The following is a 56052-nucleotide window of genomic DNA, read 5'->3' on the forward strand; positions in this document are numbered from 1 at the left end:
ATCGTCCCGGACCTGGCGAGCGGCGGCACCGTCATGGTCACCGCGCACGGCAACTCGCTGCGCGCGCTGGTCAAGCACCTGGACGGCGTCTCCGACGAGGACATCGTCGGCCTGAACATCCCCACCGGCATCCCGCTGGTGTACGAGCTCGACGACGACTTCGCCCCGCTGAAGCGCGGCGGCGAGTACCTCGACCCGGCCGCCGCCAAGGCCGCCATCGAGGCCGTCAAGAACCAGGGCGCGAACAAGAAGAAGTAGGCCCGCGAACGACGGAGCCCGCCGCATCCCCCTGGGGACGCGGCGGGCTCTTTTTCGCTGGGTCCGGACGATCAGCCGGCGTCGATGATCTCCTGCGGACGCTGCCCGGTGACCAGGTAGACGACGTTCTCCGCGACGTGGACGGCGTGGTCGGCGAACCGCTCGAAGTACCGTCCGGCCAGGGTGATGTCGACGGCGGGCTCGACGCCGTGCTTCCACTTGGGGGAGAGCAGCAGGTCGAACAGGCGGCGGTGCAGCCGGTCCATCGCGTCGTCGTCGGCGTCCAGCTCCAGGCCCATCTCGACGTCCCGGGACGCGATCACCGAGCCCGCCTTGGCGATCATGCGCTCGGCGATCTGGCCCATCTCCAGCACCGTGGACTGCAGCTCCGGCGGGACGGCCGTCTCCGGGTGCCGGCGGCGGGCGGTCTTGGCGATGTGGACGGCCAGGTCGCCCATGCGCTCCAGGTCACTGCTCATCCGCAGCGTGGTGACCAGGGTCCGCAGGTCGCCGGCGACCGGCTGCTGCCGGGCCATCAGGTCGAACACCGTCTCCTCGATCTCGGCGTCGATCTTGTTGACCTGCTCGTCGGCGGTGATCACTTCCTCGGCCAGCCGCAGGTCGGCGTCCAGCAGCGCGGTCACCGCGCGGGACATCGCCGACCGGACCAGGCGGGTCATCTCGACCAGCCGGTCGGCCAGGGAGTCGAGTTCCTCGTGGTAGACGTCGCGCAATTGAAGATCCTCGGGTTTCGGGGAGGGCCGGGCGTTCGGGCCCGGCCGGTACTGCGAGGGCGGTGACGCACCGCCCGCTCGGGTGTCTCGGGCGTCGGCGCCGCGCCCGGAGCCGGCGGCCGCCGGGGCACCGCGCACGGGTCCCGTGCCCCCGGCGGGCCCGAGGCGCGGGGCGTACTCGCCCACGCCACAGCCTGCCCGACCGGCGTGAACCGATACGGATAAAGAGGTGAACATTGGGCTAACGGGTCCCGCACCGGTGCCCCCGTGGTGTGGGACGGGTCCGTTCGCCACTTACGATCCAAGATGTGGAGGTCGAGGTTGTCGCAGGTCTGACCGGGCTCGCCGGGCTCGCGATCGGACTCGCGACGGGATTGGCGGTACGGGTGAGCGAGCGTGCCCAGCGAACCGTGCCCCCGGCGCAGCCCCAGGGCGGGCTGCCGCCGGGGATAGCGTCGGTGCTGAGCGTCCTGAGATCGTCGGGCGTCGTCGTGGACGCCGAGGACAGGGTGCTGCGCGCGAGTTCCGCCGCCCGTGCCTACGGCCTGGTCAGCGACGACCGGCTGGTCGTGGACGAACTGCTCGCGATGGCCCGGCTCGTCCGCCGCGACGGCGAGATCCGGGAGACCGAGATCCAGGTCGGGCCGTCCCGGTCGCGCTCGCGCGCCGAGGGCCGCTGGTTCGCCGTCCGGGTCGCGCCGCTCGGCTCGCACGGCCTGGTGCTCGTCCTCGCCGAGGACCTCACCGAGATGCGCCGCGTCGAGGCCATCCGCCGCGACTTCGTCGCCAACGTCAGCCACGAGCTGAAGACGCCGGTCGGCGCGCTGTCACTGCTCGCCGAGACCGTGGACGCCGCGGCCGACGACCCCGAGGCCGTCCGCCGGTTCGCCGGGCGGATGCAGCACGAGTCGGTCCGCCTCACCAACCTCGTCCAGGACCTCATGACCCTGTCGCGCGTCCAGGGCGAGGAGCCGCTGGACGACCTGCACCCCGTCGAGCTCGACACCGTGATAGACGAGTCGCTCGACCGCTCGCAGATCCGCGCGGGCTCCAAGGACATCGAGCTGATCGCCGGCGGACGGCACGGCTTCCGGGTGCGCGGCGACGAGGAACTGCTGGTCACCGCGCTGCGCAACCTGATCGACAACGCCGTCGCCTACAGCCCGGAGCACACCCGCGTGGTGGTGGCGACCCGGCAGACCGACGACCAGCACGTCGAGATCACCGTCACCGACCAGGGCATCGGCATCCCCGACGGCGACCTGGAACGGATCTTCGAGCGCTTCTACCGGGTGGACCCCGCGCGGTCCCGGCAGACCGGCGGCACCGGGCTCGGCCTGGCCATCGTCAAGCACGTCACCAGCAAGCACGGCGGCGAGGTCACGGTCTGGAGCAAGGAGGGCTCCGGCTCCACCTTCACCCTCCGGCTGCCCCTGCTGAACCCCTCCGCCCCGCCGGTCACCGCCGGCGCAGAGACCCCCAGTGACGTCCCCGGCGACCCCGGCGGCGCGGACCGCGGACCGGACGCGCCACGTCCGGACGCGACCGCCCTCGCGGTCGTCCACGGCCTCACTCCATCCCACCCGACCCCCGAGGACCGGACGCGGTGACCTCCGCGCTCCTGCCCAGAACCGCCCGGGAGGCAACACCGTGACCCGTGTGCTCGTCGTGGAAGACGAGGAGTCCTTCAGCGACGCGCTGTCGTACACCCTCCGCAAGGAGGGGTTCGAGGTCGCCGTCGCGGCCACCGGCCCGGACGCGCTGGACATCTTCGAGCGCAACGGCGCCGACCTCGTCCTGCTCGACCTGATGCTGCCGGGCCTGCCCGGCACCGAGGTGTGCCGCGAGCTGCGCGCGAAATCCAACGTCCCGGTCATCATGCTCACCGCCAAGGACAGCGAGGTCGACAAGGTCGTCGGCCTGGAACTCGGCGCGGACGACTACGTCACCAAGCCGTTCTCCACCCGCGAGCTGATCGCCCGCATGCGCGCCGTCCTGCGCCGCCAGGGGGACGCCGGCGAGGAGCTCGCGCCCGCCGTCCTCGAGGCCGGACCCGTCCGCATGGACGTCGAACGCCACGTCGTCAGCGTCAACAGCGGCTCGGTCCAGCTGCCCCTCAAGGAGTTCGAGCTCCTGGAGGTCCTGCTCCGCAACGCGGGCCGCGTCCTGACCCGCATGCAGCTCATCGACCGCGTCTGGGGCGCCGACTACGTCGGCGACACCAAGACCCTCGACGTCCACATCAAGCGCCTCCGCGCCAAGATCGAGGACGCCCCGTCCACGCCGCGCCACATCGTCACCGTCCGCGGCCTGGGCTACAAGTTCGAGCCATAACCCACCGAGGAACCCCAGGCCGCCGGCACCCAGCCCGCGGCCTTCCTCATTTCCCCGCCGAATCGACCGGGACGGCTCGTCCGCGCAGCCCGGCCCCGGGGCCGGCACGTCCGCGGAGACCGGTTCGCATGCGCGAAGGTCTGGGGCCCGGACGTGCGAAACGCCCCGTGCCGCGCGCCCTGAGGCGAACGTGCGAAACGGCCCGTGCCGCGCAGCCCTGGGGCTCGAACGTGCGAAACGGCCCGTGCTGCGTCCTGGGGACGCGGCACGGGCCGTTTCGTGTGGTGCGTGGGTCAGGCGGCGGGGGTCTGGGCGCCCTCGGGCTCGCCGGACTTGCTCGGGCTCACCGCGCCGGACGGCTCGGTGCCCGGGGAGGCCGGGGTGCTGGGCTCACCGGCCGGGGAGGTCGCCTCGCCGCCGCCGCTGGGCGAGGCGCCCGGGGCCGAGGCGAACGGCGTGCTCTGCGACGCCGGGACGTAGGCGCCGAACTCGTTCTGCTGCGGGATGACCGGGACGGAGACCGTGATCGCTCCCGCCTTCTCGAACTGGAGCGTGACCTGGATCGTCTCGCCGCCGAGGAGCTCCTTGCCCACCTGGGGCAGCACGACCAGCGGGCCCTTGGCGCCGGGGGCCGGAGCGGCCTCACCGGAAGCGGGCGCGCTCGGGGCGCCGGACGCCGGAGCGTTCGCCTCACCGGAGGCCGGAGCGGTCGGAGCGCCGGACGCCGGGGCCGTCGCCTCGCCGGAAGCGGGGGCGCTCGGGGCGCCGGTCGACGGCTTGGCGCCGGGCTTGCCGGTCTTCGCCGTGGACGGCTTGGTCGACGGGCTGCCCGAAGGAGCGCCCGAAGGGGTCTCGTGGCCCGCCGCGGGGGCCGGGCGGACCGCCGGGGCCGTCCCGAGCAGGGACACCGGGGTGCCCTCGCCGCGCTCCCTCGCCGCCGGCAGCACGACGCCCTGGGCGGCGATCCTGGCCGGTCCGGCGAACTCCGGCGCGGTCACCGAGACGAGCCGGTCGGCGCGTCCGGGGACCTCGTTGATCAAGGTCGCGTACAGCGGGACCGACGACTTGTCGGGCAGAGCCTCTCCCGGCCGCGGACCGAGCAGGAACATGTTCCGGATGCTGACCTGCGGCTTGGCCGCGTCGGTCTTCGGCACCCAGGCGTTCACGCCCTCGGTGAGCTGCGTCGGCGCCGCGGTCTGAGGCTCCTCGCCGGCCCCGCAGCCGGAGAGCACCGGCGCGATGGCGACGGCGCCCGCGAAGGCGAGCGCGACCACTCGACGGCTGTTTCGGATCACGGCGACGATCTCCTCGGGAAAGGGGTTGTGAGCGGTGGGGGTTCGGCGTGCCGAACGCCGAAGGGCAGCCTAGCGAGGTCGCGGGCGTGGTACAGCTCCGGGGTCCGGTTCCCGGCGAATCCCACATGGCGCCCATGCCGCGTCCGGCCCGGATCCCCCGTGGCCCATGATCACCTGAGGGCTTGGTGGCCTGCCGGTGGTCTAGTTCTTCCTGTCCGGGGCGGCGGCCTTGATCAGGTCGGTCAGCTCGGGCCCCGGCTGCGCGGACGTGCGGATGTCGGACACCACGCCGTCGCTGCCGACGAACACGGCGGTGAGGCCGACGGCGGGACGCCCGTCCGGGGTGTTGGCGTAGTTCTTGGCCAGGATGCCGGACAGATCGTCCAGGACGATGGGCTCGCCGTCGTGCGCGCCGCCCGCGAGCGCGCGCAGGGACTTGATCGTCTCGTTGGGGGGCGCGGTGGAGCCCCGCCGGTCGGCGACGAGCCACAGGCTGAGGCGGAGGTCCTGGGCGCGTTTGGCGAGGTCGGCGATCACGGCCGAGCAGGAGCACTTGGGCGAGGCGATCGCGATCACGCTCGGCCGCAGGTCGCGCAGGCTCCTGTGCTTCGGGCTCGGCGGCGCGGTGACATCGCCGGTGGGGAGGTATCCGCCCTTGCGTCCCACGGGCGCGGACGGGTGCGGGGCGAGCGCGGCACGGGGCGGCCGCGCGTCCGGTCGGGTGCCGAGGGCGGTCATCAGCACCCCGCTGACCAGCGCGATCAGCAGCGCGCCGGTGATGATCGGGATGGCGACGCCGAAGCGGGCGAACGGGCCGACGAGGCGGCGGTACCGGGCGCGGCGGCGGAGCTGGCGCTGCTCACGGTGGTAGGCGATGACGTCGCGGTCGAGATCGCGGGCGTCGTCGGGCACCACGACATCGACGTGGGGGAGTCCGTGGTCGTCGTGCTCGGGATCGCCGTCTGGCCTCACACCGCACCTCTCCTGTTTACCCTTGTTCGCCGGAACGCTCCCGTCCGTTGCGCCCCTTTCCCTCTTTTTCGGACGTTTTGTACCCGCCCCAGGCGGCATGCTCACCTCCCAGTATGGGCCGCGGCGCGCGACCTGACAGGGGGGAGCGGCGGAACGCCGCGAAATGGCCGGACCGCGTCTTCGAGACACTTTCGTGATCATGCTCAGACGTGCGGTGACAAGGGGCGATGCAGGGTCCGGTGGGGGTGTGGTGGGATGCTCGACAGGATCGGTAAACCTGCCTCGGAGGCACTATCAAGACACATTGTCAAGGTCCCAATAAGGCGGTTGACCTGCGGATTTGTCGCGTACGTCGGTGCGGTCACCCCGAGGTCCGTGCTACCCTGGTTCTAGCGGAAGGGGTACTTGTCACATGACTTTCCAGGTCGGCGACACCGTCGTCTACCCCCACCATGGGGCTGCTCGGATCGAGGCCATCGAGACTCGCACCATCAAGGGTGAGGAAAGGACCTACCTGGTCCTGAAGGTCGACAAGGGCGACCTGACAGTTCAGGTTCCGGTCGAGAACGTCGAAGACGTGGGCGTGCGCGACGTCGTCGGCCAGGAGGGCCTGGAGAAGGTGTTCGAGGTGCTGCGCGCACCCTACACCGAGGAGCCCACCAACTGGTCGCGCCGCTACAAGGCCAACCTGGAGAAGCTCGCCTCCGGTGACGTCAACAAGGTCGCCGAGGTGGTTCGCGACCTGTGGCGTCGCGACAAGGAGCGTGGCCTGTCGGCGGGCGAGAAGCGCATGCTCGCCAAGGCTCGCCAGATCCTGGTCAGTGAGCTCGCGCTCGCGGAGAAGACCAACGAGGACAAGGCGGAGGCCCTCCTCGACGAGGTGCTGGCCAGCTGATCAGGTGACTCATCAGCTTCCACGGGTGGGCGTCGGAACCGACGTCCACCCGTTCGCTTCCCATGACCGTCCCCTCTGGGTGGCGGGGCTCGAATGGCCCGGCGAGGGCCCCGGACTCGCAGGCCACTCCGACGGCGACGTCGCCGCGCACGCCATCTGTGACGCACTGCTGTCGGCGTGCTCCCTCGGCGACCTCGGCAAGGTCTTCGGCACGTCCGACCCCCGGTGGTCCGGCGCGTCCGGCGTCACGTTGCTGCGCGAGACGGCCCGCCTGGTGGACGAGGCGGGCTGGTTGATCGGGAACGTCGCCGTGCAGGTCATCGGCAACCGTCCGAAGATCGGCAAGCGCCGGGACGAGGCCGCCAAGGCCCTCTCGGAGGCACTGGACGGCGCGTCCGTCAGCGTCTCGGCCACCACCACCGACGGCCTCGGCCTCACCGGCCGCGGCGAGGGCCTGGCCGCCCTCGCGAACGCCCTGGTCTTCCCCAAGCCGTCCACCTAACCCCCGAACACCCGCGGCCCCCGCGAGCTTTCGCGAATCCCCGTGGACCTCCGCGCGGCTCCGCGAACAACTGCGGACCCCGCGAGGCTTCGCGAACACACGTGGACCTCCGCAGGGCTTCGCGGCCCCTCGCAACGCTTCGCGAACACCCACGGGCCCCACGCGGCCCGCGAGGCCACGCGCGGTTTCGCGGGCACCCGCGAGGCTTCGCGCGCCTTCGCGAGTTCTGCGCGCCGGAGGTTATCCACAACTTGTGGGTAACTTTCCGTTGTCCCGCTCCGGCGGCGCAGACTCGACGTATGAGACGTTCAGCAGTTCGCGGGGCGGATGGTGCCGGTCACCTCGCCGAGATCGATCGTCGTGCCGTTCGCGCCCGGCGCGGTCGCGCGGATGGTGACGGTGTCGCCGTCCTCGAGGAACGCGCGCTTCGCGCCGTCCGGAAGCTCCAGCGGCTCGGTGCCGTTCCAGGTCAGCTCCAGCAGGCAGCCGCGCTCCTCCTTGGTGGGTCCCGAGACGGTCCCGGAGGCGAACAGGTCCCCGGTGCGCAGCGACGCGCCGTTCACCGTCGCGTGCGCAAGCTGCTGCGGCGCCGTCCAGTACATCCGCTCGAAGCGCGGGCGGGAGACGGACCCTCCGTTGATCAGGATCTCCAGGCGCAGGTCCAGTCCCCAGGGCTCGTCGGCGCGCAGGTAGGGCAGGGGCACCGGGTCCTGCGCGGGCGGGGTGACCCGCGCCGCCTCCAGGGCCGCGACGGGCACCACCCACGGCGACACCGACGTCGCGAACGACTTGCCGAGGAACGGCCCGAGCGGCTGCCCCTCCCACGCCTGGATGTCCCGTGCGCTCCAGTCGTTCACCAGCACGAACCCGAAGACGTGATCGCGGAACGCGCGCGGGGTGACGGGCCGTCCGGGCGTCGACGGCGTCCCGGCGACGAATCCGACCTCGGCCTCGATGTCGAGCCTCAGGGTCGGCCCGAACGACGGCGCGGCGTCGGACGGCCCCACCTTGCGCTGCCCGCACGGCCGCACGATCGGGGTCCCGGACGCGTACACCGTTCCGGCCCGTCCGTGATATCCGACCGGAAGGTGTTTCCAGTTCGGGAGGAGCGGCTCGCCCTGCGGCCGGAAGATCCGTCCGGCGTTCGTCGCGTGGTGCTCGGACGCGTAGAAGTCCACGTAGTCGGCGACCTCGAAGGGGCGCAGCAGCTCGACGTCCGTCACGGGCACCAGATGCGGCGACACCGCCGCCCGCTGCGCCGGGTCCGTGAGCAGGTCCCGCAGCCGGGCCCGGTTCGCCGTCCAGGCGGCCCGTCCCGCCGCCATGAACCCGTTCAGTGTCCCGGATGCGAACCAGCCGCGACCCTCGACCAGCCCCGCCCCGGCCAGTCCGGCCAGGTCAAGCACCCGATCCCCGATCGCCACGCCGACCCTGGCGTCCGTCCCGTCCCGCCGGAACACCCCGTACGGCAGGTTCTCGATGCCAAAGCCGCTGTCCTCGTCGACCTCAAGCCACGTCATGCGCACCATCCTTCCCCGCCCATCCGGATCGACCAACCCCCTGCCGGGCCGCGCTCAGAGCAGGTCGAGGTCGGCGAGGTCCGAGCGCGGGGAGTCGATGTCGCAGGAGCCGAACGCGGTGAACATCCGGCGCGCCGTTTCGCGCTGGTCATCGGTCAGGCCACGCACCCGGGAGGCGATGGCGACCGGATCGGTCGCCAGGAGGTCCTCGATGCTCCCGCCGTGCGCCGTGGCCAGCAGGATGTTCAGGAACCCGTGGTGGACGAACCCCGTCTCCGGGTCCGCGTGGCGCACGGCATGGTGCAGGCCCGCCGTGCACTTGAACGGCAACCGCCGCTCGACGCACGCCCCCACGAAGACCGCGACCTCATCGGGCGACGGAAACGCGTCGGCCGTCACCCCGCCTGTCCGGAGCTTGGCCCCGACCTGCGCCCCGGCCTCGCGCGCGGCGGCGATCCCGTCCAGCACCACGTGCCACGAGGCCGCCCGCCGCACCTCAAGGAACGCCGGAGCCTCCGTGGCCAGCGCCGCGATCGTGACCGTCGCGGCCCGCGCCTGGTCGGCGTCCTCGGGCAACGCGACCTCGATCCCCCGCAGCCGGAGCCGGGGCTCGGACACCACGTCCTCCAACGCCTTCGGCAGGTCGTCCACCCCGGTGTCCGCGATCACCCCGACATCCAGGAGATCGTCCGCCGCCAGCAGCGTCCGCAACTCGGCGACCCGCGACGCCGGACACAGGAACCGCCCGATCACCACGTCCCCGGCCGCGTCCCGATACGCGGGCAGAGCCTTCTCCAACGACTCCCGCGCCGGCGGGAACAGCGCCGCGTCATCCACGATCCCAGCGAACAGTCGCCCCATACCTGGAGAAGTACCCCCGCACCCCCACCCCCACCCGACCATTTCCGGCCCCCCCAAACCACGCCCGTGCCCGCGCGCCGACGCGCCTGCGCCCTGCGGGCCGACCCGCCGCCTGCGCCCCGCCTCACTCGCCCCCGCGGGCCGCCCCATCCGTGCTTGCGGGCCGACCCGCCCGTGCCCGCGCGCCGACGCGCCTGGGCCCTGCGGGCCGACCCGCCGCCCTACCCGCCCCCGCGGGCTGTTCCATCCGCGCCTGAGTTCGCTATGACGGAGATTCCCTCTTGGTCGTTCCTGCGGCGGGACTCGCGATCCGTCGTGTCATGGCGGAGTCCGTGCCTTGCTGTTCGCCTTCGGTGGAGGGGTTGGCGTGGTGTTCGCGTCCTTTGGTGTTCCCGGAGCGCGCTGAGGTCGAAGGGCCCGCATCCGCCGAACGCGCGAGGGGCGCTGGTGAGCCCGCATCGACGATCGTTCTGTGATTTCCGTGGCTGAGGCATGGCCTTCGCCAGGGGGAATTGGACGCGGTATCGGGGCGCGGAGTCAGCGGAGGGGCGTCAGGAGAGCGTCGGCGGCGGGCCGGGACGGGGGCGGCACGCGCGTGTGCGGGTGTGCTGCGTCCGAAACGTGTCGCGACGTACGGTGTTGGTGACGATGACGTCCCCTATTGGAGGCAGCGATGCCGTACTACCGGGTCGTGGGTGAGGTTCCGCGCAAGCGTCACGTGCAGTTCCGCCGTCCGGACGGTGGTCTTTACGCCGAGGAGCTGATGGGCGAGGAGGGATTCTCCTCCGACTCGAGCCTGCTCTACCACCGGCACGCCCCGACGGCGATCATCAAGAGCGAGGGCCTGGACGACGTGGCCGTGGCGGAGGGGCTGGCCCCGAACCATCCGCTGCAGCCGCGCGGCTACCGCACCCAGGATCTCCCGGTCGGCGGGGACCTGGTGCTCGGACGCCAGGTCCTGTTCGGCAACCAGGACGTGCGGATGTCGTTCGTGGCCTCGTCCGGCGGGCCCAGCGAGCTGTACCGCAACTCGGTGGGAGCCGAGGTCGTCTACGTCCAGACGGGGCGGGCGACGTTCGAGTCGACCTATGGCGCGCTGGAGGTCGGCGAGGGCGACTATGTGGTGATTCCGACCGGGACGATCCACCGCTGGGTCCCGAAGGAGGGCGAGACGGTCCGCGCGCTCGTCATCGAGGCGAGCGGCCATGTGCGTCCGCCCAGGCGGTACCTGTCGCAGTTCGGGCAGTTCCTTGAGCATGCGCCCTACAGCGAGCGGGATCTGCGCGCGCCCGCCGAGCCCTTGCAGATGGAGGGCGGCGAGGTGCCGGTCATCGTGCGCACGCGTGGAGGGCTGTCCAGGCTGACGTACCTGAACCACCCGTTCGACGTGGTCGGGTGGGACGGCTGCCTGTACCCGTACGTGTTCAACATCCACGACTTCGAGCCCATTGTGAAGCGGACGCACGCGCCGCCGCCCGTCCACCAGACGTTCGAGGGGCCGAACTTCGTGATCTGCTCCTTCTGCCCGCGTCCGCTGGACTTCCACGAGGAGGCCGTGCCGATCCCGTACAACCACCACAACGTGGACTCCGACGAGATGATGTTCTACGTCGGCGGCGACTACTCGGCGCGGAAGGGCTCGGGCATCGGGGTCGGATCGATCTCGCTGCATCCGGCCGGGTTCACGCACGGGCCGCAGCCGGGCGCGGTGGAGGCCGTCATCGACGCGGTGAAGCAGGGGCACGACCGGTCCTCCGAGTTGGCCGTCATGATCGACACGTTCCGTCCGCTGGACCTGGGCCCCGCCGCCCGCCGCTGCGAAGACCCCGAATACGCCTGGACCTGGGCGCGCACCGCCACCTGACGCGCCGAACCCGCGATCGCGCCGGCTCTGGCGACGAGGGTGCGGCGGGGCGGTGACGGGGGAATGGCGCGGGATGGTGATTTTCTTCGGCGGCGTCGGGGTAATCGGTAGTTTGTGCCATTTCCTCGTTCGGTGCTGGAGCGGGCTGCCTCGCAGGGGCTCGGCGTGCCGGTCCGGGTGTTCGACGCCCGGACCGGCCGTCGGCGTGCGGTCGGCTGGCTGGTCTTGCTCGGTCTCGCCGTCCTCGTGCTCGCGCCCGCGTCCGTCCTGTACCTGCGCGCGGGACGGTTCTGGATCGGGATCCTGGCCGCGTCCGTCGGCGCCGCGTATCTGGTCCTCGCGGTACGGATCCTCCTGCGCGCGGGGCTGCGGGAGGACAGACCCGTCGTCTACCTGTTCGGAGGCGGCCTGGTCTACGCCGGGACGGGACGGGCGGTGGCCTACCGCTGGGACGACCTGTCCGCCGTGACCGTCGCGGGTGTTCGCGGCGGGTCGCGCGGGCGGACGCGTTGGCGCTTCACCGTGACCGCCGAGGGCGGACGCGACCTGCCGCTCGACGACGGGCTGCCGGACGTGCGGCGACTCGGCGACGTCGTCGTCGCGGAGGTCACGGCGCGGGCCGTCCCGCGGCTCACGGCGGTCGTGCGGAGCGGCGGGACGGCCCGGCTCGGGGCGTTCGAGGTCGGCCCGGACGGCATCGGCAAGGACGGTCAGCTGGTGCCGTGGCCCGCCGTCCGTGACGTGAGCATGGCGAACGGGCTGGTCAGGGTGGGTTCGGCCGACGGCGTCCGGGAGCTGACCGCGCTCGCGGCGCACACGCCCAACGCGGTCGCGCTCGTGGAGCTCTGCGCGCGCCTCGCCACGGCGCGGGCGCGTGACCGTCCCGTCCGGTAGTGGACCCCGGGTGATCGCCGGCGGACGGCGCGCGTGCGACGATGCCCTGACCTGATGATCGTCTGGAGGGGCGGCATGGCGGAGAAGGCGCTCAACGACAAGGCCCGTGCGTTGTTCGACGGGAAGAACTTCGTGACGGTGGCGACGATCAACGCGGACGGCGCGCCGCAGGCGAGCCCGGTCTGGGCGAAGGTGGACGGCGACGCGGTCGTGTTCTCCACGACCAGGGGACGGCGCAAGCACACCAACCTCGTCCGCGACCCGCGGATCAACCTGACGACCTACGACCTGGCCAACCCCTACGACTACGCCGAGATCCGCGGCACGGTCACCATCGAGGACGACCCGGACGCCGAGCTCATCGAGGAGCTGTCCCAGAAGTACACCGGGGGCCCGTGGAAGCCGCAGGGACCGGAGGAGCGCGTGATCGTCCGCGTGACCCCGTCCTACGTCTTCAGCCGCTGACCGACCCGCCGCGTCGCCGCGTGGCCGCCCCTCCCGGCCTTGTCCGGCCGGGCGTGGGGCGGGCGGGGAGGCAGGGAAGAAAGGTCGGCTTGGGACGGCACGCCTCCCGCACGATCCAATAACCTTGGGGCGTGAGCCTGCGCCTTTACGACACCAGCACCCGTACCGTCCGCGCGTTCGAGCCGCTCCGAGAGGGCCGCGTCGGGATGTACGTCTGTGGTGCGACGCCGCAGGCCTCCCCGCACATCGGGCACCTGCGCTCGGGCGTCATCTACGACGTGCTGCTGCGCTGGCTGCGGGCGTCGGGGTACGAGGTGACCTTCGTCCGGAACGTCACCGACATCGACGACAAGATCATCAAGGTGGCCGCCGACACCGGCGAGCCGTGGTTCGCGGTCGCCGAGGGCAACCAGCGGATCTTCGGCCGGGGGTACGAGCGGCTCGGCTGCCTGCCGCCGACGATCGAGCCGCGCGCGACCGGGCACGTCCCGGAGATGATCAAGCTGATGCGGCGGCTGATCGACAACGGGCACGCCTACGCGTCCGAGGGTGACGTCTACTTCGACGTGAACTCCTGGGCCGGGCGGTACGGCGAGCTGTCCAACCAGCGCCTCGAGAACATGCGGTCGGCCGGGGACACCCCGAACGAGGACGCCAAGCGCGACGCGCGCGACTTCGCGCTCTGGAAGGGCGCCAAGCCGGGCGAGCCCGCGTGGGAGACGCCGTGGGGCGAGGGCCGTCCCGGCTGGCACCTGGAGTGCTCGGCGATGGCGACGATGTACCTCGGCCCGGAGTTCGACATCCACGGCGGCGGCGTCGACCTGATCTTCCCGCACCACGAGAACGAGATCGCCCAGTCCAGGGCCGCGGGCGATGATTTCGCCCGCTACTGGATGCACAACGGGCTGCTCACCGTGGACGGCGAGAAGATGAGCAAGTCCATCGGCAACGTCGTGCTGCTGACCGACCTGCTCGGCCGGGCGCGTCCCGCCGAGGTGCGGTACTACCTCGCGTCCGCGCACTACCGCTCGCTGATGGACTACACCGACGCCGCGCTCGCCGAGGCGGTCGCCGCCTACCAGCGCGTCGAGGGGTTCGTGAAGCGCGCCGCCGAGGTCGTCGGGGCGGGCGAGCCGGACGGGCTGCCGGGCGCGTTCGTCCAGGCCATGGACGACGACCTGGGCGTCCCGCAGGCGCTCGCGGCCGTGCACGAGACCGTCCGGGAGGGCAACAACGCCCTCGCCGCCGAGGACAAGGACGCCGTCCGGCGGCACCTGGCCTCGGTCCGGGCGATGACCGGCGTGCTCGGCCTCGACCCGCTGTCGGACGAGTGGGACGCCACGACCGGCGACGACCTCACCCCGGTGGTCGAGGCCCTGGTCAAGGTGGCCCTCGAGCAGCGGCAGGAGGCGCGCAAGCGCAAGGACTACGCCGCCGCCGACGCCATCCGCGACCAGCTCACCGACGCGGGCGTCCTCGTCGAGGACACCCCCCACGGCCCCCGCTGGGACCTGAAGCGCGACTGACGTCCCGCCCCGATCCCGCGAACCGCCGCGTTCCCGCCCGTCCGGCGCTGTTCGGGCGGACGGGACGCGGCGTAGCGTCGGAAGGGTCCGTCGCATCTCCTGCGAGGTGGTCCCGTTGTTCGAACGGTTCTCCGACGACGCGCGGCAGGCGGTCGTCCTGTCCCAGGACGAGGCCCGGAGGCTCGGGCACTCCGCGATCGGCGCCGAGCACCTGCTGCTCGGCCTCGTCCGCGGTGACGAGCCGGGGGTCGGCTCGGTGCTCGGCCGGGCCGGACTCGACCTGGAGCGGCTGCGCGCCGAGTTCGCCGAGCTCGTCCCGGCCGACGAGGGCGGGCCGCCCGACCACGTGCCCTTCACTCCGCGCGCCAAGAAGGTGCTGGAGCTCGGGCTCCGTGAGGCGGGCCGGCTCGGCTCGGAGGTGATCGTCCCCGGGCACCTGCTGCTCGGGATGATCCGCGAGGGCCAGGGGCGGGCCGTCCGGGTGATCGCCGACGCCGTCGGCGACCTGGAGCTCGTCCGGCGGGAGGTCGAGCGGTCGCTGCGCGGGCGGGCGGCCCGCACCATGCCGCTCAGCCTCCTGCGCGGCGGACGCGCCGTCGCCGGGGAGCGCCTCGAGCGGATCGAGGCCCGCCTCACCGCCATCGAGACCCATCTCGTCCGGCTCGCGGCCCGTCTGGACCCGCCGAACGACCGTCCGGAGTCCTGAACCGCCGTCCCCGAAGGGCGAGGAGCGAGGCCGGTCCAGGGTGATGGCGTGGGCAGGGGCGGACGGCGCCTAAAATCAGAGGTTTGGAGGGCGCGCGCGGAAATCCCCGGGCGCGTCCGAGATCTGAGCCGCCCGACGCCACGAGGGCGTGCACTCCGCAAGCCGCAACGTCGCGAAGGGCGTAAAGGAATCATGCCGAAGCGCAAGGGTAAGGGCCCCACCCCGAAGGCCGAGAACCGGCACTGGCACGGCAAGCGCCAGAAGGCCCGGGCCGTCAAGAGCTCCCGCCGCACCGGGACCGACACGCTCGGTCCGGGCGGGGTGCGCGCCGCCCGCAAGACCGCGGCCGAGGCCGCCAAGGCGCCCACCGGACGCCCGGCCGGGGCCCGGCGGGCGACCGGCGAGACGCCGGAGCTGGTCACCGGCCGCAACCCGGTGGTCGAGGCGCTGCGCGCCAAGGTGCCTGGGTCGGCGCTGTACGTGACCGACGCGCGGGACGACCGGATCCGGGAGGCGATTCAGATCGCCGCCGACCGGAACATCCCGCTGCTGGAGGCCGGGCGCACCGAGCTCGACCGGCTCACCGACGGGGCCGTCCACCAGGGGATCGCGCTGCAGGTCAAGCCGTACCGGTACGCCCACGCGGACGACCTGCTCCGCGGCACCCGCCCCCTGATCGTCGCGCTGGACGGGATCACCGACCCGCGCAACCTCGGCGCGATCGTGCGCAGCGCCGCCGCGTTCGGCGCGTCCGGCGTGGTGGTGCCGGAGCGGCGCGCGGCCGGTGTCACCGCGGGCGCGTGGAAGACCTCCGCCGGGACGCTCGCGAGCATCCCGGTCGCGCAGACCACCAACCTCGCCCGGCAGCTGAAGGCGTACCAGAAGGCGGGCTGCTTCGTCGCCGGGCTGGACGCCGCGGGCGGCACCACGGTCGGCGACCTGGAGATCGCGGACGGCCCGTTCGTGCTGGTCGTGGGCTCGGAGGGCAAGGGCCTCGGCCGGCTGGTCGCCGACACCTGCGACATGCTCGTCACGATCCCGATGCCGGGTCAGGCGGAGTCGCTGAACGCCGGTGTCGCGGCCGGTGTCGCGCTCTACGAAGTGTCGCGTCGCCGTTCGTCCTGAGTAACGTCGGTTCCGGCAAAACGCACGGAACCGGAGGTTTTTGTGGACACGCGCGATATCGGTGGACTGTCGGTCGGGGCCGTCGGCCTCGGCTGCATGGGGATGACCCACGCCTACACCGTGGGAGAGCGCGACGAGGCCGAGTCGGCCCGGGTGATCCACCGGGCGATCGACCTCGGCGCGACGCTGATCGACACCTCGGACGTGTACGGCCCGTTCACCAACGAGGAGCTGGTCGGACGGGCGCTGAAGGGCCGCCGGGACGAGGTCGTCCTCGCCACCAAGGTCGGGCTGCGCATCCCCGAGGGCGAGGACAACCGCGCGATGTACCGGGACGGCCGTCCGGAGCACATCCGGGCCGCCGTCCGGGAGTCGCTGCGCCGCCTCGGCACCGACCGCATCGATCTCTACTACCTGCATCGGGTGGACGAGGACGTCCCGCTCGAGGAGAGCTGGGGCGCGCTCGCCGAACTGGTCGGGCAGGGCCTGGTCCGGAATCTCGGAATCTCGGACGTCCGGCCTGAGCAGATCGCGGCGGCCCATGCGATCCACCCGGTCGCGGCCGTCCAGAACGAGTTGTCGCTGTGGACGCGGGACGACGAGGCCGTCGCCTGGACGGCCGAGCACGGGGTCGGGTTCGTCCCCTACTCGCCGCTCGGCCGCGGCTTCCTGACCGGCCAGTACACCTCCTCGGCGGACTTCGGCGAGGACGATTTCCGGGCCCGGCTGCCGCGGTTCGCGGACGAGGCGCTGAAGGCGAACCTGGCGATCGTCGACCGGGTCCGTGCGGTCGCCGACCGGCACGGGGCGACGCCAGGCCAGGTCGCGATCGCCTGGACGCTGGCCCAGGGCGATCACGTCGTGCCGATCCCCGGCACCAAGCGGCTGACCCGGCTGGAGGAGAACTGCGGGGCCGCCGACCTGGCCCTGACGGACGCCGATCTCGTCGAACTGGCCGAGGTCCCGCCGCCCGTCGGCACCCGCTACTGAAGGCCCTCCAAGGGGCGCGGCCCTGAAAGACGTCGAGGCGTCCTCCACCCGTGGAGGACGCCTCGTCTGTGAGCCAGCGAGGGGACTTGAACCCCTAACCCTCGGTTTACAAGACCGATGCTCTGCCAATTGAGCCACGCTGGCGAGTACGTCCCGCATCGTAGTCGAAGGGACGGGTCCGCGCGTCCCTGCTCACTCCGTCGCGGCGCGACCGTGCGTCCCCCGGCCGTTCTGGGCCGTTTTCGGACGTCCGCCGGCCGCTTCGACGCGTTTTCCGGACGCCTACGGGCGTGGCCAGGGACGTCCGGAGAGGCGCTCGATGTCGGTGTTGAAGCGCTTGAGGAAGGCCGCGAAGGCGGCGACGTCCTCGGCGGACCATTCGGCCATGACCTTGTCCAGCCCCTGGACGATCTCGTCGCGGCACTCGTCCAGGCGGCGCTCGCCCTCGGCGGTGAGGCGGAACTTGCGGGCGATGCCGCCCTCCGGGTCGGGGATCCGCTCCAGCAGGCCGACCCGGACGAGCGAGGACGTCTGCCGGTTCAGGGTGGACTGGTCGAGCCCGAACGCCTCGCTGAGCTGCCGGATCGTCATCGGGCCCTCGATCCGGACGCGGCTGAGCACGATGTAGGCGCTGCGCTCCAGGCCGCCGATCTCCGACTCGGGGCCGGAGGAGAGCAGCGGGCGGTGGCGGCCGAGCAGCATGGTCTCGTACTCGACCAGGTCCGTCGGCTTCTGCATGGCGTTCTCGAAGTCCTTCCCCGTGGGCGTCCGGCTGGCTCCATCCCTACCACACGGTCTCGTGATGTGCATCGCGCACATTTTGTGCATCGTGCATGTCATGTGTATCGTGCACATGCACCCTCGCCCCCGACGACGCAGGAGAACACGATGGCCGAACCCGAGTCAGCAGCCGGGCAGGCGTCCCCACCGGAGGTCCCGGCCGTCCGGTCCGGCGGCGGGATCGTCGCCGTGCTGGCCGTGGCGGGCATCGTCGCCGCGCTGATGCAGACGCTCGTGGTGCCGCTGATCGGACGGCTGCCCGGCATCCTGCACACCAGCGCGTCCAACGCGTCCTGGACGGTGACCGCCACGCTGCTCGCGGGCGCGGTCGCGATCCCGGCCGTCGGACGGCTCGGCGACCTGTACGGCAAGCGGCGGCTGCTGCTGGTCAGCGTGGTACCGCTGGTCGTGGGCTCGGTGGTGTGCGCGCTGTCGTCAGCGGTCGTCCCGATGATCATCGGACGCGGGCTCCAGGGCGTCGGCATGGGACTGATCCCGCTCGGCATCAGCGCGCTGCGCGACGTGCTGCCGCCCGAACGGCTCGGCGGCGCGATCGCGCTGATCAGCTCGTCCATGGGCATCGGCGGCGCGCTCGGCCTGCCGGTCGCGGCGGCGGTCGCCGAGAACACCAGCTGGCGGGTGCTGTTCTGGGCGTCGGCCGTGCTCAGCGTGGTCATCGGCGTGCTGATCTGGATGCTCGTCCCGGCGACGCCCGTCCGCGCGAGGTCCGGACGGTTCGACGTGATCGGCGCGGTCGGGCTCGGCGTCGGCGTGGTCTGCCTGCTGCTCGCGGTGTCCAAGGGCGCGGACTGGGGCTGGACGAGCGGCACCACGCTCGGCCTGTTCGGCGCGGCCGTGATCGTCCTGCTCGCGTGGGGCGTGTTCGAGCTGCGGATCACCGACCCGATGGTCGACCTGCGGACCACCGCACGCCGCCAGGTGCTGCTGACGAACGTCGCGTCCATCCTGGTCGGCTGCGCGATGTACGCGCAGTCGCTCGTGCTGATGCAGCTGCTCCAGCTGCCGAAGGCGCTCGGCTACGGCCTCGGCCAGTCGATGTTCGCCGCGGGCCTGTGGATGGCCCCCGCCGGGCTGATGATGATGCTGATCTCGCCGCTCGGCGCGAAGCTGTCGGCCGCGCGCGGCCCCAAGACCACGCTGTGCGCCGGAAGCCTGGTGATCGCGCTCGGCTACGGCGTCTCGCTCGCGCTGATCGGCTCGGCCTGGGGCGTCCTGGTCGTCGCGCTGGTCATCAACGGCGGCGTCGGCCTCGCGTACGGGGCGATGCCCGCGCTGATCATGGGCGCCGTCCCGCAGTCCGAGACGGGCGCGGCGAACAGCTTCAACACGCTGATGCGGTCGCTCGGCACGTCCACCGGCGCGGCGCTGGTCGGGGTCATCCTGTCCCAGATGACGGTCTCGGTCGCGGGGCACGTCCTGCCGTCCGAGGACGGGTTCCGCGCCGCCATGCTGCTCGGCTGCGGCGTCGCCGTCGTCGCCGCGCTGGTCACGCTCACCCTCCCGAGGCGCCTGGTCCCGGCGACGTCGCCCGCCGCGACCGCCGAACCCGCCGCCCGGACGCGCTCCTGACCCGGGGCAGGGCGTTCCGCTCCGGAACGTCCTGCCTACAGTCGGAGGGTGGACATCGACGAGCTGCTCAAGCGGTACGCCTATCCCGACCGGACGCCGTGGCTGCGGGCGAACATGATCGCGACGCTGGACGGCGGCATCCAGTACAAGGGCGACACCGGCGCGCTCGGATACCCCGGTGACCACGCGCTCATGGCCGCGCTGCGCGGCCTCGCCGACGTGGTCGTCATGGGCGCGGCGACCGTCCGCGAGTACGACTCCTGGCCGGACGACGCGCCGCCGCTCGCGATCGTCTCCCGCAGCCTGGACCTGGACCTGGACGGCGGCCTCTTCGACGGCGGCCGGACGATAGTGATCACCTGCGGGTCCGCCTCCGCCGACCGGCTGGAGCGGGCCCGCGAGCGCGCGGACGTGCTGGTCGCAGGGGAGGCGTCCTCCGACATCGGCGCCGCGCTGGACGAGCTGGCCAGGCGCGGCCACCAGCGCCTCCTCTGCGAGGGCGGCCCGACGCTGCTCGCGCAGGTCGCGGCGGCCGGATGGCTGCACGACCTGTGCCTGACTCTCAGCCCGATGATCATCGCCGGGGGCGCCTCCCGCATCCTGAACGGCCCGGACCTCGACGTCCCGCGGCGGATGCGCCTGATGCACGCCATCCCGGACGGCGACTACCTCTTCACCCGCTACACCGTGGAGTGAACGTCCCGGCCCCCGAGGGAGCGGGTCACTCGACGTTGTGGCGGGTGTAGGCGGGCTCGCGCCACCCGAGGACGGCCTCGGTCATCCGCACCGCGTCCACGGCCTGCCGCACCTCGTGCACCCGGACGATCCGCGCGCCGAGCATGATCGACGCGACCGTGACCGCGATCGTGCCCTCGACCCGCTCGCGCTGCGGCCGGTCCAGGGTCTCGCCGATGAAGTCCTTGTTGGAGATCGCGGCGAGCAGCGGGTAGCCGATGTCGGCGATCTCCGGCAGCCGCCGCGTCAGCTCCAGCGACTGCACGGTGTTCTTGTTCAGGTCGTGGCCCGGATCGATGATGATCCGGTCCGGCCCGACGCCCCGCTTGAGCGCGAGCGCGACCCGGTCGCGCAGGAACGCGGCGACCTCCGCCGCGACGTCGCCGTAGACCGGGCGCGGGTAGCGGGTCCGCGGCTCGGCCAGGCTGTGCGTGATGATCAGGCTGGTCCCGGCCTCGGCGACCACGTCGGCGAGCCGCGGGTCGTGCAGGCCGGTGACGTTGTTCAGCACGTCCGCGCCGCCCGCGAACGCCGCGCGCGCGACCTCCGGATGGTAGGTCTCGACCGAGATCACCGCGTCGGTGCGGGCCCGCGCCGCCTCGATCACCGGCAGGACGCGGTCGATCTCCTCCTTCGGCGACACCTCCGGGCCGGGCGCGAACGGGACGCCGCCGATGTCGAGCCAGTCCGCGCCCTCGTCGAGCGCCTTGTCGACGGCCTCGACGGCCTTGTCCAGCGCGAACGTGCGTCCCTTGTCGTGGAAGGAGTCGGGCGTCCGGTTGATGATCGCCATCACCGCGACCTGCCGGTCGAAGTCGAAGGAGCGGCGTCCGATCGTCCGCCGGGGGCTGACGAGCTCCGGCGCGTAGACCCGGTGCGGGGCGGCTCCTGCCACGATGACCTGCCTTCTCCGGTGCTTCGGCGCGGCGGTTCGATCCCGCCGGGGGCTGAGCCGGTCGGGGGACCGATTCGGCTCAGCCTATCCGGGTCGCCGTTCCCGCCGCCGCGTCCGGCCGGGTGACCGGTTCGGCGCGCGGCCCGTCAATTCCGCGGGACCGTATTCAAAGGTGAGTGACCCAAAGTGACCGGGGGTGCGGCGCAATTCCGTCAGACGGGCCTCCGGACGGCCGGACCGGGCCGCTGCCCAGCGGAGACGGGGCACTTCCGGATGCGGAAGCCGTTTGTGCCGCCACTCGGGACCTCTGGGGAAATAGGGGACAGGCATGACCAGTGGGACCGTTTCTTGACCCTGTGTTGGTCCTTCTCCCAAGCATTTCTCGGGAAGTGGCCCGTGCTCACCATGATTGTTTGATCTCATAGTGAAGTCACATCATTACATAGAGTCATGGGGAGTCAGGGAGGGCCAGATGGTCTGGGACTCGGGACCACCGGAGCGCAGGGGGACCGGCCGGGGGAGAAGGAAACCGGTCGTGCGCTACGCGGTCATGGCACGTGACGAGAGGTTCCTCCTGCTGAGACGGAGGTTCGCCCGGCTCGCGCTGGCGGTCGCCGGGTCTTTCCTCGGCTGGTACTTCCTCTATGTCGCGCTTTCGGCGTTCGCGCGTGACCTGATGGCGCGCCCGGTCGCCGGCAACATCAACGTCGCCTTGGTCCTCGGGGTGCTGCAGTTCGTGTCCACGTTCGCCCTCGCCTGGTACTACGCGCGGTACGCGTCCGAGTCGCTCGACCCGATCGCGGCGGCCCTCCGCGAGGAGGCGGACGCCCCGGCCGCGATCCGGGCCGCCCCACGGCGCTCGGAACTGCGTTCACCCGCCGTCGAGGACGACCCGACCCCCGAGCGGCGGACGCGACCGGCGCCGGCCTCCGCGGAGGAGCCGGTGGCTTTCGCGGACGAGCCCGCGCACCCGGCGCAGCCGGAGAAGGAGTTTGAGGAGGGGACGCTTCCGGAGCCTGAAGGAGGTCCGGAAAATGTGCCGGGCCCACCAGGCGACCCGGCGGAGGAGATTGCGGAACCGGCCGTCCCCCCGGCAGGGGACGAGGCGGCTCCGGCCCCCGGCTTGACCAAAACGGCCCCCGCCACCAGCGCGAACGGAACCGACCGGGTTCCCGACGCGCCCAGCGCGAAGCAGGCCCCCGACGTGAACGGCGCGGAGCGGGCCTCCGAAGTGAACGGCGCGGATCCCGTCCCGAGCGCGAACGGTGTGAAGCCCACGTCGGGCGCGAACGGAGCCGAAGCGGCCCCCAGCGCGAACGGAGCCGAACCGGCTCCCAGCGCGAACGGCGCGAGAGCGGTTCCCGGGTCGGCGCGGAAGCAGAACGGGAAGCCGGGGCCGGTCCCGAGCCCGGCGAAACCCAAGGACGACGGCCCGGACGCGTGGTCCGGGACGGGAGCACGACCGGACCCGGGGTGGTTGCGATGATCGGTCATGTCCTCGGCGGAGCGGCGACGCTCGCCGCCTCCGTGCCTCCCCAGGACCCGGGCACCGCCAGCGGCAACGGCCGCACCGTGACGTTCGGGCTGTTCCTGTTCTTCATCGTGGTCACGCTCGGGATCACGGTGTGGGCGCGCCTCAACACCAAGAACGCGGTCGACTACTACGCGGGCGGGCACGCGTTCTCCGGGCCGCAGAACGGCATCGCGCTCGCGGGCGACTACATGTCCGCCGCGTCCTTCCTCGGCATCGCCGGGATCATCGCGCTGTCCGGCTACGACGGTTTCCTCTACTCGATCGGGTTCCTGGTCGCGTGGCTGCTGACGCTGCTGCTGGTCGAGCTGATGCGGAACTCGGGCCGGTTCACCATGGCGGACGTGCTGGTCTACCGGGTGCGCAGCCAGCCCAAGGTGCGGACGGCCTCGGCCGTGTCCACGGTGACCGTCTCGGTCTTCTACCTGCTCGCGCAGATGGTCGGCGCGGGCGCGCTGGTCGCGCTGCTGCTCGGCATCCACCCCGGCGAGACGTTCCTCGGGATGTCGGCCGAGGCCGCCAAGACCTGGACGATCGTCGTGGTCGGGGCGTTGATGATCTTCTATGTGATGTTCGGCGGGATGAAGGCCACCACCTGGGTGCAGATCATCAAGGCCGTGCTGCTGATCGCCGGTGGGATCGTGCTGACCGCGCTGGTGCTGGCCCGTTTCGGCTACAACCTGTCCGGGCTGCTCGGCTCGGCCGCCGCGTCGTCCGGCAAGGGGTCGGCGTTCCTGCAGCCCGGCCTGAAGTACGGCAAGGACGTGCCGGGCGACGGCTACCACACGCTGCTGAACAAGGTCGACTTCATCAGCCTGGCGCTCGCCCTGGTGCTGGGCACCGCAGGACTGCCGCACGTCATCACCCGGTTCTTCACCGTCCCGGACGGCCGCGCGGCGCGCACCTCGGTGAACTGGGCGATCGGGCTGGTCGGCGCGTTCTACCTGATGACGCTCGCGCTCGGGTTCGGCGCGGCGGCGCTGGTCGGACGCAAGGCCATCATGGCGCAGGACCCGGCGGGCAACACCGCCGTGCCGCAGCTCGCCAAGGCCCTCGGCGACCACGTCGGCGGGCCGGTCGGCGGCGACCTGATGCTGGCGTTCATCGGAGCGGTCGCGTTCGCGACGATCCTCGCCGTGGTGTCGGGGCTGGTGCTCGCGTCGTCCACGTCGCTGGCGCACGACTACTTCGGGAACGTGCTGATGTTCGGCCGTCCGCGCGAGTCGCAGGAGGTCGCGGTCGCCCGGTTCGCGGCCTGCCTGATCGGGGTGCTGGCGATCGTGCTCGCGGTCATCGCGAAGAACATGAACGTGGCGTTCCTGGTCGCGCTCGCGTTCGCGATGGCGGCGGCGGCGAACCTCCCCGCGATCGTGCTGTCGCTGTTCTGGAAGCGCTTCAACTCGGCCGGGGTCGTCTCCGGCATCTACGGCGGCCTGATCAGCTCGCTGGTGCTGGTGTTCTTCTCGCCGGTCGTGTCCGGCAAGGTGGACCCGCTCACCGGGCAGAGCCTGTCGCTGTTCCCCAAGGGCGTGGACTTCCACTTCTTCCCCCTGGAGAACCCCGGCATCGTGTCCATCCCGTTCGGGTTCCTGTGCGCGGTCCTCGGCACCTACCTCGGACGCGAGGACGCCGACACGCGGCGGTACGACGAGCTGTCGTTCCGCTCACTCACCGGCGCCGGTTCGGTCTGACCGAAAACGGATCGTCCGGACGGGCGGGCGGGGTGCGCGTCGCGCGCACCCCGCCCGCCCGTGTTCGCGGGGGGCGCGGGCAGTGATCACTTTCGTGAGGGGACTAACACCGCCGGAGGGTCTGCCAATATCCGCCGGTACGGCAGGCTTGTGCGCATGAAGTCCACGTCCCCGCTCGCCCTGGCCCGCTCGACCGGAGCCACCGTGCTCGCGACGGCGGCCATGGCGGCGCTGCTCGCGGGCTGCGGCGGCGACGGCGGGTCGGCGACCGCGAAGTCCGTCCCGAGCGCCCGCTCCTACCAGGGCGCCGCCGAGATCGGACGGGCCCTGCGCGCGGCGGGCGCGACCGGCTGCAGCACGGACGCGTCCCGCGTCGAGTGCCGCTACCAGGGACGCTACGTCGCCGCGACCGTCATCGACCCGAGCCTCGGCCTCACGATGGACACCGCGCTGCGCAGCTGGCGCAGCGGCGTCGGGCAGAGCGCGCTCGGCGAGAACGGCGCGTTCGCGATCCTGCGCGGACCCAACTGGCTCGTCACCGGGCCGGACGGCCTGGTCGACCGGGCGCGCGGCGACCTCGGCGGACGGGCGTACCACTGCGACCACCCGTACGGGAAGTGCTCCTGAGCCCGGTGTCCCGGCGTGTGTCCCGATGTGCGGGAGTGCCGGGGCGGTCCCTGAGCGCCGTGGCAGAATGACCGCAGCCGGTCGGACGTCCGCCGCCCGGACGGATCGGGACCCCGTGGAACGCGGCCGGCTGCCGGGAGGAGGTGCGGTGACGTGCCCCCTGACGGCCGCCGCCTCCGCAGGCTCCGCCGTCGCGGCACGACGCGTCCGCTCGCCCGCATCGCGCCCGCGCCTTTCGCCCGCATCGCGTCCGCTCCTCTCACGCCCGTCCGCACCGCGTCCGTCCGCACGGCCGCCGTTCTCACCGCGCTGACCCTGGCCTCGGCGGTCGCCGTCCCGATCGCGACCGCGCCCGAGTCCCGGACGACCCCGCGCGGCGCGAAGGCGGGCGACGCGAAGTCGAGCGCCGCCACGTCCCGGACGTCGCGCGTCGCCGCCTCCGCGCCGCTGCCGTTCCCGCAGGCCCCGGAGGGCCCGGTGGACATGATCCGGTCGCGCGAGTGGCACCTGTCCGCGCTGCACGTGCCGAAGGCGTGGAAGCGCTCGCGCGGCGCGGGCGTCATCGTCGCCGTCCTCGACACCGGCGTCGACCGGCACCACCCCGACCTCACCGGACGCGTCGTCGCCGGGCCCGACATGACCGGCGGGACGCGCCGTCCGGGCAGCAGGTACTGGGGCCTGCACGGCACGTCGATGGCCAGCATCATCGCCGGGCACGGGCACGGCCCGGGCGGCGCGCAGGGCGTGATGGGCGTCGCGCCCGGCAGCCGCGTGCTGTCGCTGCGCGTGACCTGGGAGAACGACGACCCGATGCGCAAGGACGACGCGCAGGTCAGCCACGCCCGGGACGCCATCGCGCAGGGCATCCGGTACGCGGTCGACCACGGCGCGACCGTCATCAACATGTCGCTGGGCGGCGGCAAGCAGTACTACGACGGCGACTCCTCCGAGGAGGACGCCATCCGGTACGCGCAGAGCAAGGGCGTCGTGCTCATCGCGTCCGCGGGGAACGACGGCGCGGGCGCGAACCGCAAGAACTTCCCGGCGGCCTATCCCGGCGTGATCGCCGTCGGCGCGCTCGACCGCGACATGCACCAGTGGAAGGACAGCAACCGCCGCTCCTACGTCGCCGTCTGCGCGCCCGGGGTGGACATCGTCAGCGCGGACGCCGACGACGGCTACGTGGTCGGCACCGGAACCAGCCCGTCCTCGGCGATCGTGGCCGGGATCGTCGCGCTGCTGCGCTCGCGCTACCCGTCGCTGAACCCGGACCAGGTGCGGCAGGCCCTCGTCGAGGGCTCGTCCGGGCGGGGCGTGCAGCCGTCCGGCAACTGTCCCGGCGTGCTGGACGCGTCGCGCGCGATGACCGCCGCCGCCCGCATCAGCAAGGAGCCGCCGAGACCGTCCGCGCCGTCCGTCCGGACCGAGGACGCGCCCGACGCGCACGGCTCGGAGAGCGACTCCAACCGGATCTACCTGGCCGTTCTCGGCGGCGGGGGAGCGCTGCTGCTCATCGGCCTCTTCCTCGGCTGGCGTCAGCGCCGCCGTTCGGACGACGACACCGAGCCGGACGTCGAGCCGCCCGCGCCCGAGCCGGTCCCCGTGAGGCGCGCGCCCGCGCCGGAGCCTCCGCCGGTGATGTCGTTCCAGCCCGCTCCGCCGCGTCCGGCCGAGCCCGCGCAGCCGCATGCGGTTCCACCGCCCGTGGCACCGCGTGTCGTTCCGCCGAGGGAGCCCGTGGAGCCGCTCGCCGCTCCGACGTTCTCCGGCGAGCCGTCCGACTGGAACCCGGCGCCCGCCGAGGCGGAGCCCGGGACGCGGGCGGCGTTCGACCCGCTGGGCGATCCGCTGAGGGGCGGGCCGGGGTCGGTGCAGGGGGCCGGGCCGCTGAGCGAGCAGGAGCCGCGTCCCGTCGAGGACGAGCCGGGGCTCAGCGACGAGGAGTGGGAGCTGTTCCGGCGCGGCGTGCTCGCCGAGGCCGGGACGCCGATCCCGCCGGCCATGCCGCCGCTGGAGGACCTCCAGACCGGGGCCGTCCCGGACGCGCCGCCGCCCGGGCTCGCGGACGGCCCGGGGCACGGGCCGCTGCCCACCTCGCTGGACGACGCCCTCGGCGGCCGTCCGCGCCGCCGCCGTCGTCCGGTGGTCGCGGACGACGACGACTACCGTCCGCCCTGGTGGTGACCGGACTACCGCGGCGGGCGTAGCCGCGAAGCCGCCGCTCGTACGACGACACGTTCCGGACCGTCCACGGAGCATCGGTGCATCCGAACCCGAGGAGGAGTCCGATGCACCCGCTGATGATCACCGCCGCCGCCCACCCCGGCTGGCAGGACCACGACGGACCCGGCTGGTGGGCGGTCTTTCCGATCACCTTCGGCCTGCTGTGGATGGCCATGATCGGTTTCGTCGCGTTCCAGCTGGTCAAGCGGCGTCGACGGGGCGGCTGGCGGTTCCCGCAGGCCGCCGCCGCCGGGGGATCCGCGAATGCCACGCGTCCCGAGGACCTGCTGGCCGAACGCTTCGCCCGGGGCGAGGTCGACGAGGACGAGTTCCATTCCCGGATGTCGGCGCTGCGCGCCGAGCGTGAGTGACGCCGGACGGCGAGGGGGCGGGCGGGGCCGGGGTCAGTCGGCCCCGGCCTCCCGGAAGATGCGCTCGACGCCCTCGGCGTCCATCATCGCGGGCGACTGCGCGGCGGCGTCGGCGAACCGGGTGAGCAACCGGGCGAACTCGGTCCTCTCATGCTGGGTCCAGCCGCTCATCAGCTCCTCGAAGTAGGCGCGGCGGAACCGCTCGGCGACCTGCCGCACCCGCTGCCCGGCGTCGGTCAGCCCGAGGTTGGCGCGCCGGGCGTCCACCGGCGACGGACGGCGCGAGACGAGCCCCGCGTCGATCGCGTGCCCGACCAGGCGGCTGGCGGTGGACGGGTCGATCTCCAGCCGCTCGGCGACCGCGCCGACCGTGACCTCCGGGCCGCCCGCGCACTCGGCGAGGGCGGCGACGGCGTGCACGACCATCAGGTTGGACAGCTGGAGCGGCCGTCCGCCCGGCCCCGCCGAGGTCTGCGCCCGGATCTTCCTCATGAGGTCCGGGCGGGCCCAGACGCGGCGGAGGTGGAACAGCGCCAGCGTGATGTCGGAGAGGGACGACTCGTCCGGCACGGGCGCGGCGGCGGGGTCCGGCTCGGGGTCGGGCACGGGAACGGCGGCCATGTCGGGCACGGTGGCGTCGTCCGGCGCGGGCGCGGCGGGCTCGCCGGGCTCGGACGTGGCTGACTCGGACGTGGCGGGCCTCTCCGTCGTCATGCTCGGCCTCCCGGCGGGTGGTGGCGCGCGGTCCGTGCTCGGGGCTGCATGGATGCGCTATGCACACGTTACCGCGTGTGACCTGCGGCTCCCCGCCACCCCCGGGCGAGCCCGGTCCCCGGGCCGGGACGCCCGCCGAGGGGCGCGGGCGGCCCGGCGGGGCGGACGGCCCATCCGCGTGAACGGCCGGAGAATGTCCGCCGGGACGCGTAGAGTGGCCTCGGCCGAACCCGGACGACCCGGGATCAGTGACCACCAAAGGGGACGCCGTGCCGGCGGCGGACGATCACGGCGACGGCTCCCAACAGGACGGCAGCATGAACGATGGCTCACCTCTGCCCCCGGTGAACGAGGGCCCGGAAGACGACGGCGCGCCCCTCCCGAACGGCACGCCCCTCCCGAACGACACGGCCTCCCAGCACGACGCGGCCCTCCCCGGCGACGCGGGCCTTCCGAACGACACGGGCCTTCCGGACGACGCGGCCTTCCCGGCCGACCTCCTGTCCGAGCGCGACCGCCAGATCCTCGCCTTCGAGCGGCAGTGGTGGAAGTACGCCGGAGCCAAGGAACAGGCCATCCGCGAGACCTTCGACATGTCGGCGACGCGGTACTACCAGCTGCTCAACATCCTCATCGACCGGCCCGAGGCGCTGCGCCACGACCCGATGCTCGTCAAGCGCCTGCAGCGGATGCGCACCCAGAGGCAGCGGCAGCGCGCCGCGCGCCGTCTCGGCCTCCGCCCCTGACCGGCGCTCAGCCGCTCAGGCGGTTACCGGCGCTCAGCCGCTCAGGCGGTTACCGGCGCTCGGCCGCTCAGGCGGCTATTGGCGCTCAGCCGCTCAGGCGGCTATTGGCGCTCGGCCGCTCAGGCGGTAACCGCGTCGGGGGCGACCCGGCCCCGCTCACCGCGAGCGGCGGCTTTGAGTCGCGCCCGCCGTGGCCGACACTGGTCATGTGAACCCTTCCTCCTCCCCCATCAGCCCGGAGGGCGAGGACGCCCTCGCCGCCCTGCGCGCCGATCCCGGCGGGGCGGTCCTCGGCTTCGACTTCGACGGCACGCTCGCGCCGATCGTCGCGGACCCGGCGGCGGCGCGGGCGCATCCCCGCGCCGCCGCGGCCCTCGCCGCGCTGGCTCCGCGGGTGCGGGCGCTGGTCGTGGTGACCGGACGCCCGGCGAAGGTCGCGGTGGAGTACGGCGGTTTCGAGGGCGTCGACGGGCTGGTCGTCCTCGGGCAGTACGGAGCGGAGCGCTGGGAGTCCGGCGCGCTGACCTCGCCCGAGCCGCCGCCCGGCGTCGCCGAGGTGCGCGCCAAGCTGCCGCGCGTGCTGGACGCGGCGGGCGCGCCGCCCGAGACGTTCGTGGAGGACAAGGGCCGCGCCCTCGCCGTCCACACGCGCCGCTGCGCGGAACCGCAGGTCGCGCTCGATCGTCTCCGGAGCATCATGGACGCGCTGGCCGAGCGGCACGGCCTGGTCGTCGAGCCCGGACGGTTCGTCCTGGAGCTGCGTCCGCCCGGCATGGACAAGGGCGTCGCGCTGCGCGCGTTCGTCGCCGAGACCGGACGTCCGTCGATGCTGCTGTTCGCCGGGGACGACCTGGGCGACCTCGCCGCCTTCGACGCCGTGGACGCGTTCCGCGCGGACGGCGTGCCCGGCTTCAAGCTGTGCAGCGGATCCGCCGAGGTCACCGAGCTGGCCGCCCGCGCCGACCTGGTCGTGGACGGCCCGGAGGGCGTCGTCGACTTCCTCGGCACGCTCCTGCCCGCGCCCTCCTGACCGTCCCCGAACGGCTCTGACAGGCGCGAGGGCTCTGACCGACCCTGGCCGGTGCGGCGCGGGTCGTCCGCGACGTGCGCTTTCGGCAGGATCGGACGGCCTGTACCGACGATGAGGATGGGCCAGGTGCGAATCAGGCGAACATTTGCGCAAAGATAAGGTAATTTCGCTGCGCCCGGCTGACGCGCGGCCGGACGAGACAGGTGGGGAGCGCTGACGTGGACACTGGACCCGGAATCCCGCGACGGCCGGCGGGGCCGCGCGAGACGTCCCGTGACCCCTCGGGCGCACCGACCTCCGGCATCCCCGTCCAGCCGTCGGCGCAGCCACTCGCCCAGCAGCACGGCGCATATCCGGACGAGCAGTACGGATCCGGCGGGTATCCGACCGTCCAGTCGCCGACCGGTTCGGGCGGGCATCCCCACACGCGGGACGTCCCGGCGCAGCAGGGATACGCCCAACAGCAGCAGCCCGTCCAGCAGATCCAGCCTGAACAGCAGTTCCAGCCTGAGCGGTCGCAGGGGGCTCAGCCGCCCGGCGCGTCCTACCCGGCCCGGGGCTCGGACGAGCTGGGGGTGCGCGAGACCAGCGGCGTCGAGGTGCGGATCGGGTCGTCGCGAAGCGAGCGGAACCGGATCCGGCGCGAGCAGCGCGGACGGCGCGAGCAGCGCGGACGCGCCGGACGGCGCAAGGGCCTGCTCGCGGGCGCGGCGGTGCTCGTGGTGGCCGCGGCGGCCGTGGGCGCGTTCGTGCTGATCCCCGGCTCGGACGGCGGCAAGGGCGACGGCACGACCGCGTCCGGCGGCGGGGGCTCGTCCGCGCCCGTGCAGCCCGGCCGGATGCCGAGGACGGGCACCCCGGTGACCGTCAGCACGGCGGACGGCAACAAGTACCAGCTCGCCGCCGTGGACACGGGGACGGGCGACGGCGCGTCCACGCAGCAGACGACCGCGCCGTCCGGCTACGGGTTCGCGTACGTCGAGTACGTGCTGTCCAACCCGACCCACGACAAGGTGCTGCTCGACTTCCCCGGCGACGTGTTCGTCAAGCGCACGCGCGTGGAGGGCTCGGGACGCGGACGCTGCATGCCGCAGGTCGGGGTGCCCGAGGACATGTGCACGCCGCCGACGCACAGCAACGTCGTCCGGGCCCTGCGCGGCGGCCAGCTCATCAAGGGCGACGGCGAGGACAGGTACATGCCGCCGGGCTCGGCCTACCTCGTCCGCGCGACGGTGGACGTCCCGGTCGCGAAGGAACTGAAGACGGGCGATCTGCGCCTGTTCATTTGGAAGCGGCTCTACATGGCGAACGCGAGCGCCAAGGAGGCCCCGCTCCCACGCTGACCCGAAACGAGAAGGGCCACCGCGATCTCGATCGCGGTGGCCCTTCTCGTTTCAGGTGTGGCGGATCAGCTCTCCGCCTCCGGGTCGTCGGCGAGGATGCCGTAGAGGCGGCGGCGGGCGTCGTTCACGACGTCCAGCGCGCGGGACTGCTGGGACGCGCTGCCCACGGCCATGACCTGGTGCAGAGCCCCCATCAGCTGCCGGACGGCCTCCCGCGAGTGCAGGACGTTCTCGCCGGCGGCCTCGGTGACCTCGTCCCAGGGCGCGGTGGTCTGCGCGGACACCTCCGCGCCGCCCACGTCGGTGAGGGAGAACAGCCGCTTGCCGCCCTGCTCCTCACTGCTGACCAGGCCCTCGTCCTCGAGCATCTGGAGCGTCGGGTAGACCGAGCCGGGGCTCGGCCGCCAGACGCCGCCGGTGCGCTCGTCGAGCTGCTGGATCATCTCGTAGCCGTGCATCGGACGTTCGGCCAGCAGGGCGAGCAGCGCCGCCCGCACGTTGCCGCGCCGGGTCCGGCGCCCGCCGCCCCGGCCGCGTCCACGGTGGCCTCCCGGACCGAAGCCCGGACCGCCGGGACCGAAGCCGGGCCCGCCCCATCCGAACGGGTCGTCGCGGCGCATCCGCGCCTCGGGACCGCCGTCGGAGCGGGGCCCGCGCCCGCGCCGGCCGCCGCGCTCGTGGTTCCTCATGGACTCGCGCATCGTCATCATCTCCTGGGGTCGTTCGATCGCGATGCATTAACGATATATCGGCGAACGCTCGGTCGCAAGCGCACCCCCCTTGACAGAAACTCATCAGGCGTTGAATATCGGAGTCAGGGGGTGGTGTCCCATGGGACGCACCAAGAACCGGGTCGACGGGGACCCGAACGACCTGAACGGCCGGACCACGGTCTGCGTGGTGGGCGGAGGACCCGCCGGGGCCGTCCTCGGTCTCCTGCTCGCCCGCTCCGGGATCGACGTCGCCGTCCTGGAGAAGCACGGGGACTTCCTGCGCGACTTCCGGGGTGACACGATCCACCCGTCCACGCTGGACGTGCTGGACGAGATCGGCCTCGGCGACCGCTTCGAACGGCTCGACCACCGCAAGGTCAGCGCGATGGACCTGGTCACGGGCGACGACGAGTTCACGGTCGCCGACCTGCGGACGCTGCGCGAGCGGCATCCGTACATCGCGATGGTCCCGCAGTGGGACTTCCTCACGATGATCACCGAGGCGGCGGCGGAGCTGCCCGGCTTCCGGCTGCTGATGAAGGCCGAGGCCACCGGCCTGCTCACCGAGGACGGCCGGGTCACCGGCGTCCGCTACCGGGACGCCGCCGGAACCGAGCACGAGATCGCCGCCGCGCTCACCGTCGCCGCCGACGGACGGCACTCCACGCTGCGCCGCGCCGCCGGGCTGCCCGTCCGGAGCCTGGGCGCGCCGATGGACGTGGCGTGGTTCCGGCTGCCGCGCGAACCGGGCGACCGCGAGAACCCGTTCCTGCGTCCGGGCGCCGGGCGGATGATGGCGATGCTCAACCGCGAGACGTACTGGCAGATCGCCTACCTCGTCCCGAAGGGCGGCTGGTCACGGGTCCGCGACCGGGGCGTCGAGGCGCTGCGCGCCGACATCGTCGAACTGCTGCCGTTCCTGGCCGACCGGGTCGGCGGGCTCGAACTGGACGCGATCAGCGTCCTGGACGTCCGGGTGGACCACCTGCGCCGCTGGTATCGGCCCGGCCTGCTCTGCATCGGGGACGCCGCGCACGCCATGTCCCCGATCGGCGGGGTCGGCATCAACCTGGCCATCCAGGACGCCGTCGCGACCGCGAACCGCGTCGTCCCGGCGCTGCGCGAGTCCGGGACGGTCGGCGTCGGCGACCTCGCCGCGGTGCAGCGCCGCCGCATGCTCCCGACGCTGGTCGTCCAGGCCGCGCAGCTGGCGGTGCAGCGGTTCGTCATCGAGCGCGTGCTCGACGGCCGTCCCCCCGCGCTGGGCGCGGTGAAACGCGCGCGAGCCCTCCGGACCGTCCGGCTGCTGCTGGCGCGCGGCGTGGGGTTCGGCCCGCTCCCGGAGCACGTCCGAACACCGGCCGCGCTCTGACCCGAGGGTGGTTTGGCCTGAAACGGCGTCGGGCCCCGCGATGGATCGCGAGGCCCGACGAGGTCGTCCGGGATCAGGGAGCCTGGAGCTTCAGGTTGTCCAGGATCGCCTTCACGATGTCGGCGTTGTCGGTCTGCCGGATCCGGACCCACGCGCCGTACTTCTGGTCGGCCGAGTGCAGCGCGACCTCGGTGACCTGCGGCGTTCCGGTCTTGCACCCGGTGAACCGCAGGATCGTCCCGGTGAGGTTCTTGTCCGGCGAGGTGTAGGTCTCCGGCGCGCCCTTCGTGCAGGACGAGTGGGTCGAGACGCCGAGCGGCAGCGGCTGCGACTTCGGCATCGCGGTCGTCAGGCCGACGAACACACCCGGGGCCGTCCCGACGCCGCGGAACTTCGCGACGTCCGGCGTCGCCCGCAGGACGGGCCGGGCGGTGGCGTCGCCGGCGAAACCGAGGGAGCTCGGCAGCCAGGTCTGGCCCTCGGCCTTCGGCCACGCCTTGGGCACGGCCGCGCCGATCTTGCCCGAACCGTCCGTGATCCGGACGAAGTCGGCCGGGAGGGACGTCTTCTTCCCGCCCTTGCCGCCGCCCTTCTTGTCATCCTTGGAGAAGATCGAGCCGAGCGCGAGCCCCGCGACGAGCGCGACGGTCAGCACCGCGGCCGTGATCAGCAGCGGGGTCAGGTATCCGCGCCGGCCGCCGCCGCCACCGCCACTGTTGCCTCCGCCTCCGCCGCCACCGGGCCCGGACGGCCCGCCGGGACCGCCGCCCGAGCCGCCGGAGTCCTTCTTCCGCCGTCCGAAGGACGAACCCTTACCGGACGAAGGGGGCGGACCCGGCGGACCGGGAGGCTGCTGCTGAGGTTGATAAGGCGGCGGCGGGTACCCGTGCGGGGGCGGACTCTGCGAAGGCCCGGGACTCTGCCGATAGGGATGTCCGCCAGGCCCGGGACTCTGCCCCGGACCGGGCCCGTAGGGCTGGCCACCGGCCGGGCCACCCATCTGGCCGCCCATCTGGTCACCCGCCTGGAACACCGCCGTCTTGCCGTCGTTGCCCACCGTCGGAGGCACCTGGTCTGCGAACCGTCCGCCGCCCGGCTGGTCGAGGATGGTCTCCTCGCCGCTGGCGCGCGGTCCGACCGGGTAGCCCGCCCCGGCGGCCGAGCCCCGCGGCCCGGCGGACGGACCCGGAGGCAGCGCCATCTCGGTCGTGCGGGAGTCGTCGGGCCCGCCGTCCGGCGGAAGGGTCTCCGAGCCGGGCGGACGGTCCCCGTAGGGATACTGGGGAGAATGGTCACGCACGGTCGCCTCCGGTGCCTCGTCCTGGACACCGGGGTATGACGCGTCCTGCGGGGTGCCGGGTTCGCCCGAATCGACCGTTCGCTGTGGGGACGGCACGTCCATGATCGTGTCCGGCGCGTCCGCCGAGCCCTCGATCACCGTGACCGGAGCGGGGGCGGGCGTCCCGGCGGCGTCCGCGGGCGCCTCGGCGGTGACCTTCGCGCGCAGCTCGGCCAGCGCCTCGGCGAACGCCTCGGCCGTCGGCCAGCGCTTCTCCCGCTCGACCTCCAGGGCGCGCAGGATCACCTCGTCCGTCCCCGGCGGCAGGCCCTCGCGCAGCTCACTCGGCGCGACCTGGATCGGCGGCTGGCCCGGCGCCCGCCCCGTCAGCATGTGGAAGGTCAGCGCGCCGAGCCCGAACACGTCCGCGCGCACGTCCAGGCCGCCGCCGAAACGGGCCTGCTCGGGCGACATGTAGCCGGGCGTCCCGACCGGGAGGGTGAACGCGCCGGACGCGTGCGCCAGCGCCTTGGCCAGCCCGAGATCGGCGATCAGCACCTTCTCGCCGCCGTCCGGGGTGGACTGGAACAGCACGTTCGACGGCTTGAGGTCACGGTGGATCACCCCGAGGGTGTTGATGACCTCCACCCCGTACGCGGTGTCCTCGGCCAGCGCGAGCGCCTCGGCGACCGGAAGCGGACGCCGCTTCATCCGGTCGGCGAGCGTCCCCCGGTCGGCGTACGACATGACGAAGTAGGGACGGCCGTCCGGGAGCTCTCCGATGTCGTGCACGCGGACCAGCCGTTCGGAGTCGGCGCGGCGGAGGATCCGCGCTTCCTCCAGGAACCGGTTGCGCACATCGAGGTCGTCCAGCAGGCTGCCGTTCAGGACTTTGATCGCGACCATCGAGTCGAGCGCTTCGTCGTGCCCGAGCAACACTGAGGCGAACGCCCCGGACCCGAGAGCGCGGTCGATTCGGTAACGGCCGACAGTAGAGGGGAAGGACACTCCCGTATCATGCCCAACAAACGGGGTGTGTGTGCGAGCGAGGTCGAGGCACGGCGATGGCATTCGATGAGAGAACAGAGGACCTGGCGCTGAAGGCCGCCCGCGGAGACGCGAGCGCGCTGGACGAGCTGCTCCGGAAGATCGAGCCGGACGTGCTCCGTCACGCGTCCCGCTTCCTGCCCAACCGACAGGACGCCGAGGAGGCGTGTCAGGACGCGTTGCTGCAGGTCGCGCGCAACATCCACCGCTTCGAAGGGCGGTCCCGCTTCTCCACCTGGCTGCATGTCGTGGTGGCGAACTCCTCCCGGTCCACCTACCGGTCGCTCAAGCGCCGCTCGGTCGAGCAGGCGGGCGAGCTGCCCCAGCAGCGCCCCGACCCGCGTCGTACCAGCGTGATCGCCGGATCCCGGGTGGACATCCTCGACGCGATGGAGGACCTGGAGTCCCGCAAGCCCGACCTGATCCAGGCCCTGGTGCTGCGCGACGTCTCCCAGCTGGAGTACGCCGAGATCGCCGAGCAGCTGAAGCTGCCGCTCGGCACGGTGAAGTCGCGCATCCACGAGGCCCGCAAGCAGGTCCGGCAGACGCTCGGAGAGTCCTACACCTGACCGTCCCGCCCGCGGCGGGCACGCGCGGTTCCGCTGCGAGCGGGCACGCGCGTCCCGCTCGCCGCGGGCGCCAAAGGTCGGCAATGGCTGGGCCAAACGGGCGCGAATCCGCCCTGGTCAGAGGCGTCGGTGGGTCACCATGCCCTGCATGGCCACTGGTACCGCCCCGTCCGCCCGGCCGGTCTTCGTGTTCGGCTGCCCGCGGTCGGGGACGACGCTGCTCCAGCTGATGCTGCACTCGCACCCGCGCATCGCGATCCCCGCCGAGACCCGGTTCGCCCTTCCCGCCTACACCGGAAGGTGCGACTTCGGTGACCTGGAGGACAGGGAGAACAGACGTCGCCTCGCGGAGTGGATCACCTCGCGGCGCGAGACCAGGTTCGCCGATCTCGGCCTGCCCGCGGCGGCGGTGGCCGAGGAGATCACCGGCGGCCCGGCCACGCTCGGCTCGGCGCTAGGCATCGTGTTCCGCGCGTACGCGCGCCGGTTCGACCGCGTCCGCTGGGGCGACAAGCGGCCCAGCTACTCCAAGCACGTCCCGGCGCTGCTGCGGATGTTCCCGGACGCCCAGTTCGTCCACCTCGTCCGGGACGGCCGCGACTGCGTGGCGTCGCTGTGCGAGATGCCCTGGTACAAACTCGACGTCCACCACGCGATCGCGGCGTGGCGCGAGGCCATCGACATCGGCCGCCGCACCGCCGCCCGCCTCGGCCCGGACGGGTACTTCGAGCTCCGCTACGAGAACCTCGTCGCCGATCCGGCCGCGGAACTGTCCCGGCTGTGCGGATTCCTCGGCGAGGACTTCGATCCGGCGATGACCGAGCCGCGGCACATCGCCGAGCTGACCGTCCCGCCGCAGAAGAAGTGGCACAACCGGACCCGGTCGGCCGTGTCGTCCGGGCGTGTCGGATCGTGGCGGACGCGGCTCGAACCATGGGAGATCGGGCTCGCGGAGGCCGCGTTCGGCGACCGCCTCACCGACCATGGCTACGAGCCGAGCGGCCTGGCCCGTCCGAGCCCCGCGCTGCTCGCGCGGTTCGCCGCGACCGCCGCACACCGCCGGATGGCGCACCACAAGGCCGACATGCGGGAACGCTGGCGACGACTGCACGAGCCCAACCCGGTCGCCTGCCTGCTCGAACCCGCCGCCGAGGCCGCTGCGCCCTAGCCGAGGGCGTCGAGCTGGTCGGCGAACCAGCGGGCGGGCGGGAGCGCGGTCGCGGCGTCGGCGAGGCGGCGGCAGCGTTCGCCGCGCTCGCCGGACGGCATGAGCAGCGCGTGGTGCAGCGCCTCGGCGGTCTGCGACACGTCGAACGGGTTGACCATCAGCGCGTCGTCCGCGAGCTCGGCGGCGGCGCCCGCCTCCCGGGACAGCACCAGCGCGCAGCCGTCCGCCGACAGCACCGGGCCCTCCTTGGCGACCAGGTTCATGCCGTCCCGGATCGGGTTCACCAGCAGGACGTCCGCCAGCGTGTAGGCCGCGAGCGAGCGCGGATAGTCGTCGTCGACCTGCACGATCAGCGGATTCCAGGAGGGCGTCGCGAACTCGTCGGAGATCGCCCGCGCCATCTCGTGGACGGCCTCGGTGTACGCGCGGTACTCGGCGAGGTCGGTCCGCGACGGGTAGGCGAACGCCAGGTGGACGACCCGTCCGTGCCACTCGGGGTGCGTCGTGAGCAGCTCGCGGTAGGCGGCCAGGCCGCGCACGATGTTCTTCGACAGTTCCGTCCGGTCGACGCGGACGATCAGTTTGCGGCCGTCCACCTGCGCGCGCAGCGTTTCCTTGCGTTCGGCGACGTCCGGCTGTGCGGCTCGTGCGCGCAGGGACTCTGCGTCCACGCCGAGGCCGTGCACCCCGATGTGGGTCGTCCGGCCCGCGTAGGTGACGGATCGGCCGTCGACGCGTGCGCCGGGCAGGAGTTCGGCGCAGCAGGCGAGGAAGGCGTCCGCCCAGCGGCGGGTGAGGAATCCGGCGTGGTCCGCGCCGAGGATGCCGCTGAGAACGGCGACGGCGATGTCGTCCGGCAGCATCCGGAAGTACTCCGGCGGCGCCCACGGCGTGTGCGAGAAGTGCGCGATGCGCAGGTCGGGACGGCGCTCGCGGAGCATGCTCGGCGCGAGCGACAGGTGGTAGTCCTGCACGACGGCCTTCGCGCCCGGGCCGGACGACTGGGCCACCGCGTCCGCGAAGGCCGCGTTGTACGCCTCGTAGGACTGCCAGTCGCGGCGGAACCGCGCGTCGAAGTGCGGCGCGACCGGCGTCTCGTACAGCAGGTGGTGGACGAACCAGAGCGTCGAGTTCGCGACCGAGTTGTAGGCGCGGTGGAAGGTCGAGGCGGGGATGTCGAGCATCCGGACGGCCGCGTCGCCGGTGTCGTGCCCCGCCCGGTCGAGCCGTCCGTCCGGGGCCTCGCGCGCGGCCTCCCGGTCGGCGTCGCCGAGCGCCGCGCACACCCACAGCACGTCCGTCCCGGCCGCGACCCCGGCCAGTCCCGACACCAGCCCGCCGCCGCCGCGCCGCGCGGTCAGCCCGCCGCCCTCGCTCCGGGTGAACGACACCGGACCACGGTTGGACGCCACCACGATTCGACTCATGAAGGCAGCGTCTCAGCCGGGACGCCACCACATCAAAGGGACTCGCGTGACCGGTCGCCACAAACCTGTCGCCACCTCCCCGGACATGTCCCGGCGGCGTGACAGAAGTCTGTCGGGGTGACCAAGGACACGCCGTCCAGACGTCTCAGGTGCCGAGACGCCGGTGTCCGCGAACCGGTCAAGTCATGTAATCTCGGGCCGCGGAGTTCGAAAGAACCCCGTCACACAACTTCATATCGCTCATCCAGAGGGGTGGAGGGACCGGCCCTACGAAGCCCCGGCAACCACCCGGTCAGAACGCGCTCGCGACTCCGCGAGGCCGACCGGGAAGTGGTGCCAACTCCGGCCTGCGACCAAGTCGGCGCAGGGAAGATGGGGGAAGGGCCTCGCTTCATGGCGCTCACGTCTGCGATCGATCTCGGACCTGCCACCGCTCTCACCTGCCGCGAATGCGGCAACACCCGCGACCTCGGACCGCACTACGCGTGCGAGGAGTGCTTCGGGCCGCTGGAGATCTCCTACGACTTCGGCGAGGTCACCCGCGCCTCGATCGAGGCGGGACCGCGCAACATCTGGCGGTACAAGGGCCTGCTGCCCGTCCCGTCGCACATCGAGGAGACGCCCAACACCGAGCCCGGCCTGACCCGGCTCGTCCGCGCCGACCACCTCGCCGAGACGCTCGGGCTCTCCCGGCTCTGGGTGAAGGACGACAGCGGCAACCCGACCCACTCGTTCAAGGACCGCGTGGTCGCGGTCGCCCTCGCCGCCGCCCGTGAGCTGGGCTTCACGGTGCTGGCCTGCCCGTCCACCGGGAACCTGGCGAACGCGGTCGCCGCGGCGGCGGCCCGCGCGGGGATCCGCAGCGCGGTGTTCGTGCCGTCCGACCTGGAGGCGCAGAAGATCATCACGACGGCCGTGTACGGCGGCACGTTCGTGACCGTGGACGGCAACTACGACGACGTCAACCGGCTCGCCTCGGAGATCGCGGGCGAGCAGGAGGACTGGGCGTTCGTGAACGTCAACGTCCGGCCGTACTACGCCGAGGGGTCCAAGACCCTCGGCTACGAGATCGCCGAGCAGCTCGGCTGGCGGCTGCCGGACCAGATCGTCGTCCCGGTCGCGTCCGGGTCCCAGCTCACCAAGATCGACAAGGCGTTCCAGGAGCTGATCAAGCTCGGCCTGGTCGAGGAGAAGCCGTACCGCGTGTTCGGCGCGCAGGCCGCGGGCTGCGACCCGGTCGCGCACGCGTTCAAGCAGGGCTGGGACGTGTTCCGCCCGGTCAAGCCGGACACCGTCGCCAAGTCCCTCGCGATCGGCAACCCGGCGGACGGCACCTACGTGCTCGACGTCGCCCGCCGCACCGGCGGCGCCGTCGAGGACGTCACCGACGAGCAGGTCGTGGAGGGCATCCGGCTGCTCGCCGCCACCGAGGGGATCTTCGGGGAGACCGCGGGCGGCGTCACCGTCGGCGTGCTGAAGAAGCTCGCCGAGTCGGGCGTCCTCGACCCGTCCGCCGAGACCGTGATCATCAACTCCGGGGACGGCCTGAAGACCCTGGACGCCGTCGCCCCGGTCGTCGCCCCCACCGCCAACATCGCCCCCGTCCTGGACGCGTTCCGCGCGGCCGGGATCGCCTGAGAGGAGCCGACATGAGCACCGTGTCCGTACGCATCCCGACCATCCTGCGGACCTACACCGGCGGTGAGTCGGAGGTGGACGCCGAGGGCGGCACCCTGCGCGCCGTGGTCGCCGACCTGGAGTCGTCCTACAGCGGCATCTCGGCCCGCATCCTGGACGACAACGGCAGGATCCGCCGCTTCGTCAACGTCTACGTCGGCGACGAGGACGTCCGCTTCGCCGAGGGCCTCGACACCCCCACGCCCGCGGGCACCCAGGTCTCCATCATCCCCGCCGTCGCCGGGGGCTGTTGACAGGCGCTGACGCCCTAGAAGCGCCCAGAAGGCCCTCTTTCTTTACGGAAGGGGGCTTTTTGTGTTGATTGCACGGGTAAAGGCATGGTCATGGGGATAGCGGAGGATGTTGCCGGAGTGCTGTGCGCCCATCCGGCCGTGCGGGGGGTGGAACTGGTCGGGTCGCGGGCGCGGGGGACGGCCGTGCGGAGTTCGGACTGGGACTACGCGGTGGCCGTGGACGACTTCGGGGAGGTGGCCGCCGACCTGCCGGGACTCGTCCGGCCGTTCGACCCCGTGGCGGCGCAGTGGGATCCGCTCGGCGAGTGCGCGAGCTACCTGCTGGTGTTCGCCGGGCCGGTGAAGGTGGACCTCCTCTTCCGGGACGTCCCGCGCCGTCCGGCCGGGCCGTGGCGCGTCGGGCCGGACACGCTGTCCGCGATCGACGCCCACTTCTGGGACTGGATCCTGTGGCTGGACAGCAAGCGCAGGCGCGGCATGGACGACCGGGTGCGCGGCGAGCTGCTGACGATGAGCGGGCACCTGCTGCGTCCGCTCGGCGTGCAGGCCGTTCCGAGGTCGTTGGAGGAGGCCGTGACCAGGTACGTCCGGGCGCGGAACCGGTTGGAGACCCGGTACGGGCAGCGCGTCCCCCGCCGTCTGGAAGCGGAGGTGCTTCCCCTCGTGCACGCGCGCAACGGTGACCATTTCCGGCCGTCCGGTCTTCGCTCCTAGGCCCTGTCGCCCGAATCGGGCCGCCTATAAGGTCGGTGCCGATCACGCCGGGTCGACCCCGCCGCGTCCCGTTTCTGACGGGTCGTGGAGACACGGGTGGTGGTCGGCGGGTCCGCGATAGCAGGGGCGTGGCCCGGGACGGACCGTGGCCGCCGGGGCGCGGACGATTCGGCAGGGTTGGGTATGGCGCAGGGCACAGTCAAGTGGTTCAACGCGGACAAGGGCTACGGCTTCATCGCGGTGGACGGCGGCCGGGACGTGTTCGTCCACTACTCGGCCATCCAGATGGACGGCTACCGCAGCCTGGAGCAGGGCCAGCGGGTCGAGTTCGAGATCACCCAGAGCGACCGCGGGCCCCAGGCGGAGGCCGTCCGCGCCCTCTGACGTCCGAACTCCCTCCTCGTCCGACGAGCTAGGTCAGTCGCGGGGCGGCGTGCCCGAGCGCGGCGCGGACGCGACGTGTGCGGCGAGCAGCTGGTCGGCACGGCGCAGTCGTGCCGCGAGGCTGCGGGCCATCGCCCAGTGCAGCGCCTCCACGACCTGCGGACGGTCGGCCTCCAGCCGCTTCAGCGCCGCGCCCGTGAGGACCTGGCAGACGGTGGGCTCGTCCGCGACGATGCGGTACGTCCGCGGATCGTCGCGCCGCAGCGTGAGCTTGGTGACGGCCGTGCCCGGACCCATGGACGCGACCTGCACGGGTTCGGCCGGTTCGCCCTGCATGACCTGCGCGACCAGGCCGCCGGAGATGACGAAGTAGAGCGACTCGTCCGGTTCGTCCCGGACGTCGAACAGCACCTCGCCGGGCGCGAGGCGGCGCTCGGCGAACAGCGGGGTCAGCACGTCCAGCATGTCGGCGGGCAGATCACGCAGGACGTCCTGCTCGGGCAGCGGCACCGCCTCGGCGCGGTCGGCCTCGGCCGCCGGTCCGGTCTCGGCGAGCAGCGTCTCGGCGACCAGGGCGTCCTCGCACCATTCGAGCGCCTCGTCCAGCGACGCGAACGCGGCCTCGGCGGACGCCAGCGGCGACCGGCCGTCCACGGCGGAGACGACCATGGTGACGCCGTGTTCGCGCAGCTCGCGGACCAGCGCGTCCAGCAGGTTCACCGCGACCGGCTCGGCGCGCACGACCCGGTGCAGGTCCAGGATCAGCCAGCGGACGCCGTCGTGGTCGCCGGTGATCGCGCGCACGGCGATGTCGGTGGACGCGAACCCGAGGTCTCCCTGCAACTCGCAGAGGGCGATGGCGCGCCCGCCCAGGCGCAGGATCTCCCGCTCCGCGAACCGGCGGCTGCGCCGCGACGACACCGCGTCCCCGCGTAGATACCGGTGGATCGCCGACATCGTCCCGGTGACCGGACGCATCAGGTGAAGTCCGAAACGCAGTGACAACTCCTGGCAGGCCGCGATCGCCCGGACGCTCGTGCCCCGCCGGTCCAGTGGCGGGCTGAACACGCCGATCCCGAGCTGCGACGGCAGGACGGCCACCAGCCCGCCCGCGACGCCGCTCTTGGCGGGCAGCCCGGACCGCAGCAGCCACTCGCCCGCGAAGTCGTAGGTCCCGGACGTCGCCATCACCGCCATGACGTGCTCGGTCGTGTCCGTCCCGACGACCCGGCGGCCGGTCAGCGGGTTCACCCCGCCGGACGACAGCGTCATCGCCATGACCGCCAGGTCCCGCGCCGTGACCAGCGTCGAGCAGGCCATGAAGTACACCTTCACCGCCTCGTCCACGCTGCCGTCGAGCGTCCCGGCGTTGCGCAGCAGGTACCCGATCGCGCGGTTGTGGTCGCCGGTCCGCTCCTCCGACGCCAGCACCTCGTGGTCGATGCTGAGGTCACGCCCGGCGAACGCGGACAGGCCGTCCAGGATGCGCTGGAACCGGCGTCCCCAGTCGCCCCCGTCCACCAGCGACCCCACGACGATCGCGCCCGCGTTCACCATCGGGTTCAGCGGACGGCCCGTCCCCGCCTCCAGCCGGATCGCGTCGAACCCCTCGCCGGTCGGCTCGACGCCCACCTTCCTCAGGACGGTGTTCAGCCCGCGGTCGTGCAGCGCGAGCGCGTACACGAACGGCTTGGACACCGACTGGATCGTGAACGGCACACCCGTGTCGCCCGCCTCGTAGACGTGCCCGTCCCGCGTCGCCAGGGCGAGCCCGAACAGCGAGGGATCGGCCTTCCCGAGCGGCGGGATGTACGTCGCGACGCGTCCGTCGGTGATCTGCCCGATCCGCGCGTGGACCTCGTCGAGCAGCTGCTGGACGGGGCTCGTGATGTCCCCGGCGTCGGCCACCCCAACCACCCCCCGGAACGCGACCTCCACGCCCTCTCCTACCCGGCGAAGCCGCAGCTCAAGGGGGTGATCCGATGAAGTCGTCCAGTCCGCGCCGTCCTCCGTGCGGACGGTCCGGGTCGCGCGGCGGAGTTCCGCAGCGCCGCGACCTCAACACGCGGATCCATCGCCAGCGCCGTCAGCCTGCTCGCATTATCCGCATTCCTGCAACTGGAGCTCATCAGAGCAGACGTTCCCGTCCCCGCGAGCACGCCCGCACGAACAGTGCGAAAGGCTTGCGGTCCATACCGCGCGATCGCACGCCCGGAACCTCGATTTGCCGCTTAACGGCTGGGAAAAAGGTCAGCCCTCCCAATATCAATATTGCCTGGAGGGCCGAGAGAATTAACTCATCGTGACCTGATGAGGATGCGCCAAATATCGACCTATGTGTGGGCCGTTGGACACGCCGCCAATACTCAATCACAGGTGGCGAATACGCGGTGCGAGCGGATGCGGGACGGCGGCGATCGCCCAATCCCGAACAACTGTGCCGTGCCCCCCTCCACCCCGCCCAACCGGTCCGCCGCGCGCCGGCCGGGACGAGGACATCACCAAGAAGGGCGAGGTCAGACCGTCGATCGGTGACTGCGGGCCTGGCGAGGCGTCCCCCGCCGGGCCCGCGTTCTCCAGCTACGAGGTGGCCTGGCCGCGGTAGCTGACCGGACCCTCACCGGGGAACTGGGCGGTGCCCGAGAAGCTGGCGCCGTCGTCGAAGAACGTGACGGTCGCGTTGCCCTGCGGGCCGGACCAGCTCACCGTGGTTCCGGTCGGCGGACGGCCGTTACCCGGGACCACCGCGTTACGGTTCGCGATCGTGATCTCGAGCGCGTGGTCATCGTGCCACGGGTCGCCCGGGCTGCCCCACTGGATTTGCGTTTTGTACGTTGCCATGTCCTGTCTCCTCGGTTGAGAAGCCTGCTCTGGAATCTGGCGCGCCAATACACATTGAATAACACCTCGAACTCGCCCGGTCATGGGATCCGTGGTGGCCTGAACCGGCCCGACGAAAGCTCTATCGAGGCCTTGTGATCAGAGGCGGACGTGGCGTTAAGGCCCGCCCCCACCCACACCCCCGCAACGCCCGCCGTCCGCGTCGACCGACCCCCACCCCGAACCCCGCCCGAGCGCCCCGACCGTCCCCTGACGCACCCCGACCCGGCACCGCCCGGCCCCACCCCCGGACGCTGGACGCCGCGGCTCACGGACGCGCCCGCCCCCCGACCAGCGAGGACGACGCTTCCGCTGATGAGAGCCCGGATGGCGAGATCAGCCGGACCAATCCGCCGGACGTGTTCGGACGCTTGCACTCGAGGGGGTGGAGTGACCAAGACACCCCCGACTAGCCCCCTGACCTGCGAACGGGCGAGCTTCCAGACCATGCGGAGGCCCGCCCGTTCCGTGACTGCTCCGCGCTGACATGATTCGCGCATGGCCAAGCTCTCGGAGGACCTCCGCTCCTGCCTGCGGCTCTTCGCCTTCTATCTCGGCAACGGGACCTTGGACCTGGAGCTGCTGGACTTCGACTACCGGCCCGCCCTGGTCAAGTACGGCTCGACGCTGGAGATGGTCTTCGCGATCTACACGAACCATCTGGAGATCGACGAGGACGGTCGCGTCACCGAAGGTCTCGCCTACGACCGCGTGGCCGAGTACATCCGAAGCGTGTCCGACCCGTCCTACGTGGTCGATCCCCCCTTCGAGCCATGGGAGACACGCCTCGTCGGCCCCTTCGGGCCAGATGAGGACCTGCCAGACCCGTCCTGACCCCCACGCCGCACACGTATCCGCCGTTCTCTCCAACCGGAGTTGAGCGGGACCCTGCGACCACCGCACAGACGCACCCTGTCCGGAGTGCTCGTCCGCGCGAACGGCGCGTTGCTGCGACAGACAGATGCGCGCGGACGAGCACTCCGGCCCGCGGGGGTCCAGGGGGCTGCGAAGCCCCTTGGTTCGCGCTCGTTCTACCGGCCTGCCGCGCCGACTCGTACCGACCGCCACGCTGTGTCGCTGATTGACTGCGGCCCTCGCTTTCGATCACCTGTAGCGATGGCACCCCGCGTTCCTGACACCCACCGATCTCGGCAATCGCTCGTTGCGGCGCTGCTCGACACCCGGTTTGAACACCAGGTGACGCCGTACCTGGTCCGCTGGGTCTACCTCGGCACGCTCACCTTCGTCGCATTCGGTGAGGTCTTCAGCCTGCTGTGGTTGTGGGCGCTGGCGTCATGGATCGGTGCGGCCATGTGGCTCGCCGCTCCCGTTCTCCTCGGTGTCGGCCTGGTGCTCGTGCTCGCCGTCCGGATCGCCTGCGAACGGACCCTCGCCCAGCTCGGCAAATGGAGCACGCACCCGACGACGTAAGCGGGCGGCCTGCCAATGCCGTAGGCACCCGAAGGGCGGGCCTGCCCGTTGGCCGGCGGCCTGCGACCGAGATCCGCGGGGCGGCGGTGCGCCCTGACGGACGACCGTTGGCCGGGCGACAGTGCCGGGCCGTCGCCGATGCGCGGCCGGGCGCGCGGGGCCGGTGACCGGCGCCCACGCCGCACGCTCCGGCCGCGCTGGCGGCGGGCCGCGCCAACGGCGCGAGCACCGCCGCCCTTGATCACAAATGGCCAAATTCGGCAAGAGGCTGCTTGCCCCGAAGCGCGAGATCAGCTTCTCATCATTCCTCGGCGTATCGAGATATCCGACTCAGTCCCTGCCTTCCAGTCGCCGTCGTTCGATGACGCACCCCAGAGTTCAGGCCGCTGCAAGTACTCATAAGAAGTGGCGGCTCCTCGCTCAAGTATGACAACATTCCAATATGTCACTTGAACAAACTCGTGCAGAACTTTTGGCAAGGTTCGACGATATCACCACCCCTTCCGATGTGATCGATTTACAGCGAGCGCTCGCAGCAGAAATTCGATCGGCCGAGGCTGATAGGAACGAGGATAATGACTGGCATCGGCACCTGCTTAGACTAATGGGCGATGCCATTGCCTGGAAGTCGCTGGAACGCCACTCCATTAGAGAGCTGGCGCGTGGGCGGCGACGGCCACCTTCCCTGACTTCCCAGGGACAGGATTTCGATTATGTTCTCGACGTTGCGACAGAGGTTGCCGATGGGAATTTGATTCCGATAGTCGCCGACCTAACTCACTTGATCTCAGTGGGGGATATCATCGCCGTAGGCCCCTCGGCGATATCAATACTGGAGTGCAAGAATCGCAAGCCCCCTGCAGGACCGCCAAGAGGAAGGCATAGGAGGCAGGAAATTCGCGCGCTCCAGGCAGCGGATTATCTAACCGACGGAATCGTCACTTCGAGCGATGGAATGAAGTACCTGTCGGTCGAAGTGGCGGAACCTCAGCCAGAAATTGCAGCACTTCAGCAATGCATCGAAGCTGCGCAACGTAGCCCTGTCGGAGCCGCCTTGCTTGATCTTGGTGAACGTGACCTCATCTTGGCCCTATGGCCGGGAGGCCTGGACCCCAACGAGGTGCTCCAGGAGGTAAGCGTGGATCCCGCGAACTGGGCACATCCTCAGCTGTCATTCATTTCGAATGCAGTCGAGAACCCCGGCCCGTTTCGCTTTAATCCCTATGCCACGGCGCTTCCTATGCCATTTCGTCTTGCTCTGGCGGAAGGTGAATTGATAGTTGGTCGCTTCGTGGATCTTGGTTTCCTCGAAACTCGACAGTCCGCAGATGGCGGCCCGGACATTGAAATCTATAGGAAGGAAGGAAATTTGCATCTTCGAACGAATCTGCTGGGACATGACCTAGAGTTCTCCGATAGATTCATCGAGCAGGTCATGTGGAATTTCACCTCGGTCCATGCGATGGGCGCAACCCTTCCGAGAATCTTGAGCGAATTTGCACGCCTTGGACCGGACCCAACTGATGAAGCTCGAGAAGAAGCCGCCTCGCCTACAGTGACCTCGTTGCACGGATTTATCTACTCGGACGTCGAAGAGAATGGTGGCAATGTCTTCGTCACGCGCGTAGGGCACTTGACCTCCCGAGGTATTGACCTATCACTAGAGGAATTCGAAGCTTCCCTCGGCGGTGGAGATGGGGGACTCAATCACCCCGAAGGATCGACCTGATAATTCCCGCCAAGATACTGCGCGAGTATCGAGACCTTCCCCCGTCGTCCTGTCCTCAGCGCTTGTCGTGTCGGCAAGAGCAGCGCAGCTCCCCCATAGGCTGGTTGCATGATTCGCGCTGTGGTGTTTGATGTTGGCGAGTGCCTGGTGAACGAGACGACCGAGTATGGGACGTGGGCTGACTGGTTGGGGGTGCCGCGTCATACGTTCTCGGCGATGTTCGGGGCGGTCATCGCTCGTGGGTTGGACTATCGGGAGACGTTCCAGGTGTTCGCGCCGGGCTTCGATCTGTCTGAGGAGCGGGAGAGCCGGGCTGTGGCGGGGAAGCCGGAGAGGTTTGGGGAGGCTGATCTCTATCCGGATGTGCGGCCGTCGTTGGCGAAGCTGCGGGATGACGGGCTGTGGGTGGGGATTGCGGGGAATCAGACGGTTCGGGCTGGGGGGATCCTGCGGTCGTTGGATCTGCCGTCGGATCTGATCGCTACGTCGGATGACTGGGGTGTGTTCAAGCCGGACACGGGGTTCTTTCGGTGTGTGGTGGACGCTGCGCCGTGTGAGGTTGACGAGATCTTGTATGTGGGTGACCGGCTGGATAACGACATTCGTCCGGCTGCTGAGGTGGGGTTGTTGACGGCGCTGATCCGGCGGGGGCCTTGGGGGATCATTCAGCAGGACGATCCGGAAGCCGATCGCATCGCGACGATGCGGATTGATTCGCTGGCCGAGCTTCCGGGCCGGGTCGCTGAGTTCAACGCTGCAACGAACTGACCTGCCTGATCGCTCGACCTGCGAATCAGCGCTTCACGTTGAGTAGGGCGCGCACGGTCTTGGTTTGGGAGACGCAGCGGAAACCGGTGGCGTCGTCCCGCTTCTCGCTGACTCAGAGCAGGTTGAGGACGGTGGCGAAGTTGCGGACGAAGGTGTCCAGGACGGCCTTGCCCTTTTCGGCGGTGCCGAGGGATGGTCGGCCGATGACGCCGGTCTCGGTGTATGCCTGCATTCCGGTGGTGTGGAGGTGGCGGCGGTCGTCGGCGAGGTGGTCGGCGGTCCGGTAGCCGTCGTGGACGAGTTCGGGGTTGACGTGCAGCAGGATCGAGGTTTCGATCTCTCCGGCGTGCATGTCTTCGTGGTTGGTGGTGACCAGGTGCCCGGCTGCGCGGGCCTCTTCCCAGTCGGCGGGCTGGGGGAACAGAGCCATCCGGCGGCCTTCGGCGTTCGCCTCTTGGACGGCGTTGCCGAGGACGTAGTTGCCGCCGTGGCCGTTGATGAGCACGAGTGCGGACGGGCCAGAGCGCGTCACCGAGTCGTAGATGTCGCTGATGACCGAGTACAGGGTTCGGGCGGAGATGCTGGCCGTTCCGGGCCACGCGCTGTGCTCCTGGGAACAGGAGATCGTGATCGGCGGCAGCAGACGGACGGGGTAGGTGTCGGCGATCTCGCGGGAGATAGCGCAGGCGACAACTGTGTCTGTGACCAGGGGGAGGAAGGGGCCATGTTGCTCAAAGCTGCCTGCCGGGAGAATCGCGACGCTGGCGTTCAGCTCGCGTTCGTCGGCGGTCGTGGCAGTGGGCAACAGGTGTCTCACAAGAACCCCACAGATCGAATCGGGGACCTCAGCCCTTCACATTGAGGAGGGCGCGCATTGTTTCGGCTGGGGTGACGCAGCGGAAGCCGGTGTCGTCGTCGAGCATGTCGGCTGAGGCGTCGTTGAACTCGGACGGGGTGCAGCGCAGGAAGGGGCTTGTGAAGGCGCTGCCCTTCAGCTCGTGCCGTCCTGGTGTTGTTGGGGTGGAGCACCACTCCCAGGTGTTGCCGCACATGTCGTAGACGCCGTAGGGGCTGACGCCGCTGGCGTAGCAGTCGACCGGGGTCGTGTTCCGGATGCCGTGTTCGCGGCAGTTGACCTTGGCGGGGGTCCGCTGGTTGCCCCAGGGGTAGATGTCTCCGCGGGCTCCTCGGGCGGCCTTCTCCCATTGCTGGCTGGTGGGGAGGCTCTTGGCGCACCACTGGACGTAGGCGCTGGCGTCGTACCACGTCACGAACACGACCGGGTGGTTCAGATACTCCGGGGACGGTTCGCCGTTCTCCCAGTGCTGCGGTGGCTTGGCGTCCGTGGCGGCTACGAAGCGTGCGTAGTCGGCGTTCGTGGTCGGAAACACGTCGATGTAGAACGCGGGGAGGTAGACGGGCTCGTTCTCGGGGCCGGAGAAGTACACGCCGGACTCGACCAGGGTCATCAGCTTGCCGTCGACGGGACGGCGGACCTGGTGCTCATCCCCGACGGGGATGTCGGGATCGTTCTCGGAGCCTGGTGCCGCGTCGGCGTTCAAGCTCGCCTCCTGGGGGGAGTGTTCGGATGACGTGTACCCGATCATCTCGGCGAACCTTGCCTGCTCCTCTGCCGTGGCAGCCGCCAGGAAGAGATCCAAGGTCTGCTGGGTGACGGGTTTTGGGCGAATGTCTTCGCCACGCTTTTCCCACTTCGAGATGATTCGCTCGCTCATGCCGAGTTTCGCGGCGAACTCGCGAATGCTCATGCGCCGGGCCTCGCGAAGGGCGCGCGCTTCCCGGCCGGTCCAGTTCTGGATCGTGATCTTCATCAGCAGGATGCTCCGTGGGGTGCGGACGGGGCACTAGAGGGATTCGGCGGGGATCTCTGCGTACTCCTTCCGGAGGGTATCGAAGATGGGATGTTCGGCCGGAAATTCGATGTCGTCGATCGCGGTGATGGCGCGAACGCCGATGGTGGTGTTCGTCGCGAATGCTGCTTCCATGCGTGGCAGGTCCGAGAGGTTGACCGGGCCGAGCGTGCTCTCTTCGTGCACCTGCTGAAGCAGGCGCATCGTCACACCGGGTAGGACATCGGCGTTGGGCCAGATCACACGGCTGCCGTCGAAAAAGCCGATGTTCCAGGTCACTCCCTCGGAGAGGAACGAGTCTGTGTCGGTGAAGGCGCAGTCATCGAACCCGTCGAGCTGGGCGCTGCGGCGGTGCCAGAGTGCGCCGAACAGGCCGATGTGCTTCACCTCGGGCAGGTCACGCACGTAGCGGGCTGTCTGCACGCGCATCGGAGGAGACGGGAGCGATCCGCAGGACCGGGACGTGACCAGGACGCTGGGTTCCGCGGATGCCGCCGGACGGCCGAGCTCAAGTGCGGGGTCGAAGACGGTAGCGCGAACGACGAACGCGCCCTCGCGACCGACTACCACCTGACGGATGTACTCGCGAACCCGGTCGCGGTCCAATTCCGCTGAGAAGAGCACCCGGCAGTCACGGACCAACCGTTCAATGTGGTGCGAAAGTCCGCGAATTTGTTGATCTTCCACCCGCATGGACGTGAAATGTCCGTAGTTGACCAGGGCCAACGCCTTCAGCTCATCGGGGGTCACTGGAACGCCATTCAGTTCGGCCATGCCTTCAGTCTGACAGTAGAGATGTCTGTTTTGCAGCCTCCAGTGCAGTGAAAGTTCAGTGCGAGAGCAGTAGCAGGACATGGGGAGGACCACTGATCAACTAGAAGCCTTGGAGGCATGACGGATCAGTGTGAGTCCGAACGGTGCAATGGCTGCCGGGGGCGTGGTTGGAAGTGGGTTTCGGCCCGCCCTGACCTCCTCACTCGTCGGCCTGGCCTGGGGCCCGCTCCCGACCGTCAACGTGTGGCGTGCAGGGAATGCCGCGCGGAGCGCTCGGCAAGAGCGGCGTGATGAACCGCGGGACCGGCGGCGGTGGGGTGCAGAAGGATCCACAAGGGACGTCGCCGGTCCCGCTTACCCGCGCTGTGCCTGAGCACGTGATGAGCTGCGGGGCCGATGCTGACGGCATGAGATCGGAGAAAGCTCGCGATCTGCCTTCCCCCGAGGCGCGAGCCCACCGTCTCTGCCTGGTGATGGAATCCCGGCATCGGCCCCGCTTCCACTGCGAAGGGGTTCGTGATGAGTGAGTCGATTCTGAGGGTGGATGAGGTGGCGGCGTGGGCTCCGGCTGCGCGTGCCTTGGTCGCCGAGTTGGAGGCGCGGGGTCTGACGGCCCGGGTCCTGAGTCATGGGGCGGTGTGGGTGCGGAACCCGGCTGGTGATCCGGCTTCGGACGACAGGTTGGGTGCGTTGATGTCGCCGGGGCTGAATCAGGAGGTGTGGTGCCGTCCGAACGGGGACCACGTCGGGCTCTGGTGGTGGTGGGCGTGGGCGGCCCCTGCACGCAACGAGCCGCCGGATCTGGAGCCGCTGTGTCCGGTGGACGAGCCGAAGCGGGCGGCGGACGCGATCGCGCGTGTGTTGGCGGTGCCGTTCGCTGACGCGCCGGTGTCGTGATGTGCAGCGACCACCCACAGCGCACCGACCCGGCTGCCGTTCGGCCCGCAGGGCATCCGGCCACTCGGGGCGGGTTGGGCCGGTCGGACCTTCCGGCCGTGGTGGATGCACGACTGGTGATGCGGGCGATTCAGTCGGAGTTCGGGTGCGTGTTGTCCGCCTGGTACGGCGTGCACACGGGTTCGTGGTGGGCGCTGGTGTGGGCGCGTCCGGGCTTGCGGCTGGTGGAAGCGATCAATCCTCGGGAGTTGCGTGATGCAGTGGAGCAAGCGGACCGGTGGCCTTGGCCGAACGCGGGAGGGCGTGGGCCTGTCCGGCCGTCCCGCCCTTAGCCGCCTGGTGGCCGCGCCCATCGCTGAACCCGCAGGACCGGACGTGTCTGCGTTGCCGCTGGCCGAGGCCGTGACCGACTCGGTCGCCAAACTCCGATCGGCGTCCTGGGCCCCACGCCCGCTGGACGAGACGGGGTTCCTGCTGGATCTGCTCGCGGAGACTTTCGATCAGCTTCTCGACGTGCTGTGGGAGATCGAGAAGGAGTTGCAGGCCACGTACCACGCGGTTCCGCGTGACGGCGGCACGGGACAGGCGACGTTGCGCGTCTTGGACGATGCCATCAACAACCTCAGCTCCTGCGGAGACACCCTCAGCGGGTCTCACGTCCTGCTGAGCCACGCCAAGAACGCCCTGGACCGACTGGACAACGACGACGTCCCGGCCACGGGACACGACTCGGCGGGAGACGGCCGATGAGCGAAGAGGCTCGCGCGCGGCTGGCTCGGTGGCTGACCCGGTGGGCGGCCCGTCGTGCACGTCGGCGTTCAGAGGCAACCGCGGCTCGACGGGACGCCGCGATGGTGGACTGGATGCTTGAGGGTGACAGCGAGGCCGCCGGGCAGGAGTTCGCGCGGCGGGTGCGCGCTGCCTTGGCCTCGTCGCCGGTGTCTGCGGGCTGGATCCACGACATCCAGCCGCACCGCATGTCCGGCCACGCCGGGGTGACGATGTGGGTGACCCTGCTCAACCACGGGGCCCGTGTCGACGGACTTCGGATCTGGATCGACGCCTCAGGACTCCAAGACCTGGTCGACATGCTCGACCACGTCCGCTCGCCCGAGTTCCGCGAGGCCATGGGCGAGTTCGGGGACAGCTACACCTAAATCGCGGCGTCCGTTGGTCGCGCCGGATGGATCATGTTCGGCAGCCGGGCAGAAGCGTGACGGAGCGAATACCCGCTGGGTACGCTCTGACTACTCGTGTTGTCGAGAACTAGGCGGATCCAAGTGTCGGATGACTGGCAGTACCTCCCGAAGTACCAGCAGATCATCCAGAGCTTGCAGCGACGGATCACGGACGGGACCTATCAGGTCGGGGACAAGCTCCCGTCCGAATCGCAGCTGATGAAGGAGTTCGCCACGTCCCGCCCGACGGTGGTCCGGGCGTTGAACGACATGCAGCTCCGCGGGGAAGTCGAGCGCGTCCACGGGCGCGGAACCTTCGTCAAGGCTCTGCCTGCCTCCGATGACCTGGATCGGAGTCGCCCGGGGCTGGCGGTGCTCGACCGGCACGAGACGACCGAGACGGTCAAGGTGCTTGAGATCGGTCGGCGTCCGGCACCAGCGCCGGTGGCTGAGCTGCTGGGGTTGGCTGAAGGGGCACCGGCGTTTCTCCGCCGCTACGTCGGCACCTACGACCAGATTCCGAGTGAGCTGGTCTCGCTGTGGCTGCCTGCGGACGTTGCACGGGCGGCAGGTCTTGAGGTGAACGGGCCGCTGACGGTTCCGGTTCGGGAGCTGCTGACCTCGGCACATGATGAGCGCTTGGTCCGCATCGATGAACGGCTGTCGGCGCGCCGTGCGACCGAGCAGGAGGTCAACGCCTTGGAACTCGGGGCCGACGAACCGATTCTCGCGATCTCGGGCGTGATCCGGGATGCGTCTGGGCGGGGCGTCCTGGTCGTTGACCTGGCGCTTCCGGGATCGCTGCACGAGCTGACCGACTCCTTCCCACTCTGATGTGATGCACGTCACACGATAAGTCGACCTGATATCCGCGTGATCACTCTGCGTGAGGGGTAACTTCTAAATCGGCAACTCGATAGGACGAGTTGTCGATCGGAAGGAAGCTCGTCAGAGCTAGTCACACGGAGGTGGCCATGGCAGTGCTGGGACGGATCCAGGTGGACTTCGGTGCGGTGTTCCCGCACGGGGTGTTCGCGACGGGGGCGGCTGAGCCGCTGGAGAACTTCGAGACCAAGCGGCAGGAGGTCGACAAGGAGAACGGTCTCCCGGTCTGGGTGGTGGATGTGTACGACGCCGACCCGGACGCGAATCACAAGAACTCGGCGATCAAGGTGAAGATCTCGGCGCAGGTGTGCCCGGTGGTGCCGGAGGCGGTGTTCGGGCCGTTCCGGCCGTGCGAGTTCGAGGGGCTGACGGTCACGCCGTACGTGGACGACTCGGGGAAGCGTCCGCGGATCGCCTACTCGTTCCGGGCGCGTGGCGTCCGGTCTCCCGGCGGTGCCCCGGGTGGTGCGGCTGGTACGGGCAGGTCCCGCCCGGCGACTCAGGCCACGGCGCAGACCAAGGACGCGGCCTGATGGGGGCGCGGGGGACCGGGATGACCGGCCGGATGGCGGCGTTGGCGCTGCCGGTGGACGCGAACGCGACGTGTGAGTTCAAGGGGTTCCGTGCGCGGACGCCGCTGTTCTCGATCGTGGCCGGGCGGACTCTGGTCACGCTCACGCTCCCCGAACGGCTGCGCGCGGAGGATGTGGAGTTCGCCCGGCGGCTGGCCGAGCAGGCCCGCGCCTACGCGACCGAGGTCGAGCGGGCCTTCCGGTCCGGTGGTCGGGGCGGGGCTGTTGAGAAGGGGCGGGCTGCGTGATGGAGGCGAAGTCCTTCGGGTCCATGTCGATGCACCTGGACGAAGACGCCCGGATCGACTGCTGCACCTACCCCGACTGCGCACCGATCCTGACGATCGACGGGATCCGCTTCGGCTTCACGATCACGGCTGCGCACAGGCGGCTGTGTGGGCCGGTCGATGTGGCCAACGCTCGCGCGCTGGCCGAGGCGGTGGCGGTCTACCTGGCCGAAGTCGAACGGCTCGCCAACCCGGAGAACTCCGCGGCCGACACCTCCGGCCGGGACTGCTCGAAGGGGGCGGCGTGAACGGCCTGGTGCTGGTCCTGGTGGGCCTGGTGCTGATGGCCGTGGGCGTGGTCGCCGGGCTCGTGGTTCTGGCCGAGTGGGCCGAGACGCGGCGGGCGGTGCGCTGGGGGCACACCATCGGTCGTCACTGCGGCCGGGCCTCCTGCGAACCCTGCGCGATCGCCGCGCAGTCGGCTGAGGCTGCCACGGAGGTCGGTGCCCGTCCGGTGCTGATCGTGCCGGTCATGGTCCCGTGGCCGCCGCCGATCCCGGGCGCGTTCACCCAGGTCATCTGAAGTCGCGAGTTCGCGTGAGTTGAGGGCGGGGCGGCGTGAAGCTGCAACCTTCCCGCCGCCCCTTCCCCCTCGCTCGCTTCCTCCACCTGCGCAAAGTCCACGAATCCTGAAGGGGGATCTTCATCATGGCATGGGAGTTCCGCAAGCTCGGTCCGGGCGAGAACGTCGCCGTGGAAGCCTCGACCGACCCGTTCGCCGGGCCGAAGTGGGCGCCGCCGGTCTGGCACATGCCCGAGGGCCTGGTGCTGCTGGTCAATCTGGTCCGGTTCCTTGTCCGTCTGACGGTGTTCGCCGTCCGCAACGCCGTCCCGCTGTCGGTGCTGGCTGGGCTCGGGTGGCTGGGGTATCGGGTTGGCTGGGTTCTGCCCGTCGTCCTGGTGCTCGTCGCGGGGGCCGGTCTCGGCGGGTGGGCCGTGCTCGATCGGCCCGGGTTCTT

The 56052-nt window shown here is 71.1% G+C and carries 58 protein-coding genes, 1 tRNA gene and 1 riboswitch (2 of these 60 cut by a window edge); of the genes, 42 read left to right on the forward strand and 17 right to left on the reverse strand.

Annotated elements, in window-relative coordinates:
• Nucleotides 1–258 carry the 3' portion of a phosphoglyceromutase gene (locus P696_RS0127480; protein ID WP_026414834.1) on the forward strand. The gene continues 498 nt to the left of window position 1, outside the view, so 258 of the gene's 756 nt are visible here — the last part of the coding sequence; its start codon lies off the left edge, out of view; the stop codon is at nt 256–258.
• A gap of 71 nt (nt 259–329) precedes the next feature.
• Here P696_RS0127480 and phoU read toward each other — a convergent pair whose 3' ends face one another.
• Nucleotides 330–992, reverse strand: coding sequence for a phosphate signaling complex protein PhoU (gene phoU / locus P696_RS0127485; protein ID WP_026414835.1), 663 nt, complete (start codon nt 990–992; stop codon nt 330–332).
• Between the two features lie 308 nt (nt 993–1300).
• Between phoU and P696_RS48530 the strand changes: the two genes are divergently transcribed.
• Both P696_RS48530 and P696_RS0127495 read left to right on the forward strand, forming a co-directional pair.
• Nucleotides 1301–2602, forward strand: coding sequence for a sensor histidine kinase (locus tag P696_RS48530; RefSeq protein WP_084338230.1), 1302 nt, complete (start codon nt 1301–1303; stop codon nt 2600–2602).
• A 40-nt stretch (nt 2603–2642) separates the two neighbouring features.
• Complete coding sequence (locus P696_RS0127495; RefSeq protein WP_026414836.1) at nt 2643–3326, forward strand: response regulator transcription factor; 684 nt, start codon at nt 2643–2645, stop codon at nt 3324–3326.
• Between the two features lie 293 nt (nt 3327–3619).
• Here P696_RS0127495 and P696_RS0127500 read toward each other — a convergent pair whose 3' ends face one another.
• Both P696_RS0127500 and P696_RS0127505 read right to left on the reverse strand, forming a co-directional pair.
• The gene (locus P696_RS0127500; protein WP_157429949.1) at nt 3620–4621 is read right to left on the reverse strand and encodes a hypothetical protein; all 1002 of its coding nucleotides are present in this window, start codon (nt 4619–4621) and stop codon (nt 3620–3622) included.
• Between the two features lie 201 nt (nt 4622–4822).
• Nucleotides 4823–5593 (reverse strand): hypothetical protein, encoded by a 771-nt coding sequence (locus P696_RS0127505; protein WP_026414838.1) that lies wholly within the window; start codon nt 5591–5593, stop codon nt 4823–4825.
• 412 nt (nt 5594–6005) lie between these two features.
• Here P696_RS0127505 and P696_RS0127510 point away from each other — a divergent pair, with 412 nt between their 5' ends.
• Complete coding sequence (locus P696_RS0127510) at nt 6006–6488, forward strand: CarD family transcriptional regulator (protein WP_026414839.1); 483 nt, start codon at nt 6006–6008, stop codon at nt 6486–6488.
• Between the two features lie 25 nt (nt 6489–6513).
• A complete protein-coding gene (ispF, locus tag P696_RS0127515) occupies nt 6514–6990 on the forward strand; it encodes a 2-C-methyl-D-erythritol 2,4-cyclodiphosphate synthase (RefSeq protein ID WP_026414840.1) in 477 nt (158 codons plus the stop codon).
• A 308-nt stretch (nt 6991–7298) separates the two neighbouring features.
• On the opposite strand, the gene fahA is transcribed toward ispF, so the two are convergent.
• Together fahA and P696_RS0127525 are read right to left on the reverse strand one after the other, a co-directional pair.
• Complete coding sequence (gene fahA / locus P696_RS0127520; RefSeq protein ID WP_425394167.1) at nt 7299–8510, reverse strand: fumarylacetoacetase; 1212 nt, start codon at nt 8508–8510, stop codon at nt 7299–7301.
• 54 nt (nt 8511–8564) lie between these two features.
• Nucleotides 8565–9347 carry a hypothetical protein gene (locus tag P696_RS0127525; protein ID WP_157429951.1) on the reverse strand — a complete coding sequence of 261 codons (783 nt, stop codon included), beginning with the start codon at nt 9345–9347 and terminating at the stop codon, nt 8565–8567.
• 697 nt (nt 9348–10044) lie between these two features.
• Here P696_RS0127525 and P696_RS0127530 point away from each other — a divergent pair.
• From P696_RS0127530 to P696_RS0127560, 7 genes are all read left to right on the forward strand, one after another.
• The gene (locus P696_RS0127530; RefSeq protein ID WP_026414843.1) at nt 10045–11235 is read left to right on the forward strand and encodes a homogentisate 1,2-dioxygenase; all 1191 of its coding nucleotides are present in this window, start codon (nt 10045–10047) and stop codon (nt 11233–11235) included.
• A gap of 132 nt (nt 11236–11367) precedes the next feature.
• Complete coding sequence (locus tag P696_RS0127535; RefSeq protein ID WP_026414844.1) at nt 11368–12129, forward strand: DUF6585 family protein; 762 nt, start codon at nt 11368–11370, stop codon at nt 12127–12129.
• Between the two features lie 54 nt (nt 12130–12183).
• Nucleotides 12184–12594, forward strand: coding sequence for a PPOX class F420-dependent oxidoreductase (locus P696_RS0127540; RefSeq protein WP_245627834.1), 411 nt, complete (start codon nt 12184–12186; stop codon nt 12592–12594).
• Between the two features lie 131 nt (nt 12595–12725).
• The gene (gene cysS / locus P696_RS0127545) at nt 12726–14120 is read left to right on the forward strand and encodes a cysteine--tRNA ligase (RefSeq protein ID WP_026414846.1); all 1395 of its coding nucleotides are present in this window, start codon (nt 12726–12728) and stop codon (nt 14118–14120) included.
• A gap of 115 nt (nt 14121–14235) precedes the next feature.
• Nucleotides 14236–14826 carry a Clp protease N-terminal domain-containing protein gene (locus tag P696_RS48535; protein ID WP_051468255.1) on the forward strand — a complete coding sequence of 197 codons (591 nt, stop codon included), beginning with the start codon at nt 14236–14238 and terminating at the stop codon, nt 14824–14826.
• A 192-nt stretch (nt 14827–15018) separates the two neighbouring features.
• The gene (gene rlmB / locus P696_RS0127555; protein ID WP_026414847.1) at nt 15019–15951 is read left to right on the forward strand and encodes a 23S rRNA (guanosine(2251)-2'-O)-methyltransferase RlmB; all 933 of its coding nucleotides are present in this window, start codon (nt 15019–15021) and stop codon (nt 15949–15951) included.
• Nucleotides 15952–15993: 42 nt separating this feature from the next.
• A complete protein-coding gene (locus P696_RS0127560) occupies nt 15994–16941 on the forward strand; it encodes an aldo/keto reductase (RefSeq protein WP_026414848.1) in 948 nt (315 codons plus the stop codon).
• Between the two features lie 71 nt (nt 16942–17012).
• Here P696_RS0127560 and P696_RS0127565 read toward each other — a convergent pair.
• Both P696_RS0127565 and P696_RS0127570 read right to left on the reverse strand, forming a co-directional pair.
• Nucleotides 17013–17085: transfer RNA gene (locus P696_RS0127565), tRNA-Thr, on the reverse strand.
• A 138-nt stretch (nt 17086–17223) separates the two neighbouring features.
• Complete coding sequence (locus P696_RS0127570; RefSeq protein ID WP_026414849.1) at nt 17224–17679, reverse strand: MarR family winged helix-turn-helix transcriptional regulator; 456 nt, start codon at nt 17677–17679, stop codon at nt 17224–17226.
• 150 nt (nt 17680–17829) lie between these two features.
• Between P696_RS0127570 and P696_RS0127575 the strand changes: the two genes are divergently transcribed.
• Nucleotides 17830–19311: an MFS transporter gene (locus P696_RS0127575; protein WP_026414850.1), complete on the forward strand. Its 1482-nt coding sequence runs from the start codon at nt 17830–17832 to the stop codon at nt 19309–19311.
• 48 nt (nt 19312–19359) lie between these two features.
• Nucleotides 19360–20007 carry a dihydrofolate reductase family protein gene (locus tag P696_RS48540; protein ID WP_034487198.1) on the forward strand — a complete coding sequence of 216 codons (648 nt, stop codon included), beginning with the start codon at nt 19360–19362 and terminating at the stop codon, nt 20005–20007.
• 25 nt (nt 20008–20032) lie between these two features.
• Here P696_RS48540 and folP read toward each other — a convergent pair whose 3' ends face one another.
• Nucleotides 20033–20941: a dihydropteroate synthase gene (folP, locus tag P696_RS0127585; RefSeq protein ID WP_026414851.1), complete on the reverse strand. Its 909-nt coding sequence runs from the start codon at nt 20939–20941 to the stop codon at nt 20033–20035.
• A gap of 535 nt (nt 20942–21476) precedes the next feature.
• Here folP and P696_RS53710 point away from each other — a divergent pair.
• From P696_RS53710 to P696_RS57570, 5 genes are all read left to right on the forward strand, one after another.
• Nucleotides 21477–22427 carry a DUF485 domain-containing protein gene (locus P696_RS53710; protein WP_064744130.1) on the forward strand — a complete coding sequence of 317 codons (951 nt, stop codon included), beginning with the start codon at nt 21477–21479 and terminating at the stop codon, nt 22425–22427.
• Nucleotides 22424–24163 carry a solute symporter family protein gene (locus P696_RS0127595; protein WP_084338256.1) on the forward strand — a complete coding sequence of 580 codons (1740 nt, stop codon included), beginning with the start codon at nt 22424–22426 and terminating at the stop codon, nt 24161–24163. Before P696_RS53710 ends, P696_RS0127595 begins: the two co-directional genes overlap by 4 nt.
• Before the next feature lie 156 nt (nt 24164–24319).
• Nucleotides 24320–24790 carry a hypothetical protein gene (locus tag P696_RS0127600; RefSeq protein ID WP_034487286.1) on the forward strand — a complete coding sequence of 157 codons (471 nt, stop codon included), beginning with the start codon at nt 24320–24322 and terminating at the stop codon, nt 24788–24790.
• 153 nt (nt 24791–24943) lie between these two features.
• A complete protein-coding gene (locus tag P696_RS53030; protein WP_051468245.1) occupies nt 24944–26974 on the forward strand; it encodes a S8 family peptidase in 2031 nt (676 codons plus the stop codon).
• 104 nt (nt 26975–27078) lie between these two features.
• On the forward strand, nt 27079–27384 hold the full coding sequence (locus tag P696_RS57570) for an SHOCT domain-containing protein (RefSeq protein WP_051468246.1): 306 nt from the start codon (nt 27079–27081) through the stop codon (nt 27382–27384).
• Between the two features lie 33 nt (nt 27385–27417).
• Here the strand turns inward: P696_RS57570 and P696_RS48555 are convergent, their stop codons facing one another.
• Nucleotides 27418–28098 (reverse strand): MarR family winged helix-turn-helix transcriptional regulator, encoded by a 681-nt coding sequence (locus tag P696_RS48555; protein WP_245627835.1) that lies wholly within the window; start codon nt 28096–28098, stop codon nt 27418–27420.
• 500 nt (nt 28099–28598) lie between these two features.
• Between P696_RS48555 and P696_RS57015 the strand changes: the two genes are divergently transcribed.
• The 3 genes from P696_RS57015 to P696_RS53035 all read left to right on the forward strand — a co-directional run bounded on the left by P696_RS57015 (nt 28599) and on the right by P696_RS53035 (nt 31217).
• A complete protein-coding gene (locus tag P696_RS57015; RefSeq protein ID WP_051468257.1) occupies nt 28599–28844 on the forward strand; it encodes a DUF3263 domain-containing protein in 246 nt (81 codons plus the stop codon).
• A gap of 208 nt (nt 28845–29052) precedes the next feature.
• On the forward strand, nt 29053–29874 hold the full coding sequence (otsB, locus tag P696_RS0127625) for a trehalose-phosphatase (RefSeq protein WP_026414856.1): 822 nt from the start codon (nt 29053–29055) through the stop codon (nt 29872–29874).
• A 218-nt stretch (nt 29875–30092) separates the two neighbouring features.
• Nucleotides 30093–31217 carry a hypothetical protein gene (locus tag P696_RS53035; RefSeq protein ID WP_051468247.1) on the forward strand — a complete coding sequence of 375 codons (1125 nt, stop codon included), beginning with the start codon at nt 30093–30095 and terminating at the stop codon, nt 31215–31217.
• Between the two features lie 65 nt (nt 31218–31282).
• Here P696_RS53035 and P696_RS0127635 read toward each other — a convergent pair whose 3' ends face one another.
• Entirely contained in the window at nt 31283–31918 is a 636-nt protein-coding gene (locus tag P696_RS0127635) for a PadR family transcriptional regulator (protein WP_245627836.1), read from the reverse strand.
• Nucleotides 31919–32048: 130 nt separating this feature from the next.
• Between P696_RS0127635 and P696_RS0127640 the strand changes: the two genes are divergently transcribed.
• Nucleotides 32049–33302 carry an FAD-dependent oxidoreductase gene (locus tag P696_RS0127640; RefSeq protein WP_084338236.1) on the forward strand — a complete coding sequence of 418 codons (1254 nt, stop codon included), beginning with the start codon at nt 32049–32051 and terminating at the stop codon, nt 33300–33302.
• A gap of 73 nt (nt 33303–33375) precedes the next feature.
• Here P696_RS0127640 and P696_RS58870 read toward each other — a convergent pair whose 3' ends face one another.
• The gene (locus P696_RS58870; protein WP_026414859.1) at nt 33376–35589 is read right to left on the reverse strand and encodes a serine/threonine-protein kinase; all 2214 of its coding nucleotides are present in this window, start codon (nt 35587–35589) and stop codon (nt 33376–33378) included.
• A 56-nt stretch (nt 35590–35645) separates the two neighbouring features.
• On the opposite strand from P696_RS58870, the gene P696_RS0127650 reads away from it, so the two are divergent.
• Complete coding sequence (locus P696_RS0127650; RefSeq protein WP_026414860.1) at nt 35646–36197, forward strand: RNA polymerase sigma factor; 552 nt, start codon at nt 35646–35648, stop codon at nt 36195–36197.
• Between the two features lie 148 nt (nt 36198–36345).
• On the forward strand, nt 36346–37365 hold the full coding sequence (locus tag P696_RS0127655) for a sulfotransferase family protein (protein ID WP_026414861.1): 1020 nt from the start codon (nt 36346–36348) through the stop codon (nt 37363–37365).
• Here the strand turns inward: P696_RS0127655 and P696_RS0127660 are convergent.
• Nucleotides 37362–38792, reverse strand: a complete 1431-nt coding sequence (locus P696_RS0127660; RefSeq protein ID WP_026414862.1) for an alpha,alpha-trehalose-phosphate synthase (UDP-forming) — start codon at nt 38790–38792, stop codon at nt 37362–37364. The genes P696_RS0127655 and P696_RS0127660 overlap by 4 nt on opposite strands.
• Before the next feature lie 237 nt (nt 38793–39029).
• Nucleotides 39030–39171: riboswitch (SAM riboswitch) on the forward strand.
• Between the two features lie 14 nt (nt 39172–39185).
• On the opposite strand from P696_RS0127660, the gene thrC reads away from it, so the two are divergent.
• The 4 genes from thrC (at nt 39186) to P696_RS0127680 (ending at nt 41821) form a co-directional block, all read left to right on the forward strand.
• Complete coding sequence (gene thrC, locus P696_RS0127665; RefSeq protein ID WP_034487203.1) at nt 39186–40430, forward strand: threonine synthase; 1245 nt, start codon at nt 39186–39188, stop codon at nt 40428–40430.
• Between the two features lie 11 nt (nt 40431–40441).
• A complete protein-coding gene (locus tag P696_RS0127670) occupies nt 40442–40723 on the forward strand; it encodes a MoaD/ThiS family protein (RefSeq protein WP_026414864.1) in 282 nt (93 codons plus the stop codon).
• A gap of 90 nt (nt 40724–40813) precedes the next feature.
• Entirely contained in the window at nt 40814–41437 is a 624-nt protein-coding gene (locus P696_RS0127675) for a nucleotidyltransferase domain-containing protein (protein ID WP_157429952.1), read from the forward strand.
• Nucleotides 41438–41620: 183 nt separating this feature from the next.
• A complete protein-coding gene (locus P696_RS0127680; RefSeq protein WP_026414866.1) occupies nt 41621–41821 on the forward strand; it encodes a cold-shock protein in 201 nt (66 codons plus the stop codon).
• Between the two features lie 33 nt (nt 41822–41854).
• On the opposite strand, the gene glsA is transcribed toward P696_RS0127680, so the two are convergent.
• Both glsA and P696_RS0127690 read right to left on the reverse strand, forming a co-directional pair.
• Complete coding sequence (gene glsA, locus P696_RS48570; RefSeq protein ID WP_084338238.1) at nt 41855–43759, reverse strand: glutaminase A; 1905 nt, start codon at nt 43757–43759, stop codon at nt 41855–41857.
• A gap of 642 nt (nt 43760–44401) precedes the next feature.
• Nucleotides 44402–44662 (reverse strand): hypothetical protein, encoded by a 261-nt coding sequence (locus tag P696_RS0127690; protein ID WP_026414867.1) that lies wholly within the window; start codon nt 44660–44662, stop codon nt 44402–44404.
• Nucleotides 44663–45199: 537 nt separating this feature from the next.
• On the opposite strand from P696_RS0127690, the gene P696_RS0127695 reads away from it, so the two are divergent.
• From P696_RS0127695 to P696_RS0127705, 4 genes are all read left to right on the forward strand, one after another.
• Nucleotides 45200–45535 (forward strand): DUF7677 family protein, encoded by a 336-nt coding sequence (locus P696_RS0127695; RefSeq protein WP_026414868.1) that lies wholly within the window; start codon nt 45200–45202, stop codon nt 45533–45535.
• Nucleotides 45536–45898: 363 nt separating this feature from the next.
• Complete coding sequence (locus P696_RS0127700) at nt 45899–46132, forward strand: hypothetical protein (protein WP_026414869.1); 234 nt, start codon at nt 45899–45901, stop codon at nt 46130–46132.
• A 442-nt stretch (nt 46133–46574) separates the two neighbouring features.
• Complete coding sequence (locus P696_RS56270; protein ID WP_157429953.1) at nt 46575–47861, forward strand: hypothetical protein; 1287 nt, start codon at nt 46575–46577, stop codon at nt 47859–47861.
• Nucleotides 47862–47969: 108 nt separating this feature from the next.
• Nucleotides 47970–48629, forward strand: coding sequence for an HAD family hydrolase (locus tag P696_RS0127705; RefSeq protein WP_026414870.1), 660 nt, complete (start codon nt 47970–47972; stop codon nt 48627–48629).
• Between the two features lie 112 nt (nt 48630–48741).
• On the opposite strand, the gene P696_RS0127710 is transcribed toward P696_RS0127705, so the two are convergent.
• From P696_RS0127710 to P696_RS0127720, 3 genes are read right to left on the reverse strand one after another with little or no spacing between them, the layout of a single operon-like run.
• A complete protein-coding gene (locus P696_RS0127710) occupies nt 48742–49434 on the reverse strand; it encodes a creatininase family protein (protein WP_084338260.1) in 693 nt (230 codons plus the stop codon).
• 40 nt (nt 49435–49474) lie between these two features.
• Nucleotides 49475–50461, reverse strand: coding sequence for an SUMF1/EgtB/PvdO family nonheme iron enzyme (locus tag P696_RS0127715; protein ID WP_157429954.1), 987 nt, complete (start codon nt 50459–50461; stop codon nt 49475–49477).
• Nucleotides 50462–50494: 33 nt separating this feature from the next.
• Entirely contained in the window at nt 50495–51274 is a 780-nt protein-coding gene (locus P696_RS0127720; protein ID WP_026414873.1) for an aminotransferase class IV family protein, read from the reverse strand.
• 540 nt (nt 51275–51814) lie between these two features.
• Between P696_RS0127720 and P696_RS0127725 the strand changes: the two genes are divergently transcribed.
• The 9 genes from P696_RS0127725 to P696_RS48575 form a co-directional block, all read left to right on the forward strand.
• Complete coding sequence (locus P696_RS0127725; protein WP_157429955.1) at nt 51815–52171, forward strand: hypothetical protein; 357 nt, start codon at nt 51815–51817, stop codon at nt 52169–52171.
• 375 nt (nt 52172–52546) lie between these two features.
• Nucleotides 52547–52921: a hypothetical protein gene (locus tag P696_RS0127730; RefSeq protein ID WP_157429956.1), complete on the forward strand. Its 375-nt coding sequence runs from the start codon at nt 52547–52549 to the stop codon at nt 52919–52921.
• A gap of 113 nt (nt 52922–53034) precedes the next feature.
• Nucleotides 53035–53328: a hypothetical protein gene (locus P696_RS0127735; RefSeq protein ID WP_157429957.1), complete on the forward strand. Its 294-nt coding sequence runs from the start codon at nt 53035–53037 to the stop codon at nt 53326–53328.
• Between the two features lie 123 nt (nt 53329–53451).
• Nucleotides 53452–54183 (forward strand): GntR family transcriptional regulator, encoded by a 732-nt coding sequence (locus tag P696_RS0127740; RefSeq protein ID WP_051468250.1) that lies wholly within the window; start codon nt 53452–53454, stop codon nt 54181–54183.
• Nucleotides 54184–54323: 140 nt separating this feature from the next.
• The gene (locus tag P696_RS0127745; protein WP_026414878.1) at nt 54324–54767 is read left to right on the forward strand and encodes a hypothetical protein; all 444 of its coding nucleotides are present in this window, start codon (nt 54324–54326) and stop codon (nt 54765–54767) included.
• A complete protein-coding gene (locus P696_RS0127750) occupies nt 54767–55054 on the forward strand; it encodes a hypothetical protein (protein WP_026414879.1) in 288 nt (95 codons plus the stop codon). Before P696_RS0127745 ends, P696_RS0127750 begins: the two co-directional genes overlap by 1 nt.
• Nucleotides 55051–55341 carry a hypothetical protein gene (locus P696_RS0127755; protein WP_157429958.1) on the forward strand — a complete coding sequence of 97 codons (291 nt, stop codon included), beginning with the start codon at nt 55051–55053 and terminating at the stop codon, nt 55339–55341. Before P696_RS0127750 ends, P696_RS0127755 begins: the two co-directional genes overlap by 4 nt.
• The gene (locus P696_RS0127760; protein WP_026414881.1) at nt 55338–55616 is read left to right on the forward strand and encodes a hypothetical protein; all 279 of its coding nucleotides are present in this window, start codon (nt 55338–55340) and stop codon (nt 55614–55616) included. The genes P696_RS0127755 and P696_RS0127760 overlap by 4 nt, the downstream gene beginning before the upstream one ends.
• 125 nt (nt 55617–55741) lie before the next feature.
• Nucleotides 55742–56052: the start of an FtsK/SpoIIIE domain-containing protein gene (locus tag P696_RS48575; RefSeq protein WP_245627837.1), read on the forward strand. It continues 1183 nt past the right edge of the window; only the first 311 of its 1494 coding nucleotides appear in the window; it begins with the start codon at nt 55742–55744; its stop codon lies off the right edge, out of view.

Source organism: Actinomadura oligospora ATCC 43269, from assembly GCF_000518265.1.
In the GTDB taxonomy this organism is placed as follows: domain Bacteria; phylum Actinomycetota; class Actinomycetes; order Streptosporangiales; family Streptosporangiaceae; genus Spirillospora; species Spirillospora oligospora.

Coding starts and splice junctions, on each gene's coding strand:
- P696_RS0127530 (WP_026414843.1), top strand. CDS start 10,045: ATGCCGTACTACCGGGTCGTGGGTGAGGTTCCGCGCAAGCGTCACGTG.
- P696_RS0127650 (WP_026414860.1), top strand. CDS start 35,646: ATGGCATTCGATGAGAGAACAGAGGACCTGGCGCTGAAGGCCGCCCGC.
- P696_RS0127540 (WP_245627834.1), top strand. CDS start 12,184: ATGATCGTCTGGAGGGGCGGCATGGCGGAGAAGGCGCTCAACGACAAG.
- P696_RS48555 (WP_245627835.1), bottom strand. CDS start 28,098: ATGACGACGGAGAGGCCCGCCACGTCCGAGTCAGCCACGTCCGAGCCC.
- P696_RS0127715 (WP_157429954.1), bottom strand. CDS start 50,461: ATGAAGATCACGATCCAGAACTGGACCGGCCGGGAAGCGCGCGCCCTT.
- P696_RS56270 (WP_157429953.1), top strand. CDS start 46,575: ATGTCACTTGAACAAACTCGTGCAGAACTTTTGGCAAGGTTCGACGAT.
- P696_RS0127660 (WP_026414862.1), bottom strand. CDS start 38,792: ATGAGTCGAATCGTGGTGGCGTCCAACCGTGGTCCGGTGTCGTTCACC.
- P696_RS0127695 (WP_026414868.1), top strand. CDS start 45,200: ATGGCCAAGCTCTCGGAGGACCTCCGCTCCTGCCTGCGGCTCTTCGCC.
- P696_RS0127720 (WP_026414873.1), bottom strand. CDS start 51,274: ATGGCCGAACTGAATGGCGTTCCAGTGACCCCCGATGAGCTGAAGGCG.
- P696_RS0127575 (WP_026414850.1), top strand. CDS start 17,830: ATGGCCGAACCCGAGTCAGCAGCCGGGCAGGCGTCCCCACCGGAGGTC.
- P696_RS0127640 (WP_084338236.1), top strand. CDS start 32,049: ATGGGACGCACCAAGAACCGGGTCGACGGGGACCCGAACGACCTGAAC.
- P696_RS0127745 (WP_026414878.1), top strand. CDS start 54,324: ATGGCAGTGCTGGGACGGATCCAGGTGGACTTCGGTGCGGTGTTCCCG.
- P696_RS0127690 (WP_026414867.1), bottom strand. CDS start 44,662: ATGGCAACGTACAAAACGCAAATCCAGTGGGGCAGCCCGGGCGACCCG.
- P696_RS0127655 (WP_026414861.1), top strand. CDS start 36,346: ATGGCCACTGGTACCGCCCCGTCCGCCCGGCCGGTCTTCGTGTTCGGC.
- P696_RS57570 (WP_051468246.1), top strand. CDS start 27,079: ATGCACCCGCTGATGATCACCGCCGCCGCCCACCCCGGCTGGCAGGAC.
- P696_RS0127600 (WP_034487286.1), top strand. CDS start 24,320: ATGAAGTCCACGTCCCCGCTCGCCCTGGCCCGCTCGACCGGAGCCACC.
- P696_RS0127735 (WP_157429957.1), top strand. CDS start 53,035: ATGCTTGAGGGTGACAGCGAGGCCGCCGGGCAGGAGTTCGCGCGGCGG.
- P696_RS0127670 (WP_026414864.1), top strand. CDS start 40,442: ATGAGCACCGTGTCCGTACGCATCCCGACCATCCTGCGGACCTACACC.
- P696_RS0127705 (WP_026414870.1), top strand. CDS start 47,970: ATGATTCGCGCTGTGGTGTTTGATGTTGGCGAGTGCCTGGTGAACGAG.
- P696_RS0127675 (WP_157429952.1), top strand. CDS start 40,814: ATGGGGATAGCGGAGGATGTTGCCGGAGTGCTGTGCGCCCATCCGGCC.
- P696_RS0127570 (WP_026414849.1), bottom strand. CDS start 17,679: ATGCAGAAGCCGACGGACCTGGTCGAGTACGAGACCATGCTGCTCGGC.
- P696_RS0127635 (WP_245627836.1), bottom strand. CDS start 31,918: ATGCGCGAGTCCATGAGGAACCACGAGCGCGGCGGCCGGCGCGGGCGC.
- P696_RS0127595 (WP_084338256.1), top strand. CDS start 22,424: ATGATCGGTCATGTCCTCGGCGGAGCGGCGACGCTCGCCGCCTCCGTG.
- P696_RS0127680 (WP_026414866.1), top strand. CDS start 41,621: ATGGCGCAGGGCACAGTCAAGTGGTTCAACGCGGACAAGGGCTACGGC.
- fahA (WP_425394167.1), bottom strand. CDS start 8,510: ATGACGTGGCTTGAGGTCGACGAGGACAGCGGCTTTGGCATCGAGAAC.
- rlmB (WP_026414847.1), top strand. CDS start 15,019: ATGCCGAAGCGCAAGGGTAAGGGCCCCACCCCGAAGGCCGAGAACCGG.
- P696_RS0127750 (WP_026414879.1), top strand. CDS start 54,767: ATGGGGGCGCGGGGGACCGGGATGACCGGCCGGATGGCGGCGTTGGCG.
- P696_RS0127510 (WP_026414839.1), top strand. CDS start 6,006: ATGACTTTCCAGGTCGGCGACACCGTCGTCTACCCCCACCATGGGGCT.
- thrC (WP_034487203.1), top strand. CDS start 39,186: ATGGCGCTCACGTCTGCGATCGATCTCGGACCTGCCACCGCTCTCACC.